58 protein-coding genes and 1 tRNA gene (1 of these 59 cut by a window edge) are annotated in these 54,935 nt (G+C 64.9%); 36 read left to right on the top strand and 23 right to left on the bottom strand.

From position 1 onward, the window contains the following. From E0473_RS08570 to E0473_RS08555, 4 genes are all read left to right on the top strand, one after another. On the top strand, nt 1-535 hold the 3' portion of the coding sequence (locus E0473_RS08570; protein ID WP_137680449.1) for a DUF8021 domain-containing protein. The gene continues 368 nt to the left of window position 1, outside the view; the window shows 535 of its 903 coding nt (coding positions 369-903); the start codon falls outside the window, past its left edge; it ends in the stop codon at nt 533-535. 193 nt (nt 536-728) lie between these two features. Beyond that, nucleotides 729-1,598 carry a UDP-2,3-diacylglucosamine diphosphatase gene (locus E0473_RS08565; RefSeq protein ID WP_170308137.1) on the top strand — a complete coding sequence of 290 codons (870 nt, stop codon included), beginning with the start codon at nt 729-731 and terminating at the stop codon, nt 1,596-1,598. 17 nt (nt 1,599-1,615) lie between these two features. Then, on the top strand, nt 1,616-2,659 hold the full coding sequence (locus E0473_RS08560) for a glycosyltransferase family 4 protein (protein WP_137680447.1): 1,044 nt from the start codon (nt 1,616-1,618) through the stop codon (nt 2,657-2,659). Nucleotides 2,660-2,832: 173 nt separating this feature from the next. Beyond that, complete coding sequence (locus tag E0473_RS08555; protein WP_170308135.1) at nt 2,833-3,534, top strand: DUF1013 domain-containing protein; 702 nt, start codon at nt 2,833-2,835, stop codon at nt 3,532-3,534. Nucleotides 3,535-3,619: 85 nt separating this feature from the next. On the opposite strand, the gene E0473_RS08550 is transcribed toward E0473_RS08555, so the two are convergent. Together E0473_RS08550 and E0473_RS08545 are read right to left on the bottom strand one after the other, a co-directional pair. Next, nucleotides 3,620-4,021, bottom strand: coding sequence for a bactofilin family protein (locus tag E0473_RS08550; RefSeq protein ID WP_241657409.1), 402 nt, complete (start codon nt 4,019-4,021; stop codon nt 3,620-3,622). Then, nucleotides 4,014-5,171: a M23 family metallopeptidase gene (locus E0473_RS08545; RefSeq protein ID WP_338325093.1), complete on the bottom strand. Its 1,158-nt coding sequence runs from the start codon at nt 5,169-5,171 to the stop codon at nt 4,014-4,016. The genes E0473_RS08550 and E0473_RS08545 overlap by 8 nt, the downstream gene beginning before the upstream one ends. A gap of 250 nt (nt 5,172-5,421) precedes the next feature. Between E0473_RS08545 and E0473_RS08540 the strand changes: the two genes are divergently transcribed. The 10 genes from E0473_RS08540 to E0473_RS08495 all read left to right on the top strand — a co-directional run bounded on the left by E0473_RS08540 (nt 5,422) and on the right by E0473_RS08495 (nt 13,946). Further along, nucleotides 5,422-6,723 carry a glutamate-5-semialdehyde dehydrogenase gene (locus E0473_RS08540; protein ID WP_137680444.1) on the top strand — a complete coding sequence of 434 codons (1,302 nt, stop codon included), beginning with the start codon at nt 5,422-5,424 and terminating at the stop codon, nt 6,721-6,723. Nucleotides 6,724-6,749: 26 nt separating this feature from the next. Next, on the top strand, nt 6,750-7,805 hold the full coding sequence (locus E0473_RS08535; RefSeq protein ID WP_137680443.1) for an aldo/keto reductase: 1,056 nt from the start codon (nt 6,750-6,752) through the stop codon (nt 7,803-7,805). Further along, the gene (locus tag E0473_RS08530) at nt 7,799-8,485 is read left to right on the top strand and encodes a nicotinate-nucleotide adenylyltransferase (protein ID WP_241657408.1); all 687 of its coding nucleotides are present in this window, start codon (nt 7,799-7,801) and stop codon (nt 8,483-8,485) included. Before E0473_RS08535 ends, E0473_RS08530 begins: the two co-directional genes overlap by 7 nt. Before the next feature lie 137 nt (nt 8,486-8,622). After that, nucleotides 8,623-9,009 carry a ribosome silencing factor gene (rsfS, locus tag E0473_RS08525; protein ID WP_137680441.1) on the top strand — a complete coding sequence of 129 codons (387 nt, stop codon included), beginning with the start codon at nt 8,623-8,625 and terminating at the stop codon, nt 9,007-9,009. A gap of 125 nt (nt 9,010-9,134) precedes the next feature. Beyond that, a complete protein-coding gene (locus tag E0473_RS08520) occupies nt 9,135-9,557 on the top strand; it encodes a 23S rRNA (pseudouridine(1915)-N(3))-methyltransferase RlmH (RefSeq protein ID WP_137680440.1) in 423 nt (140 codons plus the stop codon). Nucleotides 9,558-9,561: 4 nt separating this feature from the next. Further along, nucleotides 9,562-10,788, top strand: coding sequence for a murein hydrolase activator EnvC family protein (locus E0473_RS08515; protein ID WP_137680439.1), 1,227 nt, complete (start codon nt 9,562-9,564; stop codon nt 10,786-10,788). A 98-nt stretch (nt 10,789-10,886) separates the two neighbouring features. Beyond that, nucleotides 10,887-12,239, top strand: coding sequence for a S41 family peptidase (locus E0473_RS08510; RefSeq protein WP_137680438.1), 1,353 nt, complete (start codon nt 10,887-10,889; stop codon nt 12,237-12,239). Nucleotides 12,240-12,251: 12 nt separating this feature from the next. Then, a complete protein-coding gene (locus E0473_RS08505; protein WP_137680437.1) occupies nt 12,252-12,728 on the top strand; it encodes a disulfide bond formation protein B in 477 nt (158 codons plus the stop codon). After that, nucleotides 12,728-13,243 carry a demethoxyubiquinone hydroxylase family protein gene (locus E0473_RS08500; protein WP_137680436.1) on the top strand — a complete coding sequence of 172 codons (516 nt, stop codon included), beginning with the start codon at nt 12,728-12,730 and terminating at the stop codon, nt 13,241-13,243. Before E0473_RS08505 ends, E0473_RS08500 begins: the two co-directional genes overlap by 1 nt. Before the next feature lie 109 nt (nt 13,244-13,352). After that, nucleotides 13,353-13,946, top strand: coding sequence for a hypothetical protein (locus E0473_RS08495; RefSeq protein ID WP_194146759.1), 594 nt, complete (start codon nt 13,353-13,355; stop codon nt 13,944-13,946). Between the two features lie 6 nt (nt 13,947-13,952). On the opposite strand, the gene E0473_RS08490 is transcribed toward E0473_RS08495, so the two are convergent. Genes E0473_RS08490 through E0473_RS08475 form a run of 4 tightly spaced genes read right to left on the bottom strand, consistent with a single transcriptional unit; the run spans nt 13,953 to nt 17,218 of the window. Next, entirely contained in the window at nt 13,953-14,351 is a 399-nt protein-coding gene (locus tag E0473_RS08490; protein ID WP_137680435.1) for a GFA family protein, read from the bottom strand. 51 nt (nt 14,352-14,402) lie between these two features. Next, on the bottom strand, nt 14,403-15,206 hold the full coding sequence (gene fabI / locus E0473_RS08485) for an enoyl-ACP reductase FabI (protein ID WP_137680434.1): 804 nt from the start codon (nt 15,204-15,206) through the stop codon (nt 14,403-14,405). After that, nucleotides 15,203-16,249 carry a YihY/virulence factor BrkB family protein gene (locus E0473_RS08480; RefSeq protein WP_137680433.1) on the bottom strand — a complete coding sequence of 349 codons (1,047 nt, stop codon included), beginning with the start codon at nt 16,247-16,249 and terminating at the stop codon, nt 15,203-15,205. Before E0473_RS08480 ends, fabI begins: the two co-directional genes overlap by 4 nt. Before the next feature lie 33 nt (nt 16,250-16,282). After that, nucleotides 16,283-17,218: a DnaJ C-terminal domain-containing protein gene (locus E0473_RS08475; RefSeq protein WP_137680432.1), complete on the bottom strand. Its 936-nt coding sequence runs from the start codon at nt 17,216-17,218 to the stop codon at nt 16,283-16,285. A 229-nt stretch (nt 17,219-17,447) separates the two neighbouring features. On the opposite strand from E0473_RS08475, the gene pdxH reads away from it, so the two are divergent. The 3 genes from pdxH to E0473_RS08460 are packed head-to-tail and all read left to right on the top strand — an operon-like array spanning nt 17,448 to nt 19,800. Then, nucleotides 17,448-18,050 (top strand): pyridoxamine 5'-phosphate oxidase, encoded by a 603-nt coding sequence (gene pdxH / locus E0473_RS08470; RefSeq protein WP_137680431.1) that lies wholly within the window; start codon nt 17,448-17,450, stop codon nt 18,048-18,050. Next, nucleotides 18,047-18,988: a cation diffusion facilitator family transporter gene (locus tag E0473_RS08465; protein ID WP_137680430.1), complete on the top strand. Its 942-nt coding sequence runs from the start codon at nt 18,047-18,049 to the stop codon at nt 18,986-18,988. Before pdxH ends, E0473_RS08465 begins: the two co-directional genes overlap by 4 nt. Next, nucleotides 18,985-19,800: a PhzF family phenazine biosynthesis protein gene (locus E0473_RS08460; RefSeq protein WP_137680429.1), complete on the top strand. Its 816-nt coding sequence runs from the start codon at nt 18,985-18,987 to the stop codon at nt 19,798-19,800. The genes E0473_RS08465 and E0473_RS08460 overlap by 4 nt, the downstream gene beginning before the upstream one ends. On the opposite strand, the gene E0473_RS08455 is transcribed toward E0473_RS08460, so the two are convergent. Further along, nucleotides 19,785-20,954, bottom strand: coding sequence for a serine hydrolase domain-containing protein (locus E0473_RS08455; RefSeq protein WP_137680428.1), 1,170 nt, complete (start codon nt 20,952-20,954; stop codon nt 19,785-19,787). The two genes, E0473_RS08460 and E0473_RS08455, sit on opposite strands and share 16 nt — an antisense overlap. A 33-nt stretch (nt 20,955-20,987) precedes the next feature. On the opposite strand from E0473_RS08455, the gene E0473_RS08450 reads away from it, so the two are divergent. Further along, entirely contained in the window at nt 20,988-21,350 is a 363-nt protein-coding gene (locus tag E0473_RS08450) for a hypothetical protein (protein WP_137680427.1), read from the top strand. Here the strand turns inward: E0473_RS08450 and mnmA are convergent, their stop codons facing one another. Then, on the bottom strand, nt 21,351-22,508 hold the full coding sequence (gene mnmA / locus E0473_RS08445) for a tRNA 2-thiouridine(34) synthase MnmA (protein WP_137680426.1): 1,158 nt from the start codon (nt 22,506-22,508) through the stop codon (nt 21,351-21,353). Nucleotides 22,509-22,633: 125 nt separating this feature from the next. On the opposite strand from mnmA, the gene E0473_RS08440 reads away from it, so the two are divergent. The 7 genes from E0473_RS08440 to E0473_RS15730 all read left to right on the top strand — a co-directional run bounded on the left by E0473_RS08440 (nt 22,634) and on the right by E0473_RS15730 (nt 30,017). Next, nucleotides 22,634-22,975, top strand: coding sequence for a hypothetical protein (locus E0473_RS08440; protein WP_137680425.1), 342 nt, complete (start codon nt 22,634-22,636; stop codon nt 22,973-22,975). Further along, a complete protein-coding gene (gene sciP / locus E0473_RS08435) occupies nt 22,972-23,271 on the top strand; it encodes a CtrA inhibitor SciP (protein WP_137680424.1) in 300 nt (99 codons plus the stop codon). Before E0473_RS08440 ends, sciP begins: the two co-directional genes overlap by 4 nt. A 157-nt stretch (nt 23,272-23,428) precedes the next feature. Next, a complete protein-coding gene (locus tag E0473_RS08430) occupies nt 23,429-23,695 on the top strand; it encodes a GlsB/YeaQ/YmgE family stress response membrane protein (RefSeq protein ID WP_137680423.1) in 267 nt (88 codons plus the stop codon). A 234-nt stretch (nt 23,696-23,929) separates the two neighbouring features. After that, a complete protein-coding gene (locus tag E0473_RS08425) occupies nt 23,930-25,138 on the top strand; it encodes an efflux RND transporter periplasmic adaptor subunit (RefSeq protein ID WP_137680422.1) in 1,209 nt (402 codons plus the stop codon). Between the two features lie 10 nt (nt 25,139-25,148). Then, complete coding sequence (locus E0473_RS08420; RefSeq protein WP_137680421.1) at nt 25,149-28,580, top strand: efflux RND transporter permease subunit; 3,432 nt, start codon at nt 25,149-25,151, stop codon at nt 28,578-28,580. A gap of 58 nt (nt 28,581-28,638) precedes the next feature. Further along, complete coding sequence (locus tag E0473_RS08415; protein ID WP_241657407.1) at nt 28,639-29,889, top strand: DUF445 domain-containing protein; 1,251 nt, start codon at nt 28,639-28,641, stop codon at nt 29,887-29,889. Beyond that, nucleotides 29,886-30,017, top strand: coding sequence for a hypothetical protein (locus E0473_RS15730; RefSeq protein ID WP_277751512.1), 132 nt, complete (start codon nt 29,886-29,888; stop codon nt 30,015-30,017). Before E0473_RS08415 ends, E0473_RS15730 begins: the two co-directional genes overlap by 4 nt. A 5-nt stretch (nt 30,018-30,022) precedes the next feature. Here E0473_RS15730 and E0473_RS08410 read toward each other — a convergent pair whose 3' ends face one another. From E0473_RS08410 to sucC, 3 genes are all read right to left on the bottom strand, one after another. Further along, nucleotides 30,023-30,949: an electron transfer flavoprotein subunit alpha/FixB family protein gene (locus E0473_RS08410; RefSeq protein ID WP_137680420.1), complete on the bottom strand. Its 927-nt coding sequence runs from the start codon at nt 30,947-30,949 to the stop codon at nt 30,023-30,025. Next, entirely contained in the window at nt 30,949-31,695 is a 747-nt protein-coding gene (locus E0473_RS08405) for an electron transfer flavoprotein subunit beta/FixA family protein (RefSeq protein WP_137680419.1), read from the bottom strand. Before E0473_RS08405 ends, E0473_RS08410 begins: the two co-directional genes overlap by 1 nt. A gap of 124 nt (nt 31,696-31,819) precedes the next feature. Continuing rightward, nucleotides 31,820-33,034: an ADP-forming succinate--CoA ligase subunit beta gene (sucC, locus tag E0473_RS08400; RefSeq protein ID WP_137680418.1), complete on the bottom strand. Its 1,215-nt coding sequence runs from the start codon at nt 33,032-33,034 to the stop codon at nt 31,820-31,822. Nucleotides 33,035-33,143: 109 nt separating this feature from the next. Between sucC and E0473_RS08395 the strand changes: the two genes are divergently transcribed. Continuing rightward, the gene (locus tag E0473_RS08395; protein ID WP_137680417.1) at nt 33,144-33,929 is read left to right on the top strand and encodes a 3'(2'),5'-bisphosphate nucleotidase CysQ; all 786 of its coding nucleotides are present in this window, start codon (nt 33,144-33,146) and stop codon (nt 33,927-33,929) included. A 131-nt stretch (nt 33,930-34,060) separates the two neighbouring features. Here the strand turns inward: E0473_RS08395 and E0473_RS08390 are convergent, their stop codons facing one another. Then, nucleotides 34,061-34,741 carry a YiaD family glycine zipper/OmpA-like lipoprotein gene (locus E0473_RS08390; RefSeq protein ID WP_137680416.1) on the bottom strand — a complete coding sequence of 227 codons (681 nt, stop codon included), beginning with the start codon at nt 34,739-34,741 and terminating at the stop codon, nt 34,061-34,063. Between the two features lie 161 nt (nt 34,742-34,902). On the opposite strand from E0473_RS08390, the gene E0473_RS08385 reads away from it, so the two are divergent. Continuing rightward, a complete protein-coding gene (locus E0473_RS08385) occupies nt 34,903-36,201 on the top strand; it encodes a hemolysin family protein (protein ID WP_137680415.1) in 1,299 nt (432 codons plus the stop codon). Between the two features lie 15 nt (nt 36,202-36,216). Here E0473_RS08385 and E0473_RS08380 read toward each other — a convergent pair whose 3' ends face one another. From E0473_RS08380 to gpmA, 8 genes are all read right to left on the bottom strand, one after another. After that, nucleotides 36,217-36,624, bottom strand: a complete 408-nt coding sequence (locus E0473_RS08380; protein ID WP_137680414.1) for a DUF3035 domain-containing protein — start codon at nt 36,622-36,624, stop codon at nt 36,217-36,219. A gap of 27 nt (nt 36,625-36,651) precedes the next feature. Beyond that, nucleotides 36,652-37,164 (bottom strand): signal peptidase II, encoded by a 513-nt coding sequence (lspA, locus tag E0473_RS08375; protein ID WP_137680413.1) that lies wholly within the window; start codon nt 37,162-37,164, stop codon nt 36,652-36,654. Continuing rightward, complete coding sequence (gene ileS, locus E0473_RS08370; RefSeq protein ID WP_137680412.1) at nt 37,161-40,133, bottom strand: isoleucine--tRNA ligase; 2,973 nt, start codon at nt 40,131-40,133, stop codon at nt 37,161-37,163. The genes lspA and ileS overlap by 4 nt, the downstream gene beginning before the upstream one ends. 91 nt (nt 40,134-40,224) lie before the next feature. Continuing rightward, nucleotides 40,225-41,151 carry a bifunctional riboflavin kinase/FAD synthetase gene (locus E0473_RS08365; RefSeq protein WP_170308134.1) on the bottom strand — a complete coding sequence of 309 codons (927 nt, stop codon included), beginning with the start codon at nt 41,149-41,151 and terminating at the stop codon, nt 40,225-40,227. Continuing rightward, entirely contained in the window at nt 41,148-41,645 is a 498-nt protein-coding gene (locus tag E0473_RS08360) for a dihydrofolate reductase (protein WP_137680411.1), read from the bottom strand. Before E0473_RS08360 ends, E0473_RS08365 begins: the two co-directional genes overlap by 4 nt. 13 nt (nt 41,646-41,658) lie before the next feature. Further along, a complete protein-coding gene (locus E0473_RS08355) occupies nt 41,659-42,711 on the bottom strand; it encodes a 5-(carboxyamino)imidazole ribonucleotide synthase (RefSeq protein ID WP_137680410.1) in 1,053 nt (350 codons plus the stop codon). Between the two features lie 5 nt (nt 42,712-42,716). After that, entirely contained in the window at nt 42,717-43,202 is a 486-nt protein-coding gene (gene purE, locus E0473_RS08350; RefSeq protein WP_137680409.1) for a 5-(carboxyamino)imidazole ribonucleotide mutase, read from the bottom strand. Between the two features lie 5 nt (nt 43,203-43,207). Next, complete coding sequence (gpmA, locus tag E0473_RS08345) at nt 43,208-43,894, bottom strand: 2,3-diphosphoglycerate-dependent phosphoglycerate mutase (RefSeq protein WP_137680408.1); 687 nt, start codon at nt 43,892-43,894, stop codon at nt 43,208-43,210. 315 nt (nt 43,895-44,209) lie between these two features. Between gpmA and E0473_RS08340 the strand changes: the two genes are divergently transcribed. Beyond that, nucleotides 44,210-44,284 (top strand) — tRNA-Thr (locus E0473_RS08340). An 86-nt stretch (nt 44,285-44,370) separates the two neighbouring features. Here the strand turns inward: E0473_RS08340 and E0473_RS08335 are convergent. Both E0473_RS08335 and E0473_RS08330 read right to left on the bottom strand, forming a co-directional pair. Further along, entirely contained in the window at nt 44,371-44,799 is a 429-nt protein-coding gene (locus E0473_RS08335; protein ID WP_241657406.1) for a PRC-barrel domain-containing protein, read from the bottom strand. Nucleotides 44,800-44,927: 128 nt separating this feature from the next. Further along, the gene (locus E0473_RS08330) at nt 44,928-45,233 is read right to left on the bottom strand and encodes a GNAT family N-acetyltransferase (RefSeq protein ID WP_137680407.1); all 306 of its coding nucleotides are present in this window, start codon (nt 45,231-45,233) and stop codon (nt 44,928-44,930) included. Nucleotides 45,234-45,284: 51 nt separating this feature from the next. Between E0473_RS08330 and E0473_RS08325 the strand changes: the two genes are divergently transcribed. Together E0473_RS08325 and E0473_RS08320 are read left to right on the top strand one after the other, a co-directional pair. Further along, nucleotides 45,285-46,280, top strand: coding sequence for a threonine aldolase family protein (locus E0473_RS08325; RefSeq protein WP_137680406.1), 996 nt, complete (start codon nt 45,285-45,287; stop codon nt 46,278-46,280). Further along, nucleotides 46,277-47,197, top strand: coding sequence for a DMT family transporter (locus E0473_RS08320; protein WP_241657405.1), 921 nt, complete (start codon nt 46,277-46,279; stop codon nt 47,195-47,197). Before E0473_RS08325 ends, E0473_RS08320 begins: the two co-directional genes overlap by 4 nt. On the opposite strand, the gene E0473_RS08315 is transcribed toward E0473_RS08320, so the two are convergent. Then, nucleotides 47,181-47,951 (bottom strand): Rossmann-fold NAD(P)-binding domain-containing protein, encoded by a 771-nt coding sequence (locus E0473_RS08315; protein WP_137680405.1) that lies wholly within the window; start codon nt 47,949-47,951, stop codon nt 47,181-47,183. The genes E0473_RS08320 and E0473_RS08315 overlap by 17 nt on opposite strands. Nucleotides 47,952-48,002: 51 nt before the next feature. On the opposite strand from E0473_RS08315, the gene pepN reads away from it, so the two are divergent. From pepN to E0473_RS08285, 6 genes are all read left to right on the top strand, one after another. Further along, entirely contained in the window at nt 48,003-50,636 is a 2,634-nt protein-coding gene (gene pepN, locus E0473_RS08310) for an aminopeptidase N (RefSeq protein WP_137680404.1), read from the top strand. Then, nucleotides 50,629-51,327, top strand: a complete 699-nt coding sequence (pgeF, locus tag E0473_RS08305; protein ID WP_137680403.1) for a peptidoglycan editing factor PgeF — start codon at nt 50,629-50,631, stop codon at nt 51,325-51,327. Before pepN ends, pgeF begins: the two co-directional genes overlap by 8 nt. A gap of 219 nt (nt 51,328-51,546) precedes the next feature. After that, nucleotides 51,547-52,125 carry a ubiquinol-cytochrome c reductase iron-sulfur subunit gene (gene petA / locus E0473_RS08300; RefSeq protein WP_137680402.1) on the top strand — a complete coding sequence of 193 codons (579 nt, stop codon included), beginning with the start codon at nt 51,547-51,549 and terminating at the stop codon, nt 52,123-52,125. Between the two features lie 17 nt (nt 52,126-52,142). Beyond that, entirely contained in the window at nt 52,143-53,435 is a 1,293-nt protein-coding gene (locus tag E0473_RS08295; protein WP_137680401.1) for a cytochrome b, read from the top strand. 28 nt (nt 53,436-53,463) lie between these two features. Then, on the top strand, nt 53,464-54,315 hold the full coding sequence (locus E0473_RS08290) for a cytochrome c1 (protein ID WP_137680400.1): 852 nt from the start codon (nt 53,464-53,466) through the stop codon (nt 54,313-54,315). A gap of 10 nt (nt 54,316-54,325) precedes the next feature. Further along, a complete protein-coding gene (locus E0473_RS08285; RefSeq protein ID WP_137680399.1) occupies nt 54,326-54,877 on the top strand; it encodes an adenine phosphoribosyltransferase in 552 nt (183 codons plus the stop codon). The last annotated feature ends 58 nt before the right edge of the window (nt 54,878-54,935 follow it).

Here is a 54,935-nt window from a genome sequence, read left to right as displayed (position 1 = left end):
TGATGCGCGCCGACCGCGTGCCGTTCTGGCGGAGGATGTGCCCGAAGATCAGCGCCGCCCGCGCGAGCGCCTGATCGCGATTGCCGACGGCTATTTCGACACGCTGCAGAACAACGACGGCACGCTGTTCACCGATTTCACGGATGAATGCGACCGTATCGAGAACGGTTTGCAGACCACCAATGTCGATATCGAGGGCTATCCGATCTCCAAGATGGGCTGCGCCGATCAGTTCCGCCTCGGCCAGTATATCTACGACGATCGCGTGCGCGACCGCCGCTTCCCGCTGGTCGACGAGGAGAAGGGCATCGTTGTCGCTGCCGGCTTCATCGACCATTCTGGCCGGCTCACCGACATCACCTGGACCGATGGCAGCCGCCACAAGTCGATCTTCACCTTCCCGCACAGTTTTGCGCTGCTCGAACTGTTCAAGATCGTCGACGGCAAGATCGCCGAGGTCGAGGCGGTCTTCGTCACCGTGCCTTACAACATGACTTCGCCATGGGTCGACAAGCAGCCCTACGTGGTGCGTTAAGCGCCCATTCGGCACCCGCCCGGCTGTTCCGGGCGGTGCCACCCCGGCGTCACACTGTCAGACAAGTGACGCTGAACTGTGAGTCTGCTGTCACATTCATGCGCCATAAGCCTGAGCCCAAGGCAAAACAAAGCGGGGCTTTGGCAGCATGTTTGGCAACCATCTGGAAGATGTCTTCGGCACCAGCACGCCGATGGCTACGATCAGCGACTTTTCGCGGGCCAAGCCCACTGTGCCAGAGCCTGAGGGCAAGGGCCGCCGCAAATATCGCACCGTGTGGATTTCCGACATCCACCTCGGCACCAAGGGCTGCAACGCCGAGCTGCTCATCGACTTTCTCGACAATGTCGATTGCGAGACGATGTATCTCGTCGGCGACATCATCGACGGCTGGCGCCTGAAGAAGAAGTTCTACTGGCCCGCCGCGCACAACGATATCGTGTGGCGGATCATGAAGCGCGCCAAGCGCGGTACGCGCGTGGTCTATATCCCCGGCAACCACGATGAGATGTTCCGCCAGTTCACGGGATTGAACTTCGGCGGCATCGAAATTCGCCGCGCCGCCTTCCACGATACCGCCGATGGCCGCCGCCTGATGGTGCTGCACGGCGATGAGTTCGACGCCGTCATGCTGTCGCACCGCTGGCTCGCCTTCGTGGGAGACGCGCTTTACACCTTCATGATGGGCATCAGCCGCTGGGTAAACCTGGTGCGCCGTAAGCTTGGCCTGCCCTATTGGTCGCTCTCGAAAATGGCCAAGCACAAGGTCAAGAACGCAGTCGAATTCATTGGCCGTTATGAGGAAGTGGTCGCCCGGGCCGCCGCCGAGCGCGGGGTCGATGGCGTGGTCTGCGGGCATATCCACACCGCCGAACACCGTATGTTCGCCCATTCCGGCAAAGACATCGAATACTGGAACGACGGCGACTGGGTCGAAGGCTGCAACGCGCTGGTCGAGCACGCCGACGGCAAGATGGAAATCCTCCACTGGCCCGACGAGATCGCCGCTCGCGAGGCCGAGGCGGCCGAGCGCGAAGGCGCCGCGGTCGCCGCCGCGGCCTGATTCGCGCGAGGCTCTTGATGAAAATCGCCCTCGTTACCGACGCCTGGCTCCCGCAGATGAACGGCGTGGTTCGCACGTTGACCACGGTGACCGACGAACTTCGCCGCCGTGGGCACGAGGTGAAGGTCATCTCGCCCGACCTGTTCCGCTCGGTGCCGTGTCCGTCCTATTCGGAGATTCGGCTGGCGCTGACCGGCCCGCGCGAGGTGGGCGCTCTACTCGACCATTTCTGCCCCGATGCGATTCACATTGCGACCGAGGGACCGTTGGGCTGGGCGGCGCGGCGCTATTGTCGCAGGAGCGGCTATCCGTTCACCACCGCCTACCACACGCAGTTTCCTGACTACGTCTCCAGCCGCATAGGTCTTCCCGCCAGCGCGATCTGGCCGCTGATCCGCCGGTTTCACGGTCCGGCCGAGCGCATTCTTGTGGCCACCGAGACCATTCGCGAGCAGTTGCGCGATCATGGCCTGACGCAGCTGCATCACTGGAGCCGGGGTGTCGACCTGGCCACCTTCGTGCCCGACCATCCGCCGCCAGATCTGTTCTTCGAGCTGCAACGGCCGATCCAGCTTTATGTCGGGCGCGTGGCGGTGGAGAAGAATATCGAGGAGTTTCTCGATAACAGTCATCCCGGCTCCAAGGTTGTGGTGGGCGACGGCCCGGCGCTCGATCGGCTGCGGCAAGCCTATCCCGAGGCGCATTTCCTCGGCCGCCGCTCGGGTGAAGAACTGGCAGCCTGCTATGCCGGGGCCGACGTGTTCGTGTTCCCCAGCCGCACCGACACTTTCGGCCTCGTCATGATCGAGGCGCTTGCCTGCGGCACGCCCGTGGCGGCCTTTCCCGCACCCGGCCCGCTGGACGTGCTGACGCCCGGCAGCGGGGCCATGGCCGAGCGGCTGGAAGATGCTATCGCCGAAGCGCTTGCCTTTAGCCGCGAGGATTGTCTTGCCGCAGGCCGTGCTTACAGCTGGGATGCCAGTGCCGACCAGTTCTGTGCGGGCCTGGCGCTGATTACACGCGAACCGCAGGTGGCGGTCTTTCAGGCGGCGGCGGCCTGAGTGCGGGCGGCCGCGCGCGGCGTACTTGTGCGAAATCCTTGCTGTCTTTCGGCAATTGGCCTACATAGAGGGTCAAGGTCGGCCGTCCCGCGAGGGGCGGCCCTTTTATTTCGGGCTGAATTTTCCGCCCGATCTGCACTTGGAGAACCACCGTGGCCCAGCCGACTCCCCTGATGCCGCATGCGACCGCCAGCTGGCTGGTCGACAACACTTCGCTGAGCTTCAGCCAGATCGCAGAGTTTTGCGGACTGCACATTCTCGAGGTTCAGGCCATGGCCGACGACCTCGCCAGCTCGAAATATACCGGGCGCGATCCGGTCCATTCGGGCGAGCTGACGCACGAAGAGATCGAACGCGGGCAGGCCGACTCCGACTATTCGTTGAAGATGCAGAAGGCTCCGGTCGATGTCAGCCGCACCAAGGGCCCGCGCTATACGCCGGTGTCCAAGCGGCAGGACAAGCCCGATGGCATCGCCTGGATCATCCGCAGCCACCCCGAAATCTCGGATGCGCAGATCGGCAAGCTGATCGGAACCACGCGCAACACGATCAACGCGATTCGCGATCGCAGCCACTGGAACATTGCCAACATCCAGCCGAAAGACCCGGTGACGCTGGGCCTGTGCTCGCAGCGCGAGCTGGATGCGGCCGTGGCCAAGGCGGCCAAGAACATCCCGGTGACCGAGGGCGAGGAAGTCGAAGCACCCGTGGTTGATCAGCGCGACGACAAGGAAAAGCTGATCGAGGAACTGCGCCGCGAGCGTGCGGAAGCTGCCAAGGCCGCCTCCGAAGCCGCGCAGGAAGCCGAGGCCGAGGCATGGCTCGAAGCCAAGCGCGCCGCCGAAGCCGACGAGAGCGCCTCCAGCCAGGGCTGATCGCCGCACTCCATAGACGAACACACGGAAAGGGGCGGCCTTGCGGTCCGCCCCTTTCTCCTCTCCAGCCCGGTATTTGCGAAAGCTAGTTGGCCAGCCGCATCTGTTCGCCGTCCGCGCCGGGCAGCGGGGCCGCCTCGGCCCGCCCATTTGCTGCGGCAAGGCCGGCTCCCTGCGGCGCGAACCGGCCGTTGACCTGCGCACCCTGTTCGATGGTCAGCGTTTCGTAGCTGACATCGCCGAGAATGCGCGCAGTCTTGAGGATGACCAGCTCGACCGCGTCGATCCGGCCTTCCACTGTTCCCGCCAGCCGCGCGCTTTGCGCCTTGACCTCGCCTTCGATGCGGCTGCCTTCGCCCTGCACCAGCGAGGCGCAGGCGATATCGCCGATGACATTGCCATCGACATGCAGATCGACCGACGCCTCGACATTGCCGTGAACGGTGACGTCCGGCCCGAACACCGAAAAGGTGCTGGAATTAGCCACCCGCCGTCGCTCCGTCGGGCTCCCCGGCGATGCGGGCAGGGCGGGATCTTGCTTCTTCAAGAACATGCGGGGCGGTCTCCAGGAACGGGCGCGGGTTCACCGCGCGGCCGTTGATGCGTACTTCGAAATGCAGGTGCGGCCCGGTCGAACGGCCCGAGCTGCCGATGGCGCCGATCACCGCGCCTGCATCGACCTTCTGGCCGACCTGCGCTGCGGAGCGCGACATGTGGGCATAGCGCGTGATCATACCCGAACCATGGCTCACCTCGACCGTGCGGCCATAACCACCCTTGAAGCCGACGAAAGTCACCTTGCCCGCGGCGGCGGCGCGAATCGGCGATCCGTAGGGGCCACGGAAATCGAGCCCCGAATGCATCGCGGCGTGGCCTCTGAACGGGTCGCGGCGCACACCGAAGCCCGAGCTGATTGAACCGGCATCGGCGGGCATCACCTGTGGCACACCGTCGAGCCCGCGTTCGAGCGCGCTCATCCGGGCAAGGCTGAGGCCAAGGCGTTCGAAGCGCGGATCGATCGAGCCATCGCTCTCGGTCGAGAGCAATTCGAGCGGACCACCAACCGCCACGCGATCCTGTGCCAGGATCGCGGACGGATCGAGGCCGAGCGTCCGCAGCGCGTCCTCTGCGCGGCGCGCGCGCCGGTCGGCAAAAAGGGTCATGCGTTCGACAAAGGCGAGCTGACGCGCTTCGAGCTGCGCCAGGCCCACGGCTTCGGGGAAGCTCTCGCCCACCATGCTGATGAGGCGGGTGGCCTCTTCGTGCGAATCGGTGACGGTGTCGTCGGCGCTCTTGGTGAGCAAATCCTCGGGCAGTTCAGCGGCCAGCTGGTCCAGCACGTCCTGCCGCTTGGCAAGGTCTGCCATGGTCTCGTCGAGATCGTCGCGATAGGCCTCGAGCCGGTCTTCCGACTTGGCCACGGTCGCCTCCCGGTCAAGCAGCGAGGCCATCTCGGCGCTCGACTGGTACTGCGTCACGGCCATGGCACCCAGCGAGCCGAACCAGAACAGGCCAATCGTCAGGGCAAAGGCAGCAGTTCCCATCTGCAGGCGCGGGCTGATCTTGATGAAACGAACCCGTCCCTGCGAGCGCATGATGAACTCGCGCTCCGGAAACCAGGAACGAATGCGCTCCAAACGCTTTTCAATCTTAGAAAAAAGCAATGGCGACCCCGTCTGCAGTGTTACCCCTGTCGGCGGGTGCGATAGCCTATGCGCCCCGGAGGTCGACCTTGTCTCCGATAACACGGGGTGAACCGAAAGGAGCACGGGACGAAGCGTGCCATTTTCCCGGAACTTTTGGCGAAGTGCTGGAACTTTCCCTCAATTGAGGTGTGCCCGATTCGCCACCTGACAAAACATCAAGCGAGTGATAGGCCTGATTTTCATGAATACAGAACTCAAGACCCGCACGGCCGATTCCGGCCAGGAAACCCCCGCCGATTGCGAGCAGATCGTGCATTCGCTCGCGCGTGCCGGACGCAAGGCGCAGCGCGTGCTCGCGCTGATGAGCGACGCTGACAAAGCGGACGCCCTGCGCGCCGCGGCGGCTGCCATCCGCAAGGCGGCGCCGGAAATTCTCGCCGCTAATCAGAAGGACCTCGAATCCGGCAAGGCGAACGGGCTCGAACCCGCCATGCTCGACCGGCTGATGCTAGATGAGCAACGGCTCGACGGCATTGCTTCTGCAATCGAGAACGTGGCGAGTCTACCCGATCCGGTCGGCCAGGAAATTGACCGGAGCACCGCGCCTTCCGGGATTGAGCTGGTGCGCCGCCGCATTCCGATCGGCTTGATTGGCATCATTTACGAGAGCCGTCCGAACGTCACTGCCGATGCTGCCGCGCTTTGCCTGCGCTCGGGCAATGCGGCGCTGCTGCGCGGCGGGAGCGAGGCGGTCAAGTCGAACCGTGCGCTGCACGCCGCCTTTACCGAAGGCGTTGCGAGCAAGGGCGCGCCCGCCGAGGCGATTCAGCTGATGCCGACGCAGGACCGTGCCGCGGTTGGTGCGATGCTCAAGGCTGCGGGGCTGGTCGACATGATCGTGCCGCGTGGTGGCAAGAGCCTGGTCGAGCGGGTGCAGAAAGATGCCCGCGTGCCGGTGCTCGCGCACCTCGACGGCATTTGCCACACGTATATTCATTCTGCTGCCGATCCCGAAATGGCGAAGAAGCTGGCGCTGAACGCGAAGATGCGCCGCACGGGCATCTGCGGCGCGATGGAGACACTGCTGCTCGACGCGAACTTCCCGGCCTCGCAAGAGGTGGTGGCCGAACTGCTCGATGCGGGGTGCGAACTGCGCGGCGATCCGCGTGCGCAAGCGCTCGATTCGCGGATCGGCACTGCCTCCGATGAGGACTGGGACACCGAATATCTCGACGCCGTATTGTCGGTCGCCGTGGTCGATGGGCTCGATGCCGCGCTCGAACACATTGCGCGCCATTCCTCGGGCCACACCGAAGTGATCGTGACCGCCGACGAAGCTGCAGCCGCGCGTTTCCTGGCCGAAGCCGACAGCGCCATCGTGATGCACAACGCCTCCAGCCAGTTTGCCGACGGTGGCGAATTCGGCCTCGGGGCCGAGATCGGCATTGCGACGGGCCGTCTGCACGCACGCGGGCCGGTGGCGCTCGAAGGGCTGACCACATACAAGTGGCAGGTTCACGGCACGGGGCAAGCACGCCCCTAAGCCGCGCCGCATAGGGGAGAGGCCGGATGCGTTACAATCGATTGGGGGCGACCGGAATGGTCGTCTCCGAACTATGTCTCGGCGCGATGACCTTCGGCAACAAGCCGGGCGGCTTCTTCCAGCACGACCTCGATCAGGCGGGCTCGACCGCGTTGGTGAAGCAGGCGCTCGACGCGGGCGTGAACTTCATCGACACGGCCAACGTCTATTCGTTTGGGCAGAGCGAGCAGTTCACCGGGCAGGCCCTGCGCGACCTCGGCATTGCGCGCGATCAGATCGTGATCGCGACCAAGGGCATGGGGCCGATGGGCGAGGGGCCGAACGACGGCGGCTACAGCCGCTATCACCTGCTCGGGCAGATCGACGCCAGCCTTGAGCGGCTCGGGCTCGACCATGTGGACCTTTATCAGATCCACGGCTGGGACCCGAACGCCGGGATGGAAGAGGGACTGCGCGCGCTGGAGGACATCGTGCGTTCGGGCCGGGCGCGCTATGTCGGCGTCTCCAACTGGGCGGCGTGGCAGATCGCCAAGGCGCTGGGCATTGCCGAGCGGCGCGGGTGGGACAAATTCGTTTCGAATCAGGCCCATTACGCCGTCACCGGGCGAGAGCTGGAGCGCGAGATCGTGCCGATGATGCGCTCGGAGGGGCTGGGGCTGCTGGTCTGGAGCCCGCTGATTGGCGGCCTTCTTTCGGGCAAGTATGACTTCGGCGAGGATGGCGCGGTGAAGGGGGAAGGTCGGCGTATGACGCTCGACTTCCCGCGTGCCGACATCGGCCTTGCCGCACAGGCAGTGGAGGCAATGCGGCCGATGGCGGCTGAGCGCGATGTGTCGGTGGCAGCGGTGGCGCTGGCATGGCTGCTCCATCAGGAGGTGGTGTCGAGCGTGATCATGGGCGCGCGCAAGACCGATCAGCTGGCGCAGAACCTTGCCGCGACCGATATAGAGCTGACCGCTGGCGAGTTGGAACAGCTTGGGGCCATCGGCGCCCCAGAAGACGACTATCCGCAATGGGCGATCAAAGCGCAGAGCCACCGCCACGGGTTTCGCGTCACCCCGCGTCGGGCCACGCCTTGCTGAAACATGGCGGACGCCGCCACCGCGATGGCCCGCTGACCGGGCTGCTCGGCGGGAGCTTCAACCCGGCCCATGCCGGCCATCGGCGAATCTCGCTGTTCACGTTGGATGCGATCGATCTGGACGAGGTCTGGTGGCTGGTTTCACCAGGCAACCCATTGAAATCGGCAAAAGGTATGGCCCCGCTTGGTGCCCGCGTTCGCTCGGCCCGGCAGCAGAGTCGCCGGGCGCCGATCAAGGTCACCGCGATCGAGCGTGAACTCGGCACCCGCTACACCGTCGATACGCTGCGTGCGCTCAAGCGAAGGTTCCCCCGCCGCCGGTTCATGTGGCTGATGGGGTCGGACAATCTCGCCCAGTTTCACCGCTGGAAAAGCTGGCGCGCCATTGCGCGGGAAATGCCCATTGCCGTGATTGCCCGCCCCGGCTATGATACTGATGCCCTTGCAAGTCCTGCAATGGCCTGGCTGCGGCGTTACCGGTTATCTGCAGCCCGCTTTCGCAACCGGGGCGAATGGAGCGCACCCGCTCTGATAGAATTGCGTTTCGATCCCGATCCGCGCTCGGCGACACAGCTGCGCGAACAGGATCCGCACTGGGCGGACGGATTTTCCGGCGCACCGCCTCGCGATGAAGTGACGCATTCTCTCATTCATGTGTCCCATAGGGAGCCGGGTGCGTGAGCCACCCGGTTTCGCTATTGCCCATGAGCATCTCTCTATGAGGAGCCTGACCTTTCGTGATGACCGAAGTGAGCATCCCGGCGCATCTGCGTCGCGGCCACATCGGCACCAGCACCAGAGCAGCAACCATATTTGCAATGACTGACCAACTTTCAGAAATCGAAACGATCCCCGGATCGCTCCACGAAATGATCCTCAAGCAGCTTGATGACGATCAGGCGCAGGAAATCGTGTCGATCCCGCTCCAGGGCAAAAGCTCGGTGGCCGATCACATGGTGATCGCCTCGGGCCGCTCGACCCGGCAGGTCGCGTCGATGGCGCAGAAGCTAGCCGAAGAGCTCAAGAAGTCCGGCGAGCCGAGCCCGCGAATCGAGGGCCTGCCCGCCGCCGACTGGGTGCTGATCGATGCGGGCGACGTGGTCGTCCACCTTTTCCGCCCCGAAGTGCGCAGCTTCTACAACCTCGAGAGGATGTGGGGCTTCGGTGACGAGGGCGAGAAGAAGAGCGCGGTCGGCAACGCGTAGTTTGTTTTGCGCGCCCCCATCCGGGGGCGCGTCCTCGGTGCTGATCCCTTCGCTCCGCTACGGGGCACCTGCGGGCGGCCAGTCGGCCTTGCGGTCGCAGTGCGACCGATTTAGGCCTCCTTCCCATGCTTCTCCATGTCATCGCGCGCGGAAAGATCGCCCGGTCGCCTGAGGCCGAGCTGGTCGCGCGCTATGAGAAGCGCATTACCTGGCCGCTGAAACTCACCGAACTGCCCGAAACCGGCGGCCGCATTCCCGAGCCGCTCACCCCCATGCGCACCGTACTGCTTGACGAAAAGGGCAAGAATCTCTCTTCCGAAGAGCTGGCCCGCCAGCTCGAACAATGGCGCGATGGCGGGATGCGTGAGTGCCGCCTCGTGATCGGGGCTGCCGATGGCCATGCGCCCGAGGAGCGCGAGGCCGCCGACCTGCTGATCTCGTTCGGCAAGGCGACCTGGCCGCACCTGCTGGTGCGCGCCATGGTGATGGAGCAGCTGTTTCGCGCCACCGCGATTCTTGCCGGGCACCCCTATCATCGGGCAGGATAGCGCGATGAACCGGCTTATCCTGTTGCTTATCGCTGCTGGCCTGTTTGCGGCCACCGCCTGGGCGCAGGCGCCGGTCATGTTCGACAATGCAGAGGACACCCGCGCCGCGCTCGCAAAAGCGCTTGCCGAACGCCGCGCCGCCGAGGCGCGCAGCGCGCAGTTCGAGAAGCAGGCGAGCGAGGCGGAGGACGCCGCCGAACGCTATGCCGCCGAAGCTGCCGCGACCGCCGCACAAATCCAGCAAGCCGAGGCCGGGATCGCTGCCGCCAATGCTCGCATCGCCATGATCGACCGCGAACGGCATGATCTGCGCGAGGAGATCGGCACGCAGCAGAGGCCCGTGGTCCGCCTCACCGCCGCCTTGCAGAAGTTCACGCGCCGCCCCGTTGCGCTGGCGGTGCTGCGGCCCGGCTCGGTGAAGGATGTGGTCTACCTGCGCGCGCTGATGCACGACGCCGTGCCGCAGGTGCGCGAACGCACGCAAGGCCTGCGCGACCGGATCGCGCGCGGGCGCGAATTGCGGCGCGAACAGCTTGCCGCCGCGAACGTGCTCGCGACCGAAGAAACCGACCTGGCCGCAAGGCGCAAGGAGCTGGCCGAGCTGGAAACCAGCCAACGGCTGGCCGCCCGCGCTGCGGGTAGCACGGCGAATCGCGAGGCTGACCGCGCGCTGGCGCTGGCCGAACAGGCGCGCGATCTCGATGGGCTGGTCGATGAGCTGGACCGTGCGGCAACGTTGCGCAGCGAGCTGGCGGCCTTGCCCGGCCCCGTCCTGCGCCCGCCCCGTCCGCGCGAACCGGGTGCGGCAGGGGTCGAGCTGTTCGGCGCGGCCAATGCGGATGCTGCGGCCGGACCGGCGCAGCCCGATGGTCCCTCGCCCTATATCCTGCCCGTCACCGGCAGGCTGGTGACCGGTTTCGGCGCGAGCGACGGTGCCAGAACCAGCACCGGGCTCACCCTTGCGCCCATCGCCGGGGCGCAGGTGGTGGCCCCCGGCGCCGGGCGGATAGCTTTTGCCGGAGCCTATCGCGGCTATGGCCGGATCGTCATTGTCGAGCACGCAGGCGGCTGGACCAGCCTCGTCACCGGATTGGCGCGCGCCGATGCCAAGGTGGGCGATCAGGTCGCGGCCGGCGCGCCGCTGGGCGTGGCGGGGCCGGGACGCCCCACGATAACGCTCGAACTGCGCAAGGCGGGTGAGCCGGTCAATCCGCTGCGCCTGACCGAGTGAGGCCTGGCGGCCTTGTCTGCCGCACAACGCGCCTCATCTGGTGTTAACCCGGCACCTGCGATAGAAGCACGCTGAGACAAGAGCAGGACAATCGCCGCATGACATTTCGCTTCCCCGTCGCCCGTGCCTTCCGCGCCGCCGCCCTGTGTACAGCCGTCGCGCTCGTACCGGCGACGACTGCCGGCTTCGCACAGGTCGAGAGCCGCGCCTCGCCCGAGTTCGCCAAGCTCTTTGCGACATATCAGCGGATCAAGGCGAGCTATGTCGATCCGGTGGAAGACGATGTGCTGATCCGCGGCGCGATCGACGGGATGCTGGCCGCGCTCGATCCGCATTCGGCCTATCTCGATGGCACCGCGCTCAACCGGCTCGAAACCATGATCGACGGTAATTATCAGGGCCTCGGCATCTCGGTGCAGATGGAAGAGGGCGTGGTGAAGGTCGTCTCCCCGTTCAAGGGCAGCCCCGCCGAAGCCGCCGGGATCAAGGCGGGCGACTATATCACGCACATCGATGGTAAGCTGATCTACGGGCTCGATATCAATGACGCGGTGGCCCAGATGCGCGGCCCGGCGGGCAGCCCGATCGAGCTGACCGTGGTGCGCCCCGGCCGCGACACCAGCTTCGAGGTGTCGGTGACGCGTGGCCTGATCGAGCTGGAGCCGGTCACCTCTGAACTCAAGAGCGGCAATATCGGCTATATCTCGGTCAACGAGTTCTCCGCCGATGTCGGCAAGGATGTCGCCCAGGCGCTCATGTCGCTGCAAAACGAGGCGACCGGACGGCTGACCGGGCTGGTGCTTGACCTGCGCCGCAATCCAGGCGGTTCGCTCGATGAAGCGGTGACGCTGTCGGATCTGTTCCTCACCAAGGGCCAGATCGTCTCGCAGCGCGGCCGCAGCCGGCGCGACACGATCTATTACGACGCCGAAAGCGCTTTCCCCGGCGATGCGGCGGCGGGCCTGCCGATGATCGTGCTGATCGACGAAGGCTCGGCCTCGGCCTCCGAAATCGTGGCCGGTGCGCTGCAGGACCATCACCGCGCGCTGGTCATGGGCGAGCGTTCGTTCGGCAAGGGCAGCGTGCAGACGCTGCTCCCGCTCACCCGCGACAGCGCCCTGAAGCTCACCACCGCGCGCTATTACACGCCTTCGGGCCGTTCGGTGCAGGAAGGCGGGATCGAACCCGATATCCGCGTGCCGCAGCTGAGCGATCCCGATGCCGAACGCCGCCAGCGCCTTGCCCTGCGCGAAAGCGATTTGCGCGGACACCTCATCGGCGAAGTCGCTGCCGAGGACGAGGCACTCGAACGCGACCGGCTTGACGATCCGCGCTTCCAGTTGACCGCCGAGCAGCTTGAGGAGCAGGGGATCGAGGACTTCCAGCTCGACTATGCCCTGCGCACCTTGCGCCGCACCGGCGGCACCGCGATTGCGGCGCGTGATCGCTAGGGCTTGAGCGACATGTCCGACCTCTCGCTGTCCGACCGCAACGCGCGCCTGCTGGCCCTGATCGTGCCGCTGGCCTTGCTGGGCGGGGCTTACCTGTCGGAATATGGCTTCGGCCTTTATCCTTGCGAGATGTGCTGGTGGCAGCGCTATCCGCATTTTGTCGCCGCGATGCTGGCGGTGCTCGCCTTCTTCGTGCCGCCCAAGCGGATATGGACCGCGCTGGCGGCGCTGGCGATTGCCGTCTCGGGCGCTATTGGGCTCTTCCATGCCGGGGTGGAATATGGCTGGTGGGAAGGCATCACCGGCTGCGCCACCACCGTGACCGGCACGGAAAATGCGCTCGATGCCGTGCTCAACGCGCCAATCATCCGCTGCGATGTGGCGCAGTGGGAGCTGCTGGGCATTTCGCTGGCGGGCTGGAATGCGCTGTTCTCGCTTGGTAGTGCGGCTGCTATCTGGACACTGTTGCTGGCGAAGGAGCGCATCTGATGAAAGACCGTAGCGCAATGATCAGGGTCGATCAGGCGGGCGAATTCGGCGCCACGCGGATTTACGCGGGCCAGCTGGCCGTGGTCGGCGAACGCGGGCCTCATGCCGCGCAGATCCGTCACATGGCCGAGCAGGAGAAGGTCCACCGCGCCAAGTTCGATGCCTTGATGGCCGAGCGGGGTGTCCGCCCCACTGCGCTGCAGCCGTTCTGGTCGATCGCGGGTTTCGCGCTGGGGGCGGGCACGGCGCTGATCGGGCCGGAAGCTGCCATGGCCTGCACCGCCGCGGTCGAGGAAGAGATCGACCGCCATTACTCAGCCCAGCTCAACGAGCTGGAGGCCGATGGCGACGATCCCGAACTTGCCGCGCTGGTCGAGCAGTTCCGCGAGGAAGAGCGGGAGCATCGCGATACCGCGCTGGCGTCTGGCGCGGAGCAGGCACCGGCCTATCCGCTGCTGTCGGGTGCGATCCGCCTCGGCTGCCGGGTCGCGATCAAGCTTGCCGAGCGCGTCTGATCGTTGCCCTGGATCAAACGCGCTTCATCGCGCGTTCAATAGACCAGACGAATAGAGAGAGCTGCGGCCCTTGCCCCACCGATCCAAAGGGCCGACCCAGAGGAACGCCATGACCCGACTGTTTGCCCTTGCCGCCATTTCCGCCACGCTCGGCCTCGTCCCTGCCGCCGCCTCGGCGCAGGATGAGGGCGGGGACCGGGTCAACATGGTCAACGTTTATGGCGAAGATGCCTGCCCGCAGTCGGATGGTGACACGATCACTGTCTGCGCACGCTTTCCCGAAAGCGAGCGTTATCGCATTCCGCGCAACCTGCGTGAAAGCAATTCTCCCGATAACGAATCGTGGACCCAGCGTGCGCAGAGTCTCGAAACGGTCGGCAAGTTCGGCCCGATGTCGTGCTCGCCCGCTGGCGCTGGCGGCGATCTGGGCTGCACGGTCGAAATGATCGAAGCCGCCTACCGCGAGCGCGAATCGGGCAGCGACGTGCGCTTCAGCCAGCTCATCAACGAGGCCCGGCAGGAGCGCCTGTCCGAAATCGACAGCGAAGCCGCCGCCACGCAGGAGCGGGTCGAACAGCTCGAGCGCGCCTATATGGAGCGGCTTGAGGCCGAGCGCGATGAGCCGTTGCCAGACGAAAGCGATGCGGAGGCCTCACCGCAGGTGGTCGACCCCGGCGCCGTTCCGCCGCCGCCGGGCGAGTAAGCAGTCTTAGCCACCGGGATAGCGCGCGAACTCTGGCAGGGCGGCAAGGTCTGCCATCCAAGCTCGCCGTTCGGCCACTTGTATCTGCGCTTGCGGGGTGACGGCATCGGGATCGTCAAGCGTCACTGACGGCAGATCGACGATCCCCGGCAGTGCCTCTTCGTTTACAAAGGCCAAGGGCGTGCCGCAGGTGCCGCAGAAGCTGCGCATCGATCCACTTGGCGCGGTGTAGCGTATCGGCTCCGCCCCCGAAAAGCGGACCTCTTGTGACGGGAACGCGATCCAGCCGACCACCGGTGCACCATGCGCCATCTGGCAGTCGCGACAATGGCATAGCGCGTGGTGCGCCGCTTCGCCTTCAGCTTCGTAACGCACCGCGCCGCAGCGGCATCCACCTGTTAGCATGATCGTTCCTCCTGATTCTCGTCAGATTGGAACGTATAGAGAACAAACGCCTCAGGCCAGCGAAATGTCGGGCGCGTCTTCCTGCTTCATGCCAACGACGTGGTAGCCAGCATCCACATGGTGCGTCTCGCCGGTAACGCCCGAGGACAGATCGGACAGGAAATAGAGCCCAGCGCCGCCCACGTCCTCGATGGTGACATTGCGGCGCAGCGGCGAGTTCAGCTCGTTCCACCTGAGGATATAGCGGAAATCGCCGATCCCGCTTGCCGCCAGCGTCTTGATCGGGCCAGCGCTGATCGCGTTCACGCGGATGTTTTCCGGCCCCATGTCGTTGGCGAGATACTGCACGCTGGTTTCCAGCGCGGCCTTGGCCACACCCATCACATTGTAATGGGGGACGACCTTTTCCGCGCCATAGTAAGTCAGCGTGACGATCGAGCCGCCGTCCTTCATCAGCGGCCGCGCGCGTTTGGCCGCAGCCACCAGCGAATAGACCGAGATGTTCATCGTCATCAGGAAGTTGTCGAGGCTGGTATCGACATATTTTCCGCGCAGCTCGTTCTTGTCGGAAAAGCCGATCGCGTGAACGAGGAAGTCGAGCTTGCCCCAGCGCTCTTCAATCGCGGCAAAGGTCGCGTCCATCGCGTCCATGTCGGATACGTCGCATTCGACGAGGAAATCGCTGCCGATCTGCGCGGCCAGCGGTTCGACCCGCTTCTTGAGCACTTCGCCCTGATAGGAGAAGGCCAGCTCCGCGCCGTGTTCGGCCAGCTTCTTTGCGATACCCCAGGCCAGCGATTTATCGTTCGCCAGCCCCATGATGAGGCCTTTTTTGCCTTCCATCAAACCGTTCATCCCTCGGGATTCTCCGTAAGTTTAGCCTGCGCCGCCCTGGCGCGATTGTCTTGCTGCCCGATCCAGTCCTGCTCTTCCGGGCTTTCCACCAGGGCTGCGTTCAATTCCGCGCCCATCACCAGTCCTAGGCCGACGAGCCAGAAAAAGAAAAGCACGATCATCACGCCGGCGAGCGAGCCATAGGTTGCGTCGTAGGAAAACACCATGCCGAGCAACGGGGGCAGTGCAAGCGTGACCATGATCCACCATACGGTGACAAGTAGCACACCCGGCCACTTCTTGTACTTGCGTTTGCGATAGCGCGCCGGTGTCAGCGAATAGAACAGCGCATAGAGCGAACCGAACAGGCCGAATGCGGGCACGATGCGCGACCAGGCGAGGCTGCCGAGCAGTTCCCGCAATTGCGGGAAAAAGGCTTCGATCACCTGCATCGCCGTCCCGATCAGGACATTGGCCAGCAAGCTGAGCATCAGCAGCACAACCGCGCCGATGATGATTCCGGTCGAGGCCAGGCGGCGTTTCCACATCGCTTTTTCCGCCTTGGTGCCGAACGCGCGGCGCAGCATATCGCGCAGCGTTTCGATCAGGCCGCCCACGGTCCACAGGCCGAACAGTCCGCCCAGCCACAACAGCCAGCCACTGCGCTGTTCGATCACGTTGCGCGCGACCGGGCCGATCACCTCGCTGACCACCGGCGGGAAGGCCGAAAGCACGGCAACCACCGTGGCTGTCTGCTCGCTTTCTTCGCCGATCAGGGTGAACAGCGCGGCGCCTGAAATGAAGAACGGGAAGATCGCCAGCATCGCCAAGTAGGCAAGGTTTCCGGCATGGATGAAGCCATCGGCGAATGTGCCCGCAAGCACGCGCTTGCCAACCTCGAAAGCCTGCGTGCCGGGGCCGACCTCGCGCTTGACGCTGGCCGGCAGCCCTAGCTTGATTCGCCTGTGCGCCTCACGCCGACGCGCTTCGGGGGTCAGGTCGGGTACGGGTTCCTCTTCCGCACCGGGCAAATCCAACGCAGGGTCGTCTTGCTCATCGGTCATGGCTGCTCCTGATGATTCGGACCATCCGCGACCTTAGACTCCCAGGTTGGCGCGGACGGGGTTGTCATCACTCCAACCCTCGAGCCGCTGGGAAAGGTCCGCGTAATCTTCCGGCAGGACGATTTCGAGCCGTACCAGCTGATCGCCGCGCCCGCTGCCCTTACGCGAGAAACCCTTACCCTTTAGCCGCAGCACCTTGCCCGAACTGGTGCCCGGTGCCACCGTCATCATGACCGGGCCATCGACCGTGGGAAGCTTGACCTTGGCCCCGTTCACTGCCTCGTCGAGCGTGATCGGCAGATCGAGCCGTACGTCATCGCCCGAGCGCGTGAAGAAAGGGTGAGACTGGATATCGATGGTGACGATCCCGTCACCCGGCCCGCCGGGACCTTCCTGGCCCTTGCCCTTGAGCCGCATCTGCGTGCCGTTCTCGACCCCTTCGGGCAGCGACAGGTCGATGGTCTTGCCATCGGCCAAGGTAATGCGCTGCCTGGTGCGCGCGGCGGCATCGACGAAGCTGACCGACAGGCGATAGTTGATGTTCGCGCCCTTGGGCCGGGGTTGCGGCCCGCCGCGCCCGAAGCCTGAACCCGCGCGCGAGGAGCCGCCGCGACCGAACAGACCTTCGAACAGGTCGCCGAGGTCTACCTCCTCGCCGCCGAAGCCCCCGCCGTTTCCGCCACCGCGCGCGCCGCCGCGAAACGGTCCGCCGCCACCGCCGCCGCCATAGCCGAACGGCATGGCGGGGTTGCCGTCGGCGTCGATCTCGCCGCGGTCGAACTGGCCCCGCTTTTCCTTGTCGGACAGCAGGTCGTAGGCCTGCGTCACGCGGCTGAACCGTTCCGCCGCCTGCGGATTGTCCTTGTTGCGATCAGGGTGCAGTTCCTTGGCCAGCTTGCGGTAGGCGGACTTAATGTCCTGCTCGCTTGCACTGCGGCTCACGCCAAGGGTCGTATAGGGATCGGCCATGGTGTGTTAGCTAGGTAATGCGCGGGGTGAAGGCAAGAACAAGCCTGCGCTGGATTGTGCGCCGGGCAAGAGGTGATCTCCCCGCGCGATGCGTGAGAGCCAGCCAACGGGTCTTTCCTACTTGCGGCTCTCGCGGTAGGCGTCGGGCATGATTGTTCCGCAGCAGCCTGGCGCACCGGTTTTTCTGCTTCAGGACACTGTCACACCTGTCACACCTTGGGCCTGAGCAATGACCGACCTGACCGAAACCATCCCCGATAGTGAACCCTTCGCCCTGTTCGACCAGTGGTTCGCCGAAGCGCAGCAAAGCGAGCCTAACGATCCCAATGCGATGGCGCTGGCCACCGCGAATGCCGCGGGGGTGCCCTCGGTGCGTATGGTGCTGCTGAAGGGTCATGGGCCGGACGGTTTCGTGTTCTACACCAATGCGGAGAGTCGCAAGGGCGGCGAGATTCTTGCCAATCCCCACGCGGCTTTGCTGTTCCACTGGAAGAGCCTGCGCCGCCAGATCCGCATCGAAGGCCCGCTCACCGAGGTGACGAGCGAGGAGGCCGATGCCTACTTCCATTCGCGCCCGCTCGTTTCGCAGCTCGGTTCGGCAGCGTCCGACCAGTCGCGACCGCTCGATTCGCGCGACACCTATCTGGCGCGGGTGAAGGCGCTCGAGGCCGAGCTTGATGGCGCCGAAGTGCCGCGCCCGCCGCACTGGACCGGCTTCCGCCTTGCGCCCGCACGGATGGAGTTCTGGCTTGCCGAACGCAACCGCCTGCACGAGCGGCGCCAGTTCACCCGCAGCGGGGATGGCTGGTCGAGCACGCTGCTGTATCCGTGAGCGACGACCGCGCCCGCCTGACCCGCTCGGCCGCCTTCGCCTCGATCACGATGGCGCTGGTGCTCGGCGCGCTGAAGCTATGGGCCGTGGCGCAGACCGGTTCGACCGCGATGCTGGGCAGCCTCGCCGATACCGCGCTGGATCTGGTCGCCAGCATGGCCACGCTTGCGGGCGTGTGGGTCGCGGCGCAACCGGCGGACCGCGAACATCGCTTCGGCCACGGCAAGGCCGAGGCGTTGGCGGCGATGTTCCAGATCCTGTTGATCACGCTGTCGGCCTCGGCCATCGCCTTTCGCGCGGTGCTGCACCTCGCCAATGGCAACGAAACGCGCGGGGCCGAGCAGGGGATTGTCGTCTCGCTGATCGCCATTGTGGGGACCCTCGCGCTGGTTGCCTGGCAGCGCCACGTCGTGCGCAAGACCGGCTCGCTCGCGATCCACACCGACTCGGTGCATTATCAGTCCGACCTGCTGCTTAACTGCGCGGTCATCGTGGCCCTGGTGCTCGATCAGTACCTTGGTCTCAGCAAGGCCGATCCGCTGTTCGGCCTCGCCATCGCGGCCTGGCTGCTGTTCAACGCCTGGCGCGCCTCGATCGACGCCATCGATGCGCTGATGGATCGCGAGTGGCCTGAAGACAAACGGACTGCTTTCGTGGCGGCGGCGGCGAAGCACCCCGAGCTCTCGCGCCTGCACGATCTGCGCACCCGCACCAGCGGCAATACCGACTTCGCGCAGTTCCATTTCGATCTGCCCGGCAACTACACCGTGGCGAAGGCCCACGCGATCATCGACCGGGTCGAGGCCGATCTGAGCGCGCAGTTTCCGGGGCTCGAACTGCTGATCCATATCGATCCCGCCGGCCATCTCGACGAGCCGGACAACATGCTGGTCGAGGAAAACGAGTTTACCCGGCTGGAACAGGAGCCACCGCAATGACCGCCAGCCCGACTAACCGCGTGCCCTATGTCCATGTCGATGCCTTCGCCAGCCGCGCTTTCGGCGGCAATCAGGCGGCGGTCATGGTGCTGGGCGAGTGGCTGCCAGACGCGCTGCTGCAGCAGATCGCGGCGGAGAACATGTTTGCCGAGACCGCCTTCCTCGTCGCCACGCCGGGCGGGGCGGCGGAGTTCGAGCTGCGCTGGTTCGCGCCCGAGTGCGAAGTGGCGCTGTGCGGCCATGCGACGCTGGCGGCGGGCCATGTCGTGCTGCGGCAGGATGCCGAGCGCGAGGTGATCCGCTTCGCCACGCGCAAGGCGGGCGTGCTGGCGGTGAGCCGTGCGGACGAGGGCTATGAGATGGCTTTGCCCGCGATTGCGACCGACGATGAACCGCCTGCGGGAATTGCCGAAGGGCTTGGCAAGGCGCCCGCCGAACTGGCGTGGTCGGCCAAGGGCTATCTCATCGCGCGCTATGACAGCGAGGCAGAAGTGCGTGCCCTTGCGCCCGACATGGCGCAGCTCGCCAGCCACGGCGACGCGGCCTTCATCGCCACCGCGCGCGGGCAAAAGGCCGACGTGGTAAGCCGCGTGTTCGTTCCCGGCGCGGGCATTCCCGAAGATAGCGTGACCGGCTCGGCCCATGCCGCGCTGGCGCGGTTCTGGGCGCCTCGGCTCGGCAAGGAGGGGTTCTCCGCCCATCAGGCCTCCGAGCGGGGCGGCGACCTCGGAGTTCGGCTGGCGGGCGACAAGGCCATGCTGACGGGCCAGTGCGTGACCGTGGCCGAGGGCCTCTACTACCTGCCCGGATAGAGCTGGACGATGTCGGCCAGTTGTTCGACCAGCGCGTACCGCTGCGGGCCGTCGGTCTTGCCGAGGCGCACCACGGTCAGCTTCTGCTCGGGCGAGACGATCACATATTGCCCCAGGTGGCCTACAGCGGCGAAGGCAGTGTCCGGCCCGCGCGCGGCAAACAGCTCGTTGCGCTCGCCGCCCGAGGGTAGGTTAAGCCAGGTCTGCGCGCCATAGTCGGGCGAGGCGGGGCTGGTGGTGCGCATGAACTCGATCCACCGGCGCGGCACGATCTGCGCGCCTTTAACGGAGCCGCCATGGCGCAGGAATTCGCCGAACTTGCCCCAGTCGCGCGCGGTCGCCCAGATTGAGCTGCCGCCTACCAAGGTGCCCGCCGCGTCATATTCGCCGACCATGCTTTCCATGCCGAGCGGCGCGGCAAGGCGCGCGTCGAGGAAGCTCGCCATGGCCTGCTGGCGCTGCACGGGGGAGCCATCGGGTGCGATCAGATCGGTCGCGATATCGGCGAGGATGACGCTGGTAGCGGTGGAGTAGCGAAACTCCTCGCCCGGCATCGATTCCAGCGCCTGCGCTTCCGCAAACGCAGCCATGTCGTCGCGCCCGGAGAGCAGGAGCATCTGCACTTCGCTCGATTCGTAAGTCGGATCATAGCCCTCGCGGTGGCGCAGGCCCGAGCGCATCTGGAGCAAATGCCGCAGTGTGATCTCGCCGCGCGGATCGCCCGCGCGTTGCCAGCTTGGCACGGGGGCGGGATCGTCGAGCTGGAGCCTGCCGTCGGCAACCAACATCCCGATCAGCGCGGCGGTAACGGTCTTGCTCATCGACCAGCCGATAAAGCGGGTGTCGGCGCTCATGCCCTCGCCATAGCGTTCGGCCACGATCTCGCCTTCGTGCAGCACCACCAGCGCATAGGTGGTGCCGATACCTTCGGCGGTAAACAGATCGTCGACGGCGCGCGCCAACGGTTCGCGCGGCACGCCGGGGTCGGTCACCACGGCTTCCAGCGCCCCTTCAGGAAGCGGTGGCAAAGGGGGCGGGCCATCCTGCGAACAGCCTGCCAACAGGGCCAGCGGTAGGGTCAGCGCCGCAAGGCCCAAATGGCTTGGACTTGGCCTGCGGACGAGCTTGGGGCAAGGGGTGGCGAAACGCGGCATGATCGGCGCGGGCAATCGAACAGGACAGGACAAATGGCAACCGCAAAACGCAGATCGTCGGCCCGCCGCGGGAAGCGTCGTGCGCCGCCCTTTGCAACCGTTGCCCTGATCGTGCTGGTGGCGGGTGCGGCGGGCTGGTGGGCCTGGGGCGAGCAGGCGGCAGGCTATGCCGCAGCGGGCACCGCTTACGGCGCGCGCGTCACCTGCTCGTGCCGCTATATCGGCGGGCGCGACCTTGCCAGCTGCAAGCAAGATTTCGTGCCCGGGATGGAGCCGGTGATGGTCAGCGAGGACGAGTCCACGCGCTCGGTCACCGCTAGCGTGCCGCTGATCGCCAGCCACACCGCGCAGTATCGCGAGGGCTTCGGCTGCGTGCTCGAACGCGTCGGCAGTTAACTAGCTGACCGCGCTCTCGGTCGCTGCGATCCAGCCCCCGCCGAGCACCCGCTCGCCCGCATAGATCACCGCGGCCTGCCCCGGTGCGACGCCATATTCGGGCGTAGCGAAACGGATCGTGCAGGCATTGCCGTTGCCCAGGTCGCCTTCCAGCGTGATGGGCACGGGCTTGGCCAACGAGCGGACCTTGGCGGTCAGCGGACCTTCAGGAAGCGGGCCGATGCGATTGGTCTCGATAATCCGCGCCGCGCCCACTGCGAGCAAACGCTTGGGGCCGACACGGACCTCGGCGCTTTCGGCATCGAGCTCCACCACATAAAGCGGCTCAGGCTGGCCGCCGATCTCCAGCCCCCGCCGCTGGCCGACCGTATAGTGGATGATCCCTGCATGTTGGCCCAGCACCTCGGCGCTTTCGGCGTGCACGATCGCCCCCGCCCGCCCGCCTTCGGGGCGGACCGACTTCACGATCTTGGCATAGTCGCCATCGGGTACGAAGCAGATATCCTGACTGTCGGGCTTGCTTGCCACGGCTAGCCCTGCGCTTTCGGCCAGTTTGCGCACCTCCGGCTTGGGCAGCCCGCCAAGGGGAAAACGCAGATAGTCGAGCTGCGCGCTGGTGGTGCCATAAAGGAAGTACGACTGGTCGCGCGCCGGATCGGTTGCGCGCAACATCAGCGGCCCCTCGGCGCTCTCTTCGCGGCGGACATAGTGGCCGGTGGCGAGACAATCGCCGCCCAGCTCGCGCGCCATGGTCAAAAGGTCGGTGAACTTCGGCCCCATGTTGCAGCGGATGCACGGGATCGGCGTGCGCCCGGCGAGATAGTCGTCGGCGAACTGCTCGACCACTTCCTCGCGAAAGGCGCTTTCGTGGTCGAACACATAGTGCGCAATGCCGAGCCGGTCGGCGACCCTTTGCGCATCGCGGATGTCGTCGCCCGCGCAGCAGGCGCCTTTGCGCCCGGTCGCCGCGCCATAATCATAGAGTTGCAGCGTGATGCCGATCACCTCGGCTCCGCTCTGGGCGGCGAGGGCGGCCACCACCGAGCTATCCACCCCGCCAGACATCGCGACCACGATGCGGCATTCGCTGGCCGGGCGGGGCAGGTCGAACAGGCTGGCCGCATCAAGCGGCGCGGCAAGAACAGGGCTGTCGGGCATCGTGCGCCCATACAGAATGTGGAGGCGCTCGCCAATCCTTGCCCATGTTTGCGCAGGCAGACCGTGTAAGAGTGGTTAAACTCTGTTTTACCCCTTCTTGACGCTTGTCGGTTTATAAGGCTCCGATGTTCGAGCCCAACACCCCCTTTGTGCCGGAGAATGCGGCGCCTGCGAGCGAAGACGAATCGCAGGCGGGCCTGCGCCGCGTCTCGTGGAGCGAGCTGAATGCGCGGCTGGCCGCTGCGCGTGAGCTGCGCATCGCATTGGGCGGGCGAGAGGATGATGCGGGCGACGCCGCCAGCTTCGACGCGGAGGTGGCACGCCATGTCGCACATCTGCATGAGCCGCCTGGGCAACATGGTAAAAATCGCGTTAACCCCGATCATTCAACCAATGGAAAACGCGGAGATGGCAAGAGCGGGGCGAGACAAGAAGACTGGCGACCGGCCACCCGAGGTAGAGAATGATCGAGAACCAGAAAATCCGTCCGGCGCAGGTAATCGGCCCCCTCGGCGAGCCGCTGACGCTGGATGACCTGCCTTCCCCCAACACCAAACGGTGGGTGGTAAGGCGCAAGGCCGAGGTGGTCGCCGCGGTAAACGGCGGTTTGCTGACCATCGACGATGTACTCGAACGCTATGGTCTGACGCTGGAGGAGTTCGCTGGCTGGCAGCGCGCGGTCGATCGTTCGGGTATGCAGGGCCTGCGCGTCACCCGCATTCAGCACTACCGCGACCTTTACGAGCGTCAGCTAAAGTACTGATAGCCTGGTGTGAGCAAGCGCCCCCTTCCCAGACGCGCTAATTGACATTCACTCGCTTCGTCGCAACCAAGGCACGCTCTGCCGCAAGCGTAGGTAGCGGCGGAACGGACGCGATCATCGCCAGTATCTCCTGTATAGCCAAACAGGAGGAAGCGTTATGGGTTGGATTATTGCTATTATCGTCGGCGGTATTGCCGGCTGGCTGGCCTCGATGGTCATGAACCGCGATGCTTCCATGGGCATCATCTGGAATGTGATCGTGGGCTGTGTCGGCTCGCTTATCGGTAATGCGCTGGCCGGGCCGCTGCTCGGTGTACAGGGAACGGTTCAGGCCTTCTCGCTCACCGGTCTGCTAATTGCCATCGCCGGCGCTGTGGTGCTGCTCGCGATCGTAAACCTCATTCAGCGCGGTCGCGTTCGCTGACAATTTGTTACAAACGCAAAGAAAGGGGCGCAAACCACCGGGTTTGCGCCCCTTTTCTTATATGGCGCCGCTTCCGTTAAACGAGCGCTGTAGCCTCTTGGCAGAGCGATGGATTGCGCCTTTTCCGGGCTCGGGTATATGAGCAGGAGAGCAAGAATGGCCCTGTCCGCCCGGACATGCCGCGCCCCGGGGAGGTCGCGGCCTTCGCCGTTCCTACGAGGGCTGGTTTAACTCATGAATTACGAGAGCAAGATGGACCTGTCTGCCGCCGAGGATGGCGCGCTGGACCATGATCGGGGCGAAAGCACCGAGGGCTCGTCGTCGCGCAAGCGTTTGTGGGTGATCCTGGCGATTGTCGCCGCGCTCGTGCTGGCAGCCGTGCTGCTGACCGGCGGCGACGAGACACAGCCTTTCACCGAGGACCGCACCGGCGAACTGGCCACGGTGACGGTGATGGCTCCGGGAAGCAGCACGATCGAGGGTGAGATCAACGCCACCGGTACTGTGGCGGCCCGGCGCGAAATGCCCGTGGGCGTTACGGGCGAAGGCGGCCGGGTCCAGTCGGTACTGGTGGAGCCGGGTGATTGGGTGGGCGCCGGGCAGGTGCTCGCCGTGATCGACCGTTCGGTTCAGACGCAGCAGGCGGCGGGCCAGTCGGCCCAGATTGCCGTTGCGCAGGCCGATGCCGATCTCGCGCAGGCGAACCTCGATCGCGCGCTCAAGCTGGTGGAACGCGGCTTCATCAGCCAGGCCGATATCGACCGCTTAACCGCCACCCGCGATGCCGCCAGCGCCCGTGTGCGCGTGGCACGCGCGCAACTTGGCGAGCGTCAGGCGCGCAATGCTCAGCTTAACATCGTCGCTCCGGCAGCCGGGCTGGTGCTGGAACGCAATGTCGAGCCGGGGCAGGTCGTTAGCCCGGGCTCGGGCATGCTGTTCCGCCTCGCGCGCGGCGGCGAGATGGAAGTTCTGACGCAGGTCGGCGAGGGGGAGCTGGCGCAGATCCCGATCGGGGCGACCGGCAGGGTGACGCCGGTGGGTAGCGACAAGACGCTCACCTGCCAGGTATGGCAGAAGGCGCCGATCATCGATCGCGAATCGCGCCAGGGCACCGTGCGCTGTGCGATGAGCTATGACGAGGCGCTGCGGCCCGGCGGCTTTGCCACGGTCGAACTGGCCAGCGGCACGACGGACGCGCCGCGCCTGCCCGAAAGCGCGATCCTGTCAGACGACAAGGGCAGCTATGTCTACATCGTCGATGGCGACGACACCGTGCAGCGGCGCGATGTGGAGATCGGCATGATCTCGGGTGATGGCATCGCGGTCGCCAGCGGCCTCGACGGCAGCGAACGCGTGGTTCTGCGCGCCGGCGGCTTCCTGAACCCGGGCGAGCAGGTGCGCCCGGTCACGGCCAAGGCCCCAGCCGCGCAACAGGCTCAGTGAGGCGCGCCTCGTGAACTTCCGCAACATCTCGGCATGGTCGATCCGCAATCCGATCGTCCCCATCCTGGCCTTCATCGGGCTGGTGGTGGCCGGACTGATGAGCTTCCAGTCGATGGACGTTCAGGACCAGCCCGATATCGAGTTTCCGTTGGTCAACGTCGACATATCGCAACCTGGCGCCGCGCCGAGCGAGATCGAAAACCAGATCACCCAGCGTGTCGAAGCGGCGGTGCAGACGCTCGACGGGGTGAAGAACATCAATTCGACCGCGTCGGAAGGCTCAAGCCGGACCAGCGTCGAATTCGAACTGGGCACCGATATCAACGCAGCGGTCAATGAGGTCGAGTCGGCGATCTCGCAGATCCGCGGCGAACTGCCCGACGGCATCCTCGAACCGCGCATTGCCAAGCAGCAGACCAGTTCGCAGCCGATCGTGTTCTTCGGGGTCGAAGCTGACGATATGACCATCGAGCAGCTCTCGTGGTTTATCGACGATACCATCACCAAGCGGCTTCTCTCGGTGGAGGGGCTGGCTGAAGTGGATCGCAACGGCGGGGTGGACCGCGAGATCCTCGTGATCCTCGATCCGGCCAAGATGCAGTCGTTCGGCGTTACGGCGAGCCAGGTCAACGCGGCGCTGCGGCAGGTCAACGTCAATGCCGCAGGCGGGCGGGCCGAAATCGCCGGTTCGCGCCAGTCGGTGCGCGTGCTCGGCAATGCGGAAACAGCTTACGACCTGAGCCAGACACAGATTTCGCTCGGCGGCGGGCGCACGATCAAGCTGGCGGAGATCGCTTCGGTCAAGGACGCCTATGGCGAAGTGACCTCGATTGCGAAGATCAATGGCAAGCCGGTGATTACCTTCGGCATCAGCCGCGCGCGCGGCGAATCCGACGTCACCGTCTATGACGAGGCGGTGAAGGTCCTCCAGCAGCTTGAGCAGGAGAACCCCGGCATCCGCTTTACTCGGCTCTTCACCGAGGTCGACTACACCAAGGCGCAGTACGAAAGCTCGATGGCCGCAATGGTCGAGGGCGCAGTGCTGGCGGTGATCGTGGTGTTCCTGTTCCTGCGTGACTGGCGCGCGACCATCATTGCCGCGCTGGCGATCCCGCTTTCCGCGCTGCCGACCTTCTTCTTCATGGATCTGATGGGCTTCACGCTCAACACGCTCTCGCTGCTGGCGCTAGGCCTCGTGGCGGGTGTGCTGGTCGACGACGCAATCGTCGAGATCGAGAACATCGTCAGACACATGCGCATGGGCAAGAGCGCCTATCAGGCCTCGATCGACGCGGCGGACGAGATCGGCCTTGCCGTGGTCGCGACCACCTTGTGCATTGTGGCGGTGTTCTTCCCCGTTGGGATGATGCCGGGCGTGTCAGGTCAATTCTTCAAGAACTTCGGCCTTACCGTGGTCGCCTCGGTGCTGATGAGCCTGCTGGTGGCGCGCATGATCACGCCGATGGCGGCAGCCTATTTCCTGAAGGCACACGGCCATGCCGAGCACGGCGAAGGCCCGATGATGGACCGCTACATGAAGGTGCTGCGCTGGTCGCTCGACAAGAGCGCCTTCCTGCGTATGCGTAAGCGTATTGGCGTCGTCCCCACCAAGCCTGCGTTTCACCTGTTCGCCTTGGCGATGGGCTATGTCATCGTCGCGCTGGTCATGGGCCTTGCCATGCCAGGCGAGAACGGCCGGGGCGAGGGGCTGGGGGCTTTCATCTCTCTTGGCCGCTCGATCTTCGATCTGTCGGTGCTGGCGATTCCTTTCGCGCTGCTCGGCCTTTATCTCCTCGGCGGGCTGGTCAATTTCCTTATCGCGTTGCTGATCGGGCGGATTGTCGGCTACGAATCGACGCACTTCCTGGCCCGCGCCCGCTATCTGGCCGCGCGCTTTCTCGATCACCGGGTCTGGATGATGCTGCTTGGCGTTGCCGCGCTTGGCCTCACCGGGATCATCGCCAGCAGCCTGCCGCAGCAGTTCTTCCCCAACAACGACAGCGACTTTTCGCGCGTGCGCATCTCGATGGTGCCCGGCACCACGCTTGAGCAAACCGAAAGGGTGGTCGACGCGCTGGCCGATCGTCTTAGCGAAGAGCAGGAGGTCGAGCTGGCGCTGGGCATCTCGTTCGAGGGGTCGGGCGTGATCCGTCTCGTCATGAGGAAGGATCGGGAGCGCGACACCAAGACCTTCGAGCAGGATCTGACGCCTTATTTGCAAAGCGTGCCCGATGCGCGGGTCAGCTTCCAGGATCAGCAGGGCGGCGGTGGCGGCACCGGGCGCGCGATCTCGATCATGCTGGCCGGGTCCGATCCCGAATTGCTGAACGAAACAGCCAACACGCTGGTCGAGCAGATGGCCTCGGTGCCGGGCGCGGTTGCGCCGCGGATCGACTACGATCTGCAGCGGCCTGAACTGCTGATCGAACCGCGCCTCGATCTGGCCGCCAGCCTGGGCGTCACCACCTCGGCGCTAAGTCAGGCGATTCGCATTGCCACGCTCGGCGACATTGACCAGAACGCGGCCAAGTTCAGCCTGTCCGACCGGCAAGTTCCGATCCGCGTCCGCCTTGCCGAAGGTGACCGGCGGGATATTGCCAACGTCGAAAACCTGCCTGTGCCGACATCGGCGGGCGGCTCGGTGCCGCTGGGCCGGGTGGCGGAAATCCGCTTCGGCATGGGGCCGACCTCGATTGAGAGGTATAACCAGAGCCGTCGTATTTTCGTCGGCGTCGATGTCGCCTCCGGCGTTGCGCGCGGCGACGTGATGAATGCGATCAGCCGTTTGCCGATCATGCAGAACCTGCCCTCGGGCGTGTCCAACCAGCCGGTGGGATCGGACGAATGGCAGGGCGAACTGCAAGACAGCTTCGGCATTGCCATCGTAACCGGGCTGTTCCTCGTCTTCGCCGTGCTGGTATTGCTTTATCGCCGGATTGTCTCGCCGCTCGTCAACATGGGATCGCTGTTTCTCGCGCCATTGGGCGGGTTCGTCGCGCTGTGGCTGGTGGATCAGCCGATCTCGCTGCCGGTGTTCATCGGTATGTTGATGCTGCTGGGGATCGTGGCCAAGAACTCGATCCTGCTGATCGACTTTGCGATCGAGGAAATGGCAACCGGCAAGGACAAGTCGGCTGCCATTATCGAGGCTGGGCACAAGCGTGCTCAGCCGATTGTGATGACGACCGTCGCGATGACGGCAGGCATGGTGCCGACCGCGCTCTCGCTCGCCGGCGATGCCGCCTGGCGCGCGCCGATGGGTACGGTGGTGATCGGCGGTCTGCTGCTATCCACGGTCCTGACGCTGCTGATCGTTCCCGCTGGTTTCAGCCTTGCTGATGGGCTCGAGAAGCGCCTCGGCCCTTGGGCGCGCGACAAGTTCCTGACCTACAAGCCGGGCGACGATCACGGCTCCTCGCCGCAGCCGAGGCCAGCCGAATAAGGCGGCCCCGCGCAATCTTGGGAAGCGCGGGGCGCAAGCATTTGCTAGTGCTGGCCGAATGAGCACCATGCCGACCATTCCCGCCGACAAGGCCAAGGCCATGCGCCGCGCGGCGGGGCTGCTGCTGGTGGCGATGGCGGCGCTGTTCCTAGTGGCGCATAATCAGGCCGACAGCCATCCTGCCTGGCCCTATGTCCTCGCCTTTGCCGAGGCGGCGATGGTCGGTGGGCTGGCTGACTGGTTTGCGGTCACCGCGCTGTTCCGCCACCCGCTCGGCATTCCGATCCCGCACACCGCGATCATTCCGCAGAACAAGGATCGCATCGCCGATACGATGGCGAGCTTTCTGCGCAGCAACTTTCTCACCCCGGCGGTGGTTGCACGCCGGTTGCACAGCCTCAACGTGGCGCAATCGGCTGGCGATTTCCTCGTTGCACGCGGCCTCAGCGGCACGGGGCGCTTGCGAGCGGGGGCGAGCGAACTGCTGATCGAACTGCTCGAAACGCTCGATCCCGAACGGCTCGGTTTGCAGGCCAAGGCGGGCTTGGCGCGGGCGCTGGGCCGGGTCGAAGTTTCGCCAGTACTGGGGCGGATGCTCGAAGCGGCGATTGCCGACGGGCGCCACCGCCCGGTGATCGACGGGCTGGTGCGCTGGGCTGGCCTCGCGCTTGAGGGTAACGAGGAACTGGTGCGCGACATGGTGCAGAGCCGCGCCAACGCCGTGCTGCGGTGGACCGGGCTCGACGACCGGCTGGCGAACTCGGTGCTCGATGGGCTCTACAAGCTGCTGGCGGAGATTCTGGTGCGCCCCGATCACCCGATCCGCACCAAGGTCGAGGAGGGGCTGACAACGCTCGCCCGCGATCTCCAGCACGATCCTGCCACGCGCGCAAAGGTCGAGCAGGCGAAGCTCGACCTGTTGGCCAACCCGGCGCTGGGCGACTGGTGGATGGGCATGTGGGAGCGTCTGCGTCACGCGCTGATCGAGCAGCTGCGCAGCCCCAACGGGTCGCTGTCAGCGCAGTTCGGCGAGACGCTGGCCGAACTGGGCGAGGCATTGCGCAGCCAGCCGCGCTTGCAAAAGCAGGTCAACCGCTTTGCTCGACGCACACTGACCGGCATGGCCAATCGCTATGGCGACGAGATCGTGCGGCTGGTGTCGGAAACGGTGAAACGGTGGGACGCGCGAACGATCACTGCGCGGGTGGAAGGTGCAGTGGGGCGTGATCTGCAGTTTATCCGCATCAACGGCACGCTGGTAGGCGGGCTGGTCGGCGTGACCATCCATGCGGTGGAGCAGGTGTTGTGAGTCACTACTCGATTTTGGAAGCCGAAAGGCTGGTCTTCAACGCGCCGACCGCTGCGGACATCCCGCCAATGCGCGAGGCAGAGCTTCCCGCGGGAGACAGGGTGACGCTGCTCGAACGCCACCCCTGAACCCGTCAAAGCTTGCTCGTAAGCTCCGGCACGGCTTCGAACAGATCGGCCACCAGCCCAAGGTCAGCGACCTGGAAGATCGGCGCATCGGGGTCTTTATTGATCGCCACGATCACCTTGGAATCCTTCATCCCCGCAAGGTGCTGGATCGCGCCCGAAATGCCGATGGCGACATAAAGCTCCGGCGCCACGATCTTGCCCGTCTGCCCGACCTGATAATCGTTCGGCACATAGCCAGCATCGACTGCGGCGCGGCTGGCGCCGATGGCCGCGCCGAGCTTGTCGGCCAGCGGGGTGATGAGCTGCTGAAAGGTCTCGCCGTCCTTCAGTGCGCGGCCGCCCGAAACGATGGTTCCGGCGCTGGTCAGCTCGGGGCGGTCACTCTTTACGGCTTCGAGACCGACGAAGGTGGAAATCCCCGCATCGCCGGGGCCGCTTACCGCCTCGACGCTGGCCATGCCGCCCTCTGCGCCCGCCTTGTCGAAGGCGGTCGTGCGCACGGTGATCACCAGTTTGGCATCGCTCGATTCGACCGTGGCGATGGCGTTGCCGGCATAAATCGGGCGGGTGAAGCTCTTTGGCCCTTCGACCGAGAGAATGTCCGACACCTGCATCACGTCAAGCAGCGCCGCCACACGCGGGGCGACGTTCTTGCCGGTGGTGGTGGCAGGTGCGAGGAAGGCGTCATAGCCGTCCATCAGCCCGGCCACGAGAGGCGCGACGTTCTCGGCCAGCATATCCGCATAGGCGGCGTCGCCAGCGTGGAGCACCTTCTCGACACCGGCGATCTTGGCGGCTTCATCAGCCGCGCCTTGCGCGCCGGCAACGAGCACATGCACCGGCCCGCCAAGCTGGGTTGCAGCGGTCACGGCGGAAAGCGTGGCGGGCGCCACTGCGCCATCCGAAAGTTCAGCGAGTACGAGGGCAGTCATCAGGCAACTCCCATAGCTTTGAGCTTGGCAACCAGCGTATCGACATCGGGCACGATCTCACCGGCCTGACGCACCGGCGGCTCGCCAACGTGCGTGGTCTTGAGGCGCGGTGTGACATCGACGCCGAAATCGTCGGGCGTCTTGGTGTCGAGCGGCTTCTTCTTCGCCTTCATGATGTTCGGCAGCGAAGCATAGCGCGGCTCGTTCAGGCGCAGGTCGGTGGTGACGATCGCGGGCAGGGCCAGCTTCACCGTCTCCAGACCGCCATCGACCTCGCGAGTGACACTCACATGGTCGCCATCGATTTCAACCTTGCTGGCAAAGGTGCCCTGCGGACGGCCCATCAAGGCTGCAAGCATCTGGCCGGTCTGGTTCGAATCGTCGTCAATCGCCTGCTTGCCGAGCATTACGATGCCCGGTTCTTCGGCCTCGGCAATGGCCTTGAGGATCTTGGCGACCGCCAGCGGCTCGACCTCGGCATCGGTTTCGACGAGGATCGCACGGTCGGCACCCATTGCGAGCGCGGTGCGCAGCGTTTCCTGCGCCTTGGCCGGGCCGATGGAGACGGCGATCACTTCTTCGGCAGCGCCCGCTTCCTTGAGCCGGATCGCCTCTTCCACGGCGATCTCGTCAAATGGGTTCATGCTCATCTTGACGTTGGCAAGATCCACCCCGGAGCCATCGGCCTTCACACGCGGCTTCACGTTGTAGTCGATCACCCGCTTAACGGGCACGAGGATTTTCATAGCTGTCCTCTCTCAAAGCTAGATGCCGAATATGTAAACCCCTTAACCTATACGTCAAGTGGGTCCGGAGATCCGCGGTCGCCGAGGTGGTGCCCCGGCGACCGATAAGCATTCCGTCGGCGGATCAGGCCGCCTTCTTGACCTCGCCCACGATCTTCTGCGCGGCATCGCCGAGGTTGTCGGCGGGGACGATCGGCAAGCCGGAGTTCGCGAGGATGTCCTTGCCCTGCTGCACGTTGGTGCCTTCAAGGCGCACCACCAGCGGAACCGACAGATCGACTTCCTTGGCGGCGGCCACAATGCCTTCGGCAATGGTGTCGCAACGCATGATCCCGCCGAAGATGTTGACGAGGATGCCCTTCACCGAAGGGTCGCTGAGGATGATCTTGAACGCCGCCGTCACCTTCTCGGTAGTGGCGCCGCCGCCCACGTCGAGGAAGTTCGCCGGGAACGAGCCGTTGAGCTTGATGATATCCATCGTCGCCATGGCAAGGCCTGCACCGTTGACCATGCAGCCGATGTCGCCATCGAGCTTGATATAGGCGAGGTCGTACTTAGAAGCTTCGACCTCCATCGGATCTTCCTCGGTCTCGTCGCGCATGGCTTCGACATCGGGGTGACGATAGAGCGCATTCGAATCGAAGCTCATCTTGGTGTCGAGGACGAGCAGGTTGGCCGTCCCCGAGGAATCTGGCTTGGTCTCAACCAGCGGGTTGATTTCGAGCATGTCGCAATCGAGCGTGGTGAATGCCTCATACAGCTGCTTGGCCAGCTTCTGCGCCTGCTTGTTGAGGTCGCCCGAAAGCTTCAGCGCGAATGCCACTTCGCGGCCATGGTGCGGCATGAAGCCGGTGGCCGGGTCGATGGTGATGGTGGTGATCTTCTCGGGAGTCGAATGCGCCACCTCTTCGATGTCCATGCCGCCCTCGGTCGAGACGATCATGGCGATCCGGCCCGAAGCGCGGTCGACCAGCATCGAGAGATAGTATTCCTCGGCGATGTCGACACCGTCGGTGACGTAAAGGCGGTTGACCTGCTTGCCCGCATCGCCCGTCTGCACGGTGACGAGGGTGTTGCCGAGCATTTCGCCCGCGTCGGTCTCGACGTCCTCGATCGACTTGGCGAGGCGCACGCCGCCCTTGGCCTCGGCGCCCAACTCCTTGAACTTGCCCTTGCCGCGGCCACCAGCGTGGATCTGTGCCTTCACGACATAAAGCGGCCCGGGAAGCTTCTTCGCGCCTTCCACCGCCTCGGCGACGGAGGTGGCCGGATAGCCGGTGGGGATGCCGATGCCGAACTTTGCGAGCAGTTCCTTGGCCTGGTATTCGTGGATGTTCATGGGCGGTGCCTGTTCTCTTGCAAATGGGAGAGGAAAGGGTTTGCAGGTGCCTTAGGCACTATCGCGGCGCTTGCAAAGCCTTCGCACGAGCATCATCTGCGGCGCACCCATGATCGATATCGACCGACTAGAGCTGATCTGCCGCGAGGCGGCCCGGATGGCGCTGCTGCTGTGGCCGGGGCAGGGGCATGATCTGTCGAGCTGGGACAAGTTGCCGGGAAACCCGGTGAGCGAGGCCGACCTTGCCGTCGATGCCTTCCTGAAGCGCGAACTGGGCAAATTGCTGCCGGCTGCTGGTTGGCTGTCGGAAGAAACGGTCGATTCGGAACAGCGCCTGGACCGTGACCTGATCTGGCTGGTCGATCCCATCGATGGCACGCGCGACTTTATTCGCGGGCGCACGGGCTGGGCGGTCTCGGTGGCGCTGATCAGTGCTGGGCGGCCTTTGATCGGAATGCTGGCCGCGCCTGCGCGGGGGGAAGTCTGGACCGCCGCGGCCGGGAAGGGGGCGTGGCGCAATGGCGAGAAGCTGGTGGCGAGTCGCTGCACCCGCTTTGCCGGCGCGCGGGTACCCGCCGACTCGCTGGAGCGCGAGGACCGCGACCTGACCATGGTCGACAAGCCCAACTCGATCGCTTTGCGCATTGCCATGGTCGGCGCAAGCGAAGCCGATCTCGTGGCGACGCTGCGCTGGGGTTATGAGTGGGACATCGCGGCGGCTACGCTGATCGCGCGCGAAGCAGGGGCACAGGTAAGCGATGCCTTCGGTCAGCCGCTTGTGTTCAACAGGCGCGATCCGCGTGCGTTCGGTCTGCTGGTGAGCGCTCCGGCCATTCACAAGGATGCCGTGGCCAGACTGGCCGACCGGGCAGAGGCGATCGCCGGTCCGCAGTAGCACACAAGAAAACGGCCTCCCGAAGGAGGCCGCAAGGGCGACTGCCCGCCTGCGACCGCTCCCCCAGCCCTGGAAGGGCGGAGGGGGCAGTAGCGAGGACGCCGACCCGGATGGGCCGGCGCACCAATTAATTAGTACGCCTGATTAACGTCAGACTCGGTGATCGGGGTGATGCGGATTTCCACGCGGCGGTTCTGCGCGCGGCCCGATTCGGTGGTGTTGTCGGCCACCGGATACTGCTCACCATAGCCGATCAATTCGATACGGGCGCGCGAAACGCCGCGCGAGGCGAGGTAGTTGGTTACCGAGTTGGCGCGGCGGCGCGACAGATCCAGGTTGTACTGGTCCGACCCGGTCGAATCGGTGTGCCCCATTACGTCGATCAGCGAATTGGGATAGTTCACCATGCTCTGCGCCACGCCGTCGAGCGTCTGGCGCATCGAGGGCGAGATATCGGCCGAGTTCACCGCGAAGGTCACGTCAGGCAGATTGACCAGGATGCCATCGCCATTGGGCGTCTGCGACACGTCGACGCCGGTGCCGGCGGTGGCTTCTTCCAGCTCCTTGATCTGCTCATCCATGCGATAGCCGACATACCCGCCAGCAGCCGCGCCGATGCCAGCGCCAACGATACGGGCCGTCTTGCCGCCGATAAGCCCGCCGAGAAGGTAGCCCAACCCGGCGCCGCCCACGCCGCCGATGGCGGTGCGCGAAACCTTGCGTTCGCCCGTGTTCGGATCGGTCACACACGCGCTAACCGTAAGGAGCGAAAGCGCTGCACCCGAAGCGACGAGAATTTTCCTGGTGTTCATGAAAGTCCCTCTCTGATGGCGACCGCCTGCCAAGCCGGTCGACAAGTAAGCCTATGCGCCCACAACGCCGCGTGTGCCAGTCCGTTCCTGAACCGCCGCCGTCTAAACCGTGCGCTTGGGCATTCGTCTTTGGCGCGCAATCTGCTAGCGGGCGAAGTCTGATGTCACCATTCCCCTGGGATTCGCTCGCCTATCTTGCCGCACTGATCGTGCTCAACGGCGTTTTTGCCATGTCCGAGCTGGCGATCGTGTCGGCGCGCACCGCGAAGCTGCACCAATCGGCTGAGCGCGGTAGCAAAAGCGCGAAGATCGCGATGCGGCTGGCGGCCGAGCCCGGCAAATTCCTCAGCACGGTGCAGATCGGCATAACGCTGGTCGGTATTATCAACGGCGCGGTGTCGGGCGCGGCTCTGGGCGGGCCGGTGGGCGAACGGCTGGTGTTGCTCGGCCTCGATCCCGAAAGCGCACCCGAGGTCGGCTTTGCCCTCGTCATCGTGGTGACGACCTACCTCAGCCTGGTTATCGGCGAACTGGTGCCAAAGCAGATTGCGCTGCGGTCGGCCGAACGGATCGCCATCGTGATGGCTCCTCCGATGGACCTCCTGGCGCGCCTGGCCGCGCCGTTCGTCTGGCTGCTCGATAACTCGTCGAGCCTGCTGCTGCGCCTGATGCGCGTGCGCCATCGGGGCGAAGAGACGATCACCGCGCAGGAACTGCAAATGATCTTCGCCGAGGCCACCCGCAGCGGCGTGATCGAGGAAGGTGAACGCGCCATCCTCTCGGGCGTGGTGCGTCTCGCGAGCCGGCCCGTGCGCGAACTGATGACCCCGCGCACCGAACTCGAATGGCTCGACGTGAACGCCAGCGAAGACGAGATTCGCGCCCGCATTGCGGATACCAGCCACTCGCTGCTGCCGGTGGCCGAGGGTGCGCCCGACGACAAGGTGCTGGGCGTGGTAAAGGTACGCGAGGTGCTCGCTCAACTGGTGGCGGGCAACCCGGTGGTGCTGACCGAGCTGGTGCGCAAGAGCGAGGTCGTGCCCGACCAGCTCGACGCGATCGACGCCATGCGCGCATTGCAGCAATCGGGCACTGCCATGGCCATGGTTCATGACGAATATGGCCACCTCGACGGAATCGTGACCTCGGCCGACCTGCTGGCGGCCATCGCCGGCGATTTCGCCAGCCATCAGGACGAAGGCGACAGTCCGATGGTCGCCCAGCGCGAGGACGGCTCGCTGCTGATTTCGGGCGCATTGTCAGCCGATGCGCTGGCCGAGAAGCTCGAACTCGAACTGCCCGAGCAGCGCGATTTCGCGACCGCTGCGGGCTATGCGCTTGACGTGCTGAAGAAGCTGCCAACCGAAGGCGAATATTTCACCGAGCAGGGCTGGCGCTTCGAGGTCGTCGATATGGACGGCCGCCGGATCGACAAGCTGCTGGTGAGCCGGGCCGGCTGACCCGGATCAACCCTATCAGGACGGAATGGCGACCCGCGCGGCCTGTCCGTCGCCTTCGGGCGCCATGATGATCGTGCGCGTGGCATCGCCCTTGTCGACCGTATAGGTCTCTGCGTCGCCTACCATGGTGCGAATGCCGACATCGGCGTTGCCCGCGTTGCGCAGGGCGCTGGTCTCGATCGCGCTGCGGGCCGCTTCGCCGCCGAACAGCGTTTCGAGCGCCTGCTGGGCAGCCGTGCCCTCGGTGGGGCGCGGCGCGCCCGGATCGGGCGGGGTGAGGTCGAAATCGGGCGGAACCACCAGCGGCGCCTGCCGCTGCACGGCGAATTCGTCGGGCCGGTCACGGTCAATCTTGAGGCCGCCACAGGCGTTCACGCCCAAGGCGGCGGCAACGATGATCGCGGTTCGGAAGGAATTGCGCATAAAATCTCTCTTGGCCGTTGGCGCCTATCAGGCGGGGCTCTGCTCGTCGTCGGGTTTCTCGCGCATGAACAGGGCGCGGGCAAGGATAATCACCACACCGATGCTGATCGCGGCGTCGGCGACGTTGAAAATGAGGAACGGGCGGAATTCGCCGATATGGAAATCGGCAAAGTCGATCACATAGCCGAAGCTGAAGCGGTCGCGGATATTGCCGAGCGCGCCGCCGAGGATCAGCGCATAGGCGGCGATATCGCCAAGCCGCCGCTCGCGCAGCATCAGATAGAGCACCACGCAAGCGATCAGCCCGGTGACGCCGACCAGCACCCAGCGCATCTCCATGCTCGTCGCCTCGAACATGCCGAGTGAGACGCCGTAGTTGTTGGTGCGGGTGAAGTCGAAGAACGGCAGCAGCGGGTAGTGATCGCCGATGGCGGTGAGACCAAGGTCCTCGACCACGAAACGCTTGAGCCACTGGTCGGCGACGAAGATCACCGCCGCGATGGCGAGCCCGAGGGCGCGGAATTTGTTGGCGGTGCTCATGCCTTGGCGTCCAGTTCGGCCACAACGGTCTCGCAGCGGCCGCACAGGTCGCCGTCCTCGCTGACTTCGGGCAGATGTCGCCAGCAGCGGCCGCACTTGTGGTTTTCGGTCTTCGTTACCGCCCAATCCCCCTGATGCACGGTTGAGGAGATGAACAGCGCGGCCCAGTCGACGTTTTCGCCCTGATTCGGCACGGTGACTTCGGCTTGCAGGCTCGACCCGATCACTTTTTCGCGGCGCAGTGGTTCGATCCGCTCGAGGGCCTCGGCACGGGTTTCGCGAATGCTCTCCCAGCGCGCCATGTCGGCCTCAGCCGTTGGCACGTCCGGCCACTCCAGCAGATGCACCGAGCCACCCTCGGGATAGCGCGTGCCCCAGACCTCTTCCGCGGTGAACACCAGCACCGGCGCGGCGTAGCGCACCAGCGCGTGGAACAGCACATCGAGCGTTGTGCGGTACGCCCGGCGCTCCAGCCCATCGGGGGCATCGCAATAGAGCCGGTCCTTGCGGATATCGAAGAAGAAAGCCGACAGGTCTTCGTTGGCAAAGTCGGTCAGCGCGCGGGTGTAGGCGTTGAAGTCGAAGTCAGCGATGGCCTCGTGCAGCTTGCCGTCCAGCTCGCCCAGCAGCGCCAGCACATAGCGCTCCAGCTCGGGCATGTCGGCCACATCGACCTTTTCGTCGTCCGAGAAGCCATCCAAGGCGCCGAGCAGGTAGCGGAAGGTGTTGCGCAGCTTGCGATAGCCGTCGCCCACGCCCTTGAGGATTTCGGGCCCGATCCGGTGGTCCTCGGTGAAGTCGACCGAGAGCGCCCACAGGCGGATGATGTCGGCGCCATATTCCTCCATCACCTTGATCGGGTCGATGGTGTTGCCGAGGCTCTTCGACATTTTGCGCCCGTCCGCGGCCATGGTGAAGCCGTGGGTCAGCACCGCCTTGTAGGGCGCGCGGCCACGGGTGGCGCAGCTTTCGAGCAGCGAGCTTTGGAACCAGCCGCGATGCTGGTCGCTGCCTTCGAGATAGAGGTCGGCGGGGGTTTCGTCGGCGGGGCGCACCAGGTCGGGCCAGCGACCCGATTCGAGCACGAAGGCATGGGTGCTGCCCGAATCGAACCACACGTCGAGAATGTCAGAAACCATCTCGTAGTCTTCGGGATTGTAATCCGGGCCGAGCAAATGCGCGGCATTGTCGCGGTCCCAGCCATCGACGCCCTCGGTGCGGATCGCCTCAATGATGCGGCGGTTGACCTGCGGATCGACCAGATATTCGCCGCTTGTGCGGTCGACGAACAGCGTGATCGGCACGCCCCAGGCGCGCTGGCGCGAGAGCACCCAATCGGGGCGCCCCTCGACCATCGAGCGGATGCGGTTCTTGCCCTTGGCGGGCACGAAGCGGGTCTTGTCGATCTCGCCCAGCGCCGTTTCGCGCAGGGTGGCGGTGTGGTCGGCCTGCACGCCCAGCGCCACAGCCGCGCCGAGAGCGTCGGGCACAGCGGTGGGGAAGTCGAACGGCTTGACCGGCTTGTCCATCGGCACGAACCACTGCGGGGTGCAGCGATAGATCACCTTGGCCTTCGAGCGCCACGAGTGTGGATAAGAGTGTTGATAATCTGCGGATGCGCTGAGGAGAGCGCCTGCCGCGCGCAGGTCCGAGCAGATCGGGCCATCGGGCGCGTTGAAGCCGGGGTTGATCACGCTGCGGCGGCGCGGCTTGCCCTCGTCGCCGAGGTCGTCAGCGCCCAGCCAGAGCCAGTCGTCCTTGTAGACACCGCCCGCATCGACAACGAATTTGGGGCCTATGCCGTGGGCCTTGCACAGGTCGAAGTCGTCCTCGCCGTGGTCGGGCGCCATGTGGACGAGGCCGGTGCCGCTGTCGGTGGTGACGAAGTCGCCGGGGAGCAGTGGGCGGGGCTCGGCATAGAACCCGCCGAGGTGGTGCATCGGGTGACGGGCGATGGTTCCGGCTAGGTCGGAGCCCTTCATAACCCGATAGTCACCAAAGCCTTCTTCAGCGACCGGCCAATCGACGATAGGAATACCATGTGCTGAAGCGGTCGCTGCTGCGCGTTTGTAAAGCTCAGGGAATAAGGCTTTTGCGACCAGAACAGTGCTGTTCAGCCAGCCGAGGCCCTTCGCTTCAAGTTCTTTCTGGTCATCAGAGATACGCTGGTCATCCAAGAGCCGGACATGGACATACTCAACATCTGGCCCATAGGCCAAAGCCTGGTTCACCGGGATCGTCCACGGTGTGGTCGTCCAGATCACCGCGTGCGCGCCGACCAGTTCCTCGATCGGCGATTCGACGATCTCAAACGCCACGTCGATCTGCGTCGAGGTGATGTCCTCGTATTCGACCTCAGCCTCGGCCAGTGCGGTCTTCTCGACCGGCGACCACATCACCGGCTTCGCACCGCGATAGAGCTGGCCGCTCTCGGCAAACTTCAGCAGCTCGGTGACGATCCCCGCCTCGCTGTCGAACTGCATCGTGAGGTAGGGATTATCCCAGTCGCCGCTGATACCGAGCCGCTTGAGCTGGCTGCGCTGCGTATCGACCCAGTGCTGCGCATAGTCGCGGCATTCCTGGCGGAACTCGCGCGGCGGCACCTCGTCCTTGTTCAGCTTCTTCTTGCGGTACTTCTCCTCGACCTTCCACTCGATCGGCAGGCCGTGGCAGTCCCAGCCGGGAACATAGGGCGCGTCCTTGCCGAGCAGCGACTGGCTGCGGCAGACCATGTCCTTGAGGATGTGGTTCAGCGCATGGCCGATGTGCATGTCGCCATTGGCATAGGGCGGTCCGTCGTGAAGGATGAACTTCTCGCGGCCTTCACGCGCGGCGCGGATCTGCTGGTAGAGCCCTTCCTCTTCCCAGCGCGCGGCAATGCGGGGCTCCTTTGCGGGGAGCCCGGCCTTCATGGGAAAGTCGGTCTTCGGCAGGAAGACGGTGTCTCTGTAGTCGCGCTTCTCGGTCATTGGCCCGGGGCCTTAGCGGGGGCGGACGCTTTGGGCAATTTTGATTCGCTTTGCCGCAGGTAGCTATTGGATTGCCGGCGGCGCTGGCGACCTAGCCCAGCAGCATCCGCGCCCGGTCGCAATCGGCACTCATCTGCGCCACCAGCGCATCGAGGCTGTCGAACTTTGACTCGGGCCGAAGGAAATGGCGCAGCGCCACCTCGATCTCCTGCCCATAAAGATCGCCCGAAAAGTCGAAGAAATAGGGTTCGAGCACTTCGCGTGGCGGATCGAAGCTGGGGCGCACGCCGAGGTTCGCCGCGCCTTTGAGCTCCTGCCCGGTCGCCACGATTCGCCCGGTGACGGCATAGATGCCGTAGCGTGGGCGCAGATAGTGCCCCATGTCCATGTTGGCGGTGGGAAAGCCGATCGTACGGCCGCGCTTATCGCCGTGAACCACCCTTTCGCGAATCACGTAAGGTCGGGTGAGCAGACGCGCGGCGACGTCGCATTCGCCCGCCTTCAAGGCGTCGCGGATGCGGCTGGACGAGACGATCTGATTATCGAGCAGCACTGGCGCAATCGCCCGCGCGCCCAGTCCGCAGGTCGCGCCGACATCGCGCAGCACCGCCACATTGCCGCCGCGCCCCTTGCCGAAGGTGAAATCTTCGCCCGTCACCACGCCGCCTGCACCGATTCGGCCCGCCAGCAGATCGCGCACGAACTCTTCGGCGGGCATGGTCGCCAGTTCCTCGCCGAAGTCGAACACCAGCATCGCATCCGCCCCGGCGGCGGCGAACAGCTCGGCGCGCTGGTCGAGCGTGGTCAGGCGGAACGGCGGGACGTGCGGCGCGAAATGGCGCACCGGGTGCGGATCGAAGGTGGCGATGATGGCGGGGCGGCCCTCGGCGCGCGCCCAGCCGACCGCCTCTTCGGCAACCTTCTGATGGCCGAGATGAAACCCGTCGAAATTGCCCAGCGCGAGAATCGCACCGCGCAAGTCCTCGGGCAGAGGGTCGCGATGGCCGAGCCGGATCACGCTGGCGCGAATCGCTCTAGGCTGACGAAATCATAGGCCGGGAAGCCATCTGCCGCCGGGCGGCTTTCTCGTGCCACTTCGCGCCAGCCATCGGCTGCGGACGGAGCATCCATGAAGACGTCTCCCTCGGTATCCTCGAAAACCTCGGTCAGCTCGAAATGGGTGCCGTAGTCTCGCATGGCCTGCCAGATTTCCGCGCCGCCGATCACGGACACGTCCCCATCGCCGGCCAATGCCAGCGCTTCTTCGGGGGTGTGCGCCACCTCGGCACCCTCGGCTTGCCAGTCACTCTGGCGTGTCAGCACGATATGGCGGCGACCGGGGAGCACGCCCGGCAGGCTTTCGAAGGTCTTGCGGCCCATGATCATCGGCATGCCCATGGTGTGCCGCTTGAAGCGCTTGAGGTCTTCACTGATGGCCCAGGGCACTTGCCCATCGCGGGCGATGCATCCGTTGGTCGCGCGCGCAACGACGAAGAGAACTTGCCGTGACATGATCCGATTCCTTTCAGCCCACGCGCGTGATGTGGCCCATCTTACGGCCTTCGCGCGCCTCCTGCTTGCCATAAAGGTGCAGATGCGCGCGCGGGTCCGAAAGGTGGCGGGCGATATCGAAGGCCTCGGGGCCGATCAGGTTGTCCATCACCACTTTATCGCTCACGCTCGCCGTATCGCCCAGTGGCAGCCCGGCGATGGCGCGGATATGGTTTTCGAACTGGCTGGTGACGGCCCCCTCGATGGTCCAGTGGCCCGAATTGTGGACCCGCGGGGCCATCTCGTTGAATACCGGCCCTTGAGCGGTGGCGAAGAACTCGCAGGTCATCACGCCGATGTAATCGAGCGCTTCTGCGATGCGCTGGGCCAGAGCGCGCGCCTCGTCTACCTGTTCGCCGACAATGGCGGGAGCAGGCAGCACCGAATGGGCGAGTATGCCCTCTTCGTGCGTGTTGTGAGTCGAATCCCAGAATCTTACCTCGCCGCCGCGTCCGCGTACGAGGATCACGGAAAACTCGGCTTCGAAGGTCACGAAACCTTCGTAGACCATCGGCGTTGCTGCGACTTCGCCCGGGTCGATATCGGCGGCGCTGGAAATGCGCCACTGGCCCTTGCCGTCGTAGCCGTCGCGGCGGGTCTTCACGATGGCGGGGGTGCCGAGCCCGGCAATCGCCGCCTCCAGATCGGCCATCGAATCGACCGCCGCGAAAGGCGCGGGTGTGCCGCCCAGCTCGCTGACGAAGGTCTTTTCGCTCAGCCGGTCCTGCGCCACTTCCAGCGCGCGCGGCCCCGGTGCGAGCTTCGCCTGATCGAGCGCCAGAAGCGGCGCGACCGGTACGTTCTCGAACTCGTAGGTGATCACATCGCAGGCGTCGGCGAAGGCAGACATGGCGGCGCTGTCGTCCCAGTCGGCCTGGCTATGCGCAACCGAAACGTCGGCGGCGACCGCGTGGTCATCGGGCGCGAAGACGTGGACCTGGTAGCCAAGCTGTGCGGCGGACATGGCCATCATCCGGCCAAGCTGGCCGCCGCCCAGGATGCCAATGGTGCTACCGGGTGCGAGCATCCGCGTCAGTCGACCGGCTTTTCTGCGACCGCGTCGGTCTGCGCGGCGCGCCAGTCGATCAGGCGCTGGCGCAGGCCGTCATCGGTCAGGGCGAGGATCGAGGCGGCCATCAGCCCGGCATTGGTCGCGCCCGCCTCACCAATGGCTAGTGTGCCGACCGGAACGCCGGCGGGCATCTGCACAATTGAAAGCAGGCTGTCCTGCCCCGACAAGGCACGCGATTTTACGGGCACACCCAGCACCGGCAGGTGCGTGAGCGCGGCGACCATTCCCGGCAGGTGCGCAGCGCCACCGGCCCCGGCGATCACGACCTCGAAGCCTTCATCCGCCGCGCCCTTGCCGAAGGCGTGCAGGCGGTCGGGCGTGCGGTGTGCCGAGACAATCCGCGCCTCATAGGCCACGCCAAGCTGGTCGAGCACATTGGCGGCGAGCTGCATGGTCGGCCAGTCGGACTGGCTGCCCATAACGATAGCGACTTTGGGTGCGGCCATCGACCTCAAGCGTCCTTCAGGTAGTAGTAGTCGCCGGGATTCAGCTCGGCGTCGAATTCGTAGACGAGCGGCTGACCGGTGGGGATTTCCAGCCCGGTGATTTCGTCGTCTGGAATGCTGGAGAGATGCTTCACCAGCGCGCGCAAGCTGTTGCCATGCGCGGAAATAATCACCGTTTCACCCTTGGCCAGCTCGGGCAGGATCTCGGCCTGCCAATAAGGCAGCACCCGCTCGATCGTAAGCTTCAGGCTTTCGGTGTTGGGAACGTCAATCCCGGCATAGCGCGGGTCGCCAGCAAGATCGAACTCGCTACCCGCTTCGAGCGGCGGCGGCGGTACGTCGAAGCTGCGGCGCCACACTTTCACCTGTTCGTCGCCGTGCTTCTCAGCAGTCTCGGCCTTGTTGAGACCGGTCAGCCCGCCATAGTGGCGCTCGTTCAGGCGCCAGTCCTTGGTTTCGGGAATCCACAGGCGGCCACATTCTTCCAGCGCCAGATGCAGCGTCTTGATCGCGCGCTTCTGCACCGAGGTGAAAGCGCGCGTGGGCAACACGCCCTTATCCTTCAGCAACTGGCCGGCCGCGCGCGCCTCGGCGACGCCCTTTTCGGTCACGTCGACGTCCCACCATCCGGTGAAGCGGTTTTCCAGGTTCCATTGGCTCTGGCCGTGGCGGACGAGGATCAGAGTGGGCACGGGCGCTGTTCTCCTGCGGGGGACCAAAATTAGCGAAGGCAGGGCGTTAGCGGCCCGCGTCGTCGTTTGGAAGGGGGCTCTCGGTCTCTGTCCCCTCGCGAATCGCACTGGCGCGTGACGCGGCATTGCTCTGGGCCTTGCTCTGCGTCTTGCGGCGCCGCAAATTTTCGCGCAGTTTTTCGGCGAGCCTTTCCTCGCGAGTTTGTTTACCACTCATGGCCTATCTCATGGCCTGATTGCAGCGCAGGCTCAAGCTTGCCTTGACTTTCGTCGCGCCCGCGACAATAGGGCCCGCCTGCTTCGCATGATGGCGACGCTGCTGTAGCTCAGTGGTAGAGCGCACCCTTGGTAAGGGTGAGGCCGGGAGTTCAATCCTCCCCAGCAGCACCATCATCTGTCGAACGATCTCTTCTCACATTGCGAATGCAAAAAGGCCCCGGAAAACCGGGGCCTTTGTGTTGGTCGGATCCAAACGATCAATAAAGGACGCCGTAATAGGCATAGACCCTCTCGCCAAACTGTTGATCGTAAGTCGGTTCTTCGCTTGCCGAATAACGCGGCGCCTCGCGCAGACGATCCTTATCGATATTCACGACATAGCCGCCCATCGATTCGTCGTAGTCCAGCGCTTCCCAAGGAAGCGGGTGCTGATCCTCGCCAATGCCGAGAAAGCCACCGAAACTCATAACGGCATATTCGACCCGGCCTGAGCGCTTCCCGATCATGAGCTTACTGATATGTCCGATCTTCTCGCCATCGGCGGAATAGACATTGGTGTCTTCGACACGATCCGAGCCGATCAGGTCCTTGCTCGCATCGCGTTCGCGCGGACGCGAGCGATCGAATTCACGGCGTTGCGAAAGTTCGCTGTCTGAAAACTGCATGGTGTTCGTGGTCTGGCTCATGGCTCTCTCCTCGATTTGGTTAGCCTTGAAAGGTGTTTCCTTTCAGCGGCTTCACCTAATCAACGAACAAACCTTCCGATCTATCCGGGGCCTGCCGCAGCTTGGCCACGACTCAGCGAAATATCCTGTCAGCTGGGCACTTCGGCGCGCACATCGGCCCAGTCTGCGTGCTTGCGAAACTGCGCTTCGACATAAGAACACTGCGGCTCGATGGTGAAGCCCTGCTCGCGGGCGTCGGCTACCATTTCCTTCACCAGCGCCAGCGCGATCCCTTTGCCTCGCGCTTCGGGCGGAGTGAAAGTGTGCTCCGCGATTCGCGCCTCGCCGCGCGCTGTCCAGGTCAGCTCTGCGGGACGATCGGCACCTTCTACCGGGGCGGAATAGGTTCCGTGGGTGGTCTGATCGTCGTGGGTGATTTCGATGCTGTCGCTCATGAGTGAATGCTCCTTCTTGCGTCCAACGGGCGGGGGCCTATGGGCGTTCCGATGCAGTTTCTTTCCGACAATGCCGCGCGCGTTCATCCGCAGGTCTGGGCGGCAATGCAGGCTGCCGACGCGCCCGATGCTCCCTATGACAACGATGCGCTCAGCCAGCGCCTCGATGAGGCTTTTTCCGAGCTGTTCGGGCGCGACTGTGCGGCGCTGTGGGTGGGCACGGGCACGGCGGCCAACTGCCTGTCGCTTGCCACCATGGTCGAGCCGCACGGCGGGGTGATCTGCGAGGAAAACGCCCATATCGAGCGCGACGAATGTGGCGCGCCGGGTTTTTATCTGCACGGGGCCAAGCTGCTGCTGGCAAAAGGCGAGGGGGCGAAGCTGACCCCGGAAACTATCGAGGCAGTCGCGGCAGGCATCACGCGCGGGGTGCATCAGGTGCCGGCGCAGGCGGTGTCGATCACGCAGGTGAGCGAATTCGGGCTGGCCTATACCCCGGCAGAGCTGGAGGACATCGGCGCGGCGACTTCGCAGCTGGGCCTTGCCCTGCATATGGACGGCGCGCGATTCGGCAACGCGGTGGCCTTTCTCGACTGCACCCCGGCAGAGGCGGCAGGACCGGCCAAGGCGCTCAGCTTCGGCTTCACCAAGAACGGCGCGATGGATACCGATGCGATCGTGCTGTTCGATCCGGCGCAGGCCGACCTTGTGCGCTGGCGGCGCAAGCGGGCTGGGCATCTGCGCTCGAAGGGCCGCTTCATGGCCGCGCAGGTTCTGGCCATGCTGGAGGGCGACCTGTGGCTGGACCTCGCCCGCAAGGCCAATGCGGCTGCGGGGATGGTGGCCGAGGACGCGGGCGAGCGGCTGCTCTATCCGCACCAGTCGAACGAGCTGTTCGTGCGCCTCACCGCCCAAGAGCGGGCCGCGCTGCGCGCCGACGGCTTTGCTTTCTACGACTGGGACGATGCCCACGTGCGCATCGTTGCTGCCTGGGACACCCAGCCTGACCATGCAGAGGCGCTTGGCCGCGCGATTGCCCGGTTGTGAGCGAGACCCCGCCGCATACGCTGCTGCGCCCGGCGATTGCGCTGCCCTTTGTGCTGGTGGCGCTGATTTGGGGCTCGACCTGGTTCGTGATCACCACGCAGATCGCCGAAGTGCCGGCGGCATGGTCGGTGACATGGCGCTTCGTACTGGCGGCCCCTGCCATGTTCGCGCTGGCGCTGGCGATGAGGAAGCCCCTCGCCATGCCAGGCCGAGCGCATCGGCTGGCGGTCCTGATGGGATTGTTCCAGTTCTGCGGCAATTACATGTTCGTGTACTGGTCGGAGCTGCACCTAACCTCGGGCATCGTGGCGCTGCTGATCGGGATGATGCTGGTGCCCAATGCGATACTCGGGCGCATCTTGCTGGGGCAGGCGATTACCGCGCGGTTCATGGTCGGCAGCGTGATCGCGCTGGCGGGGATCGCGCTGCTGCTGCTGAACGAGGCGCGCACCGCGCCGCTCGGCGGCAATGTCGCGCTGGGCGCGGTGCTGGCGCTGACCGCGATGCTCTCGGCTTCGATCGCCAATGTGATTCAGGCAGGCCCGGCGGGCAAGGACGTGCCGCTGATGAGCCTGCTCGCGTGGTCGATGCTCTATGGTGTGCTGTTCGACGCTGCGATTGCATTGGCGCTGTTCGGCGCGCCGACAGTGCCTAGAGATCCCATGTATTGGCTGGGCACGGCATGGCTTGCTCTGGTCGGCTCGGTCGTCACCTTCCCGCTCTATTATGGGCTGGTGCGCAAGCTCGGCGCCGGTCGCGCGGCTTACAACGGGGTGTTGGTGATTGTGGTCGCGATGGCCATCTCAACCCTGCTCGAAGGCTACCATTGGTCGGCGCTGGCTATCGGCGGCGGAGCACTGGCGATTGTGGGGCTGCTGGTGGCACTGCGCGGACGGCAGGTCAAAGCAGGCTCCTGAGCCCCTCGCGATAGGTGCGGTAGCGCGGCTGGAAGCCCAGCACCCGCTTCGCCTTACCGTTCGCGACCCGGCGGTTCTCGGCATAGAAGCCGCGCGCCATCGGCGACAGGCCCGCTTCGTCAAGCGAGACCAGCGGGGGCGGTTCGCGGCCCATCAGACGGCAGGCTTCCTCGATCACGGCGTTCTGGCTGGCGGGCAGATCGTCGGCGAGGTTGTACGCCCCCGGCGGCGCCTGCCATCCGGCCATCACGCCTTGGGCGATATCGGCGACATGGACGCGGCTGAACACCTGCTCCGGCAGGTCGATCCGATGCGCCTTCCCGCTGGCAATCCGCTCGAACGCGCTGCGGCCCGGACCGTAGATGCCCGGCAGGCGAAACACCCGCGCACCCAGCGCAAGCCAGCGCGAATCGGCCTCGGCGCGCTTCGTGCGGCGGCCCGTGCCGGTTGTTGTGCTCTCATCCACCCAGGCCCCGCCGGTGTCGCCGTAGACTCCGGTGGCGGAGAGATAGGCGAGGCGTTTGCCGTCCAGCGCATCGGCATAGCGGGTCAGCACCGGCTCGCCCTCGTCACCCGGTGGGACCGATGACAGCACGAGGTCGGCCTCGGCAAGGGCTGCCCGCACTGCCTCGCCATCGCTGAAATCGAGGTCGCCATCGCTCCCGGTGGCGCGAAGGTGCCAACCGGCGGAAACCGCAAGGTCGGCAATGCGTTTCGCAGTGTAACCTAGTCCGAACACAAGCAATTGGGTCATATGGCCCTCATACCCCCTCGACCTCGCAGCGAAAGTGCCTAGATCATCCCCATGGATATAGCCCGCACCCCCGACATGGCTGACGCCGCTCCCGAACCCCATGATCCCGTAGCGATCCGCCGGGAGGACTATCAGCCCTTCGGCTGGCAAGTTCCGCAAGTGGCGCTGGACTTCGATCTGGGTCTCGAATCGACGCGGGTGACCGCGCGCCTTACGCTGACGCGCAACGCGAAGGCGCCGCGAGCCGATGCGATTCGCCTCAACGGCGACGAGCTGGAGCCGATCAGCGTGAAGCTGGATGGCGAGGCGATCAACGGCTGGCACCGCGACGGCGACGACCTGATCGTTCCGCTCAGCGGTGACGCGCACGAGCTGGAAGTGGTTACCCAAGTGGAGCCGGCGAAGAACACCAAGCTGATGGGGCTCTATGCCTCCTCGGGAATGCTCTGCACCCAATGCGAAGCCGAGGGTTTTCGCCGCATCACCTTCTTCCCCGACCGGCCCGACGTGCTCTCGACCTATCGCGTGCGGATGAGCGGCGACAAGAAGACCTTCCCGGTGCTGCTTTCGAACGGCAACCCGGAGGCGAGCGGCGAGGGGGAGAACGGCACCCACTGGGCCGAATGGCACGACCCTTGGCCCAAGCCGAGCTACCTGTTTGCGCTGGTGGCGGGTGATCTGGTCGCCAATTCGAGCAGCTTTACAACGATGAGCGGGCGTGAGGTCGCGCTTAATATCTACGTGCGCGAGGGCGACCTGCCGCGCACGGGCCACGCGATGGATTCGCTCAAGGCCTCGATGACCTGGGACGAGGAAACGTTCGGCCGCGAATACGATCTCGACGTGTTCAATATCGTCGCGGTCAGCGATTTCAACATGGGGGCGATGGAGAACAAGGGGCTCAACGTCTTCAACACGAAGTACGTTCTGGCCGACACCGAAACCGCGACCGACGCCGATTTCGACGCGGTGGCGGGCGTGATCGCGCACGAATACTTCCACAATTGGTCGGGCAACCGCGTGACCTGCCGTGATTGGTTCCAGCTTTCGCTGAAGGAAGGCTTCACCGTCCTTCGCGATCAGCTATTCAGCCAGCATATGGGCTCCGAAGCAGTGAAGCGGATCGAGGATGTGCGGGTGCTGCGCGCGGCGCAGTTCCCGGAGGATTCCGGACCGCTGGCGCACCCGATCCGGCCCGATTCCTATCGCGAGATCTCCAACTTCTACACCGCGACCGTCTATAACAAGGGTGCCGAAGTGATCCGCATGATGCGGACCATGGCGGGCGAAGAAGCATTCCGGAAAGGCAGCGACCTCTATTTCGATCGCCACGATGGCGAAGCGGCCACTTGCGAGGACTTTGTCCGGGCGATGGAGGATGGCGCGGAGCTCGACCTCAAGCAATTCCGCCTCTGGTATTCGCAGGCAGGCACCCCAAAAGTGCGGGCGCAGTTCACTTTCGAGGGCGATACGGCAACGCTCGAGCTGTCGCAGATCGTTCCGCCCACGCCGGGCCAGCCCGACAAACAGCCGATGCCGATCCCGCTCAAGGTGGCGTTGTTCGACCGCGCGACGGGCGAGCGCGGCGAAGAGCAGCTGCTGGTGCTCGACAAGGAAGAGGCGCGCTTCACTTTCGATGGCTTCGCTGCGCGCCCGGCGCTGTCGATCAATCGCGGCTTTTCCGCGCCGGTCTCGATCGAACGCGAAGTCGCGCGCGATGAATTGGTGTTCCTTGCCGCTCACGACGACGATCCCTTCGCCCGCTATGAGGCGATGCAGGATCTTATCGTCGGCCATTTGGTCGACGCGCTTGGTGGCAAGCTTGACGAGGCCCAGCGCGCGGAGGGCCGTGCCGATATCGCCGGGGCTCTGCGCGCGGTGCTGCGCGATGATGCACTTGACGACCTGATGCGGGGCGAGCTGCTGGTCTTGCCGGGCGAAGGCTATCTGGCCGAGCAGATGACCGTGGCCGATCCGGGCGCGATTCATGCCGAACGGCAGGCCCTGCGCGCCTATCTCGGCGCAGAGCTGGCAGACGACCTTGCCGCGCTTTACGAGCGCGCCGCCAAGGTGCCCTTCACGCTCGATGCCGAGGCCAGCGGCGCTCGCAAAGTCAAGACACAGGCGCTCGCCTATATGGCTGCGAGCGATCCGGCCAAGGCGGCCAAGCTTGCCGCGCAGCAATATGACGCAGCCGACAACATGACCGACCGGCAAGGCGCGCTGATGGTGCTGGCCGGTCTCGACAGCCCCGAACGCACGCACAAGCTGCTCGATTTCTACAATCGCTATCAGGGCAATGCGCTGGTGATAGACAAGTGGTTCGCGCTGCAGGCCGGTTCACTTCATCCCAAGGTGCTCGAACATGTGCGGGCCTTGGCCGAGCATCCGGATTTCACCCTGTCGAACCCCAATCGGGCACGCTCGCTCTATATGGCCATGGCGGTGAACCCGCAGGCGTTCCATGCCGCTGATGGTTCGGGCTATGCCATAATTGCCGACCTGATTCTGGCGCTGGACCCGATCAATCCGCAAACCGCGGCGCGCTTCGTGCCGCCGCTGGGTCGCTGGCGCCGGATCGAGCCGGGCCGCGCCGAGCTGATGCGTGCTCAGCTGGAGCGTATCGCGGCGGCCGACAAGCTCTCGCGCGATACGCAGGAGCAGGTAGCGCGCAGCCTTGGCTGATCCGCGCGCAATCTTGCGCGCCAATGCGCTGGCGGGCGTGCCGCACGGATTCCTTACCGGGATTGGCCACGATGGCGAGCCCGACACGGCCCGGATCGCGGCGGGCGCAAAGCTGGTGCGCGTGAAGCAGGTCCATTCGCAGCGCGCGATCTTCGTTGAGGCTCCATTTGCCGAAGATGCTCTGCCCGAGGCGGATGCGCTGGTGACCGACCGGCCCGGCCTGGTGCTGGCGGTGGTGACCGCCGATTGCGCCCCGGTGCTGCTCGCAGATATGTCCGCCGGTGTGGTGGGCGCTGCCCATGCCGGCTGGCGCGGTGCTTTCGGCGGCGTGATCGAGGCCGTTATCGTGGCTATGATCGATGCTGGCGCGACTCGCGACGGTATCGTTGCCGCGATCGGGCCGACCATTGCGCAACCAAGCTACGAAGTCGATCAGGCCTTTCGCGATCGTCTGGTGGAGGATGATGCGGCCAATGCGGCGCTGTTTACGCCGGGCGCGCCCGCTCACTACCAGTTCGATCTGCCCGCCTATGTGCGCAGACGACTGGAGTCGGCTGGCGTGGGGCGGATCGAGGATCTCGCACGCGATACTTATGTCGAGGACTCGCTTTTTCACTCGTTCCGCCGCGCTACCCATCGCGACGAACCGACCTATGGACGGCAGTTCTCGCTGATCGCCTGCCCGGCCTGAGCCCCGGCAAAAGCGGCTTATTGCGAAAGCCTCGCAATTCTGCGGCTTTGGAGGCCAAATTTGGTCCAAATCGCGGCTTGGCAGGCGCGCCTTGCTGGTCTATCAGCCGCGCCAAGTCGCATCCGGGGCACATCTGGTCGCGTGCGGCTTCAGGGTTATGTTTCGGTTCGCAAGCTCGGCACAAGGCTGGTGGGGCGGACCGGCAGGCAAGGCAGGGTAATGGCTAGCACTGGCACCGCAGACGCGCACTCAGAAGCAATTGGGGTCGCAAGCGAAGACGGCGTTCGTCGCCGCGATTTCATCGAGATTGCCGCAGTTTCGGCGGCCGGCGTAGGCGGTCTCGTCTGCCTTGTTCCGCTGATCTCGCAAATGGCGCCCAGCGCCGACGTTCTGGCCGAAAGCTCGACCGAGCTGGACATCTCCTCGCTTGAGGAAGGCCAGTCGATCAAGGCCGTTTTCCGCAAGCAGCCAGTTTTTGTCCGCCACCTGACGCCTGCCGAGATCGAAGCGGCTGATGCTGTCGACGTGGGCAGCCTGCGCGATCCGCAGACCCTGCAGGAGCGCACCGAGGACGGCCATCATAACATTCTCGTTGTCATGGGCGTTTGCACCCACCTCGGCTGTGTGCCGCTGGGCGCTGCCGAAGGCGAGAACAAGGGCGAGTTCGGCGGCTATTTCTGCCCCTGCCACGGCTCGCACTACGACACCGCCGCGCGCATTCGCAAAGGCCCTGCACCGAAGAACCTTCAGGTGCCGACCTATGAGTTCACCACCGACACGACCATCGTGATCGGCTGAGGCAAGAGAGACTGACCATGAGTTTCCCCTGGGCCAAGAATTACGAGCCGGTAAATCCGGTGATGAAGTTCATGGACGAAAAGCTGCCCTTGCCGCGGCTCGTCTACAATGCGGTCGGCGCTGGCTATCCCGTGCCGCGCAACCTCTCCTATTTCTGGAATTTCGGCATCCTTGCCGGCTTCTGCCTTGTGCTGCAAATCGTCACCGGCGTGGTGCTGGCGATGCATTATGCTGCCAACTCGGGCATCGCCTTCAATTCGGTCGAGCACATCATGCGCGACGTGAACTGGGGCTGGATGCTGCGCTACATGCACGCCAACGGGGCAAGCTTCTTCTTCCTCGTGATCTACATCCACATCTTCCGCGGCTTCTTTTACAGCTCGTACAAAGCCCCGCGCGAGATGATCTGGTTGCTCGGCGTGGTGATCTTCCTACTCACCATGGCGACCGCCTTCATGGGCTACGTGCTTCCCTGGGGGCAGATGAGCTTCTGGGGTGCCAAAGTGATCACCGGTCTGTTCTCCGCCATTCCGCTGGTAGGTGAGCCGATCCAGATCTGGCTGCTGGGCGGATTTGCGCCCGATAACGCCGCGCTGAACCGCTTCTTCTCGCTGCACTTCATGCTGCCCTTCGTGATCCTGGGTGTTGTGATCCTGCACATCTGGGCGCTGCACATCCCCGGTTCGTCGAACCCGACCGGCGTGGAAGTGAAGCAGGAAAGCGACACCCTGCCGTTCCACCCGTATTACACCGCGAAGGATGGCTTCGGGCTGGGCGTATTCCTGCTGATCTACTTCGCCTTCGTGTTCTTCTTCCCGAACATGCTGGGCCACCCGGACAACTACATCGAAGCGAACCCGCTCTCGACCCCGGCGCACATCGTTCCCGAATGGTATTTCTACCCGTTCTACGCGATCCTGCGCGCCTTCACCTTCGACTTCATCATCCCGGCCAAGCTGTGGGGCGTGCTCGCCATGTTCTCGGCGATCCTGGTGTGGTTCTTCCTGCCCTGGCTCGACAAGAGCCCGGTTCGCTCGGGCCACTATCGCCCGATGTTCCGCAAGTTCTTCTGGTTCGGCCTGATCCCCTGCATGGCCGTGCTGTTCTACTGCGGCGGCGCCCCGGCCGAAGAGCCCTTCGTGATGATCTCGCAGATCGCGACCGCGTACTACTTCCTGCACTTCCTGGTGATCCTGCCGATCATCTCCTCGATCGAACGGCCCGAGCCGCTGCCGTTCTCGATCACCGAGGCCGTTCTCGGCTCGGACAAGAAGGCAGTGCTGGGCGAAAACGCCGAGCCCGCGGTTTGATCGCAGGCCACAGAGGAAAGACGAAACGATGATCCGCCTTGTTGGAATTCTGGTCGGCTTGGGCTTCACCTTCGTGGTGCTGCTCACCTTCCTCGTCGGCGCCTATACCGCCGCGACAGAACCTGCGGCCGAAACCGCCGAACACGCCTTCCATCTCTCACCGAAGGAAGACGTTCACTTCTCGTTCGAAGGCCCCGTTGGCCACTGGGACATTGCCCAGCTTCAGCGCGGCTACAAGGTCTACAAGGAAGTGTGCTCGGCCTGTCACTCGCTGAAGCAGGTGGCGTTCCGCAACCTGGCCGATCTCGGCTACAGCGAAGCTCAGGTGAAGGCTGAGGCTGCCGCCTGGCGTGTTCCGGGGATCGATCCGAACACCGGTGAGGCGACCACGCGCCCGGGCCTGCCGACCGATTCGTTCCCGTCGCCTTATCCGAACTCGGTGGCTGCGGCTGCTGCGAACAACAATGCGATCCCGCCGGATCTCTCGCTGATGACGAAGGCGCGCCACGAAGGTTCGCACTACGTTTACTCGCTGCTGACCGGCTATCAGGAGCCTTCGACCGAGCTGGCCGAACGCTTCCCCGAAGCGCTGCCGGGCCCGGGCCTGCACCACAACCCGTACTTCGCGAACCTCAACCTTGCGATGGCTCCGCCGCTGACCACCGACGGCCAGGTCACGTTCGACGATGGCACCGCCGCCACGGTCGACCAGATGTCGCAGGATGTGGCCGCCTTCCTTACCTGGACGGCAGAGCCCAAGCTGGTGAAGCGCAAGCAGACCGGCTGGCCGGTGCTCGGCTTCCTGCTGTTCGCGACGATCCTGGCCTGGTTCGCCAAGAAGTCGGTCTGGGCAAACGCCAAGCCCCGCCGCGAGGACTGAGCGGGCGGGAATGGCTCCCGCCCTGCCACAGGCGAGTGATCTGAAAGCGCTCGTCCGCGCAGTGCCGGATTTCCCGGCGAGCGGAATCCTGTTTCGGGATGTCACCACGCTGATGTCCGATGGCGCTGGCCTGGCCGGCGCCATCGACGCGTTGGCCGATCTCGCCTCCGGTCTTGCCGTTGATGCGGTGGCCGGGATCGAGGCACGCGGCTTCATCTTCGGCGCGGCTCTTGCCCATCGGCTCGGCACCGGTTTCGTGCCGTTGCGCAAGGCCGGCAAGCTACCCGTGCCCACCATTGGCGAAGATTACGCGCTCGAATATGGCGAGGCGCGGATCGAGCTGGATCCCACGATCATTCGCGAGGGCCAGTCGGTCTTGCTGATTGACGATTTGCTTGCAACCGGCGGCACCGCTCTGGCCGGAGCGAGGCTCCTGCGCCGTGCGGGCGCGCATTGCAACCATGCCGTGTTCGTGGTCGATTTGCCCGATCTTGGCGGCATGGCAGCCTTGCGCGCAGAGGGTATCGAGGGACGGGCGGTCATGGCTTTCGAGGGGCATTAGCCACACGCTTGCTTGGGGGCGCACCGGAACCTTCCGCGTGCTATGGGATTGGCTAAAG

The sequence above is a fragment of the Aurantiacibacter suaedae genome, from assembly GCF_005434915.1.
GTDB classification, from domain to species: Bacteria; Pseudomonadota; Alphaproteobacteria; order Sphingomonadales; family Sphingomonadaceae; genus Alteraurantiacibacter; species Alteraurantiacibacter suaedae.
The sequence above is the reverse complement of the archived record's forward strand: the minus strand, read 5'-3'. Positions and strand labels throughout refer to the sequence as shown.

Bases quoted from the DNA above. Each gene is read 5' to 3' on its own strand.
- E0473_RS08565 (WP_170308137.1), top strand. From the start codon at position 729: ATGGCTACGATCAGCGACTTTTCGCGGGCCAAGCCCACTGTGCCAGAG.
- E0473_RS08560 (WP_137680447.1), top strand. From the start codon at position 1,616: ATGAAAATCGCCCTCGTTACCGACGCCTGGCTCCCGCAGATGAACGGC.
- E0473_RS08555 (WP_170308135.1), top strand. From the start codon at position 2,833: ATGCCGCATGCGACCGCCAGCTGGCTGGTCGACAACACTTCGCTGAGC.
- E0473_RS08540 (WP_137680444.1), top strand. From the start codon at position 5,422: ATGAATACAGAACTCAAGACCCGCACGGCCGATTCCGGCCAGGAAACC.
- E0473_RS08535 (WP_137680443.1), top strand. From the start codon at position 6,750: ATGCGTTACAATCGATTGGGGGCGACCGGAATGGTCGTCTCCGAACTA.
- rsfS (WP_137680441.1), top strand. From the start codon at position 8,623: ATGACTGACCAACTTTCAGAAATCGAAACGATCCCCGGATCGCTCCAC.
- E0473_RS08520 (WP_137680440.1), top strand. From the start codon at position 9,135: ATGCTTCTCCATGTCATCGCGCGCGGAAAGATCGCCCGGTCGCCTGAG.
- E0473_RS08515 (WP_137680439.1), top strand. From the start codon at position 9,562: ATGAACCGGCTTATCCTGTTGCTTATCGCTGCTGGCCTGTTTGCGGCC.
- E0473_RS08510 (WP_137680438.1), top strand. From the start codon at position 10,887: ATGACATTTCGCTTCCCCGTCGCCCGTGCCTTCCGCGCCGCCGCCCTG.
- E0473_RS08505 (WP_137680437.1), top strand. From the start codon at position 12,252: ATGTCCGACCTCTCGCTGTCCGACCGCAACGCGCGCCTGCTGGCCCTG.
- E0473_RS08500 (WP_137680436.1), top strand. From the start codon at position 12,728: ATGAAAGACCGTAGCGCAATGATCAGGGTCGATCAGGCGGGCGAATTC.
- E0473_RS08495 (WP_194146759.1), top strand. From the start codon at position 13,353: ATGACCCGACTGTTTGCCCTTGCCGCCATTTCCGCCACGCTCGGCCTC.
- E0473_RS08490 (WP_137680435.1), bottom strand. From the start codon at position 14,351: ATGCTAACAGGTGGATGCCGCTGCGGCGCGGTGCGTTACGAAGCTGAA.
- fabI (WP_137680434.1), bottom strand. From the start codon at position 15,206: ATGAACGGTTTGATGGAAGGCAAAAAAGGCCTCATCATGGGGCTGGCG.
- E0473_RS08480 (WP_137680433.1), bottom strand. From the start codon at position 16,249: ATGACCGATGAGCAAGACGACCCTGCGTTGGATTTGCCCGGTGCGGAA.
- E0473_RS08475 (WP_137680432.1), bottom strand. From the start codon at position 17,218: ATGGCCGATCCCTATACGACCCTTGGCGTGAGCCGCAGTGCAAGCGAG.
- pdxH (WP_137680431.1), top strand. From the start codon at position 17,448: ATGACCGACCTGACCGAAACCATCCCCGATAGTGAACCCTTCGCCCTG.
- E0473_RS08460 (WP_137680429.1), top strand. From the start codon at position 18,985: ATGACCGCCAGCCCGACTAACCGCGTGCCCTATGTCCATGTCGATGCC.
- E0473_RS08455 (WP_137680428.1), bottom strand. From the start codon at position 20,954: ATGCCGCGTTTCGCCACCCCTTGCCCCAAGCTCGTCCGCAGGCCAAGT.
- E0473_RS08450 (WP_137680427.1), top strand. From the start codon at position 20,988: ATGGCAACCGCAAAACGCAGATCGTCGGCCCGCCGCGGGAAGCGTCGT.
- mnmA (WP_137680426.1), bottom strand. From the start codon at position 22,508: ATGCCCGACAGCCCTGTTCTTGCCGCGCCGCTTGATGCGGCCAGCCTG.
- E0473_RS08440 (WP_137680425.1), top strand. From the start codon at position 22,634: ATGTTCGAGCCCAACACCCCCTTTGTGCCGGAGAATGCGGCGCCTGCG.
- sciP (WP_137680424.1), top strand. From the start codon at position 22,972: ATGATCGAGAACCAGAAAATCCGTCCGGCGCAGGTAATCGGCCCCCTC.
- E0473_RS08430 (WP_137680423.1), top strand. From the start codon at position 23,429: ATGGGTTGGATTATTGCTATTATCGTCGGCGGTATTGCCGGCTGGCTG.
- E0473_RS08425 (WP_137680422.1), top strand. From the start codon at position 23,930: ATGAATTACGAGAGCAAGATGGACCTGTCTGCCGCCGAGGATGGCGCG.
- E0473_RS08415 (WP_241657407.1), top strand. From the start codon at position 28,639: ATGAGCACCATGCCGACCATTCCCGCCGACAAGGCCAAGGCCATGCGC.
- E0473_RS08410 (WP_137680420.1), bottom strand. From the start codon at position 30,949: ATGACTGCCCTCGTACTCGCTGAACTTTCGGATGGCGCAGTGGCGCCC.
- E0473_RS08405 (WP_137680419.1), bottom strand. From the start codon at position 31,695: ATGAAAATCCTCGTGCCCGTTAAGCGGGTGATCGACTACAACGTGAAG.
- sucC (WP_137680418.1), bottom strand. From the start codon at position 33,034: ATGAACATCCACGAATACCAGGCCAAGGAACTGCTCGCAAAGTTCGGC.
- E0473_RS08395 (WP_137680417.1), top strand. From the start codon at position 33,144: ATGATCGATATCGACCGACTAGAGCTGATCTGCCGCGAGGCGGCCCGG.
- E0473_RS08390 (WP_137680416.1), bottom strand. From the start codon at position 34,741: ATGAACACCAGGAAAATTCTCGTCGCTTCGGGTGCAGCGCTTTCGCTC.
- E0473_RS08385 (WP_137680415.1), top strand. From the start codon at position 34,903: ATGTCACCATTCCCCTGGGATTCGCTCGCCTATCTTGCCGCACTGATC.
- E0473_RS08380 (WP_137680414.1), bottom strand. From the start codon at position 36,624: ATGCGCAATTCCTTCCGAACCGCGATCATCGTTGCCGCCGCCTTGGGC.
- lspA (WP_137680413.1), bottom strand. From the start codon at position 37,164: ATGAGCACCGCCAACAAATTCCGCGCCCTCGGGCTCGCCATCGCGGCG.
- ileS (WP_137680412.1), bottom strand. From the start codon at position 40,133: ATGACCGAGAAGCGCGACTACAGAGACACCGTCTTCCTGCCGAAGACC.
- E0473_RS08360 (WP_137680411.1), bottom strand. From the start codon at position 41,645: ATGTCACGGCAAGTTCTCTTCGTCGTTGCGCGCGCGACCAACGGATGC.
- E0473_RS08355 (WP_137680410.1), bottom strand. From the start codon at position 42,711: ATGCTCGCACCCGGTAGCACCATTGGCATCCTGGGCGGCGGCCAGCTT.
- purE (WP_137680409.1), bottom strand. From the start codon at position 43,202: ATGGCCGCACCCAAAGTCGCTATCGTTATGGGCAGCCAGTCCGACTGG.
- E0473_RS08335 (WP_241657406.1), bottom strand. From the start codon at position 44,799: ATGAGCCAGACCACGAACACCATGCAGTTTTCAGACAGCGAACTTTCG.
- E0473_RS08330 (WP_137680407.1), bottom strand. From the start codon at position 45,233: ATGAGCGACAGCATCGAAATCACCCACGACGATCAGACCACCCACGGA.
- E0473_RS08325 (WP_137680406.1), top strand. From the start codon at position 45,285: ATGCAGTTTCTTTCCGACAATGCCGCGCGCGTTCATCCGCAGGTCTGG.
- E0473_RS08315 (WP_137680405.1), bottom strand. From the start codon at position 47,951: ATGACCCAATTGCTTGTGTTCGGACTAGGTTACACTGCGAAACGCATT.
- pepN (WP_137680404.1), top strand. From the start codon at position 48,003: ATGGATATAGCCCGCACCCCCGACATGGCTGACGCCGCTCCCGAACCC.
- petA (WP_137680402.1), top strand. From the start codon at position 51,547: ATGGCTAGCACTGGCACCGCAGACGCGCACTCAGAAGCAATTGGGGTC.
- E0473_RS08295 (WP_137680401.1), top strand. From the start codon at position 52,143: ATGAGTTTCCCCTGGGCCAAGAATTACGAGCCGGTAAATCCGGTGATG.
- E0473_RS08290 (WP_137680400.1), top strand. From the start codon at position 53,464: ATGATCCGCCTTGTTGGAATTCTGGTCGGCTTGGGCTTCACCTTCGTG.
- E0473_RS08285 (WP_137680399.1), top strand. From the start codon at position 54,326: ATGGCTCCCGCCCTGCCACAGGCGAGTGATCTGAAAGCGCTCGTCCGC.